General features: G+C 51.4%; 35 protein-coding genes. 18 read left to right on the forward strand and 17 right to left on the reverse strand.

The window, feature by feature from the left end; genetic code table 11:
* Positions 1 to 105: 105 nt before the first annotated feature.
* Positions 106 to 264, reverse strand: coding sequence for a hypothetical protein (locus ACRCZA_RS10615; protein WP_007646662.1), 159 nt, complete (start codon positions 262 to 264; stop codon positions 106 to 108).
* Between ACRCZA_RS10615 and ACRCZA_RS10620 the strand changes: the two genes are divergently transcribed.
* Positions 258 to 542, forward strand: coding sequence for a hypothetical protein (locus tag ACRCZA_RS10620; protein WP_438674406.1), 285 nt, complete (start codon positions 258 to 260; stop codon positions 540 to 542). The two genes, ACRCZA_RS10615 and ACRCZA_RS10620, sit on opposite strands and share 7 nt — an antisense overlap.
* Positions 543 to 552: 10 nt before the next feature.
* Here the strand turns inward: ACRCZA_RS10620 and ACRCZA_RS10625 are convergent, their stop codons facing one another.
* Positions 553 to 1,941 carry an RsmB/NOP family class I SAM-dependent RNA methyltransferase gene (locus ACRCZA_RS10625; protein WP_438674407.1) on the reverse strand — a complete coding sequence of 463 codons (1,389 nt, stop codon included), beginning with the start codon at positions 1,939 to 1,941 and terminating at the stop codon, positions 553 to 555.
* A 180-nt stretch (positions 1,942 to 2,121) separates the two neighbouring features.
* Complete coding sequence (locus ACRCZA_RS10630; protein ID WP_438674437.1) at positions 2,122 to 2,844, reverse strand: DUF2461 domain-containing protein; 723 nt, start codon at positions 2,842 to 2,844, stop codon at positions 2,122 to 2,124.
* A gap of 329 nt (positions 2,845 to 3,173) precedes the next feature.
* Between ACRCZA_RS10630 and ACRCZA_RS10635 the strand changes: the two genes are divergently transcribed.
* Together ACRCZA_RS10635 and ACRCZA_RS10640 are read left to right on the forward strand one after the other, a co-directional pair.
* Positions 3,174 to 3,737: a PhnA domain-containing protein gene (locus ACRCZA_RS10635; RefSeq protein ID WP_438674408.1), complete on the forward strand. Its 564-nt coding sequence runs from the start codon at positions 3,174 to 3,176 to the stop codon at positions 3,735 to 3,737.
* Positions 3,738 to 3,931: 194 nt separating this feature from the next.
* Positions 3,932 to 4,567, forward strand: coding sequence for a fumarylacetoacetate hydrolase family protein (locus ACRCZA_RS10640; RefSeq protein ID WP_438674438.1), 636 nt, complete (start codon positions 3,932 to 3,934; stop codon positions 4,565 to 4,567).
* Positions 4,568 to 4,743: 176 nt separating this feature from the next.
* Here the strand turns inward: ACRCZA_RS10640 and ACRCZA_RS10645 are convergent, their stop codons facing one another.
* Both ACRCZA_RS10645 and ACRCZA_RS10650 read right to left on the reverse strand, forming a co-directional pair.
* Positions 4,744 to 4,986, reverse strand: coding sequence for a hypothetical protein (locus ACRCZA_RS10645; RefSeq protein WP_438674409.1), 243 nt, complete (start codon positions 4,984 to 4,986; stop codon positions 4,744 to 4,746).
* Between the two features lie 106 nt (positions 4,987 to 5,092).
* Positions 5,093 to 5,725 (reverse strand): TetR/AcrR family transcriptional regulator, encoded by a 633-nt coding sequence (locus tag ACRCZA_RS10650; protein WP_438674410.1) that lies wholly within the window; start codon positions 5,723 to 5,725, stop codon positions 5,093 to 5,095.
* 356 nt (positions 5,726 to 6,081) lie between these two features.
* On the opposite strand from ACRCZA_RS10650, the gene ACRCZA_RS10655 reads away from it, so the two are divergent.
* Genes ACRCZA_RS10655 through ACRCZA_RS10665 form a run of 3 tightly spaced genes read left to right on the forward strand, consistent with a single transcriptional unit; the run spans position 6,082 to position 9,248 of the window.
* A complete protein-coding gene (locus tag ACRCZA_RS10655; protein WP_438674411.1) occupies positions 6,082 to 6,930 on the forward strand; it encodes a virulence protein in 849 nt (282 codons plus the stop codon).
* Between the two features lie 13 nt (positions 6,931 to 6,943).
* Entirely contained in the window at positions 6,944 to 8,056 is a 1,113-nt protein-coding gene (locus ACRCZA_RS10660; RefSeq protein ID WP_438674412.1) for a BamA/TamA family outer membrane protein, read from the forward strand.
* A gap of 10 nt (positions 8,057 to 8,066) precedes the next feature.
* Entirely contained in the window at positions 8,067 to 9,248 is a 1,182-nt protein-coding gene (locus ACRCZA_RS10665) for a DUF4056 domain-containing protein (protein WP_438674413.1), read from the forward strand.
* A 402-nt stretch (positions 9,249 to 9,650) separates the two neighbouring features.
* On the opposite strand, the gene ACRCZA_RS10670 is transcribed toward ACRCZA_RS10665, so the two are convergent.
* The 5 genes from ACRCZA_RS10670 to ACRCZA_RS10690 form a co-directional block, all read right to left on the reverse strand.
* Positions 9,651 to 11,297, reverse strand: coding sequence for a PfaD family polyunsaturated fatty acid/polyketide biosynthesis protein (locus tag ACRCZA_RS10670; RefSeq protein WP_438674414.1), 1,647 nt, complete (start codon positions 11,295 to 11,297; stop codon positions 9,651 to 9,653).
* A 125-nt stretch (positions 11,298 to 11,422) separates the two neighbouring features.
* Positions 11,423 to 17,353 carry a beta-ketoacyl synthase N-terminal-like domain-containing protein gene (locus ACRCZA_RS10675; RefSeq protein ID WP_438674415.1) on the reverse strand — a complete coding sequence of 1,977 codons (5,931 nt, stop codon included), beginning with the start codon at positions 17,351 to 17,353 and terminating at the stop codon, positions 11,423 to 11,425.
* A complete protein-coding gene (locus ACRCZA_RS10680) occupies positions 17,350 to 19,578 on the reverse strand; it encodes a PfaB family protein (RefSeq protein WP_438674416.1) in 2,229 nt (742 codons plus the stop codon). The genes ACRCZA_RS10675 and ACRCZA_RS10680 overlap by 4 nt, the downstream gene beginning before the upstream one ends.
* Entirely contained in the window at positions 19,575 to 26,861 is a 7,287-nt protein-coding gene (locus ACRCZA_RS10685; protein ID WP_438674417.1) for a beta-ketoacyl synthase N-terminal-like domain-containing protein, read from the reverse strand. Before ACRCZA_RS10685 ends, ACRCZA_RS10680 begins: the two co-directional genes overlap by 4 nt.
* Positions 26,858 to 27,721 carry a transcriptional regulator gene (locus tag ACRCZA_RS10690; RefSeq protein WP_438674418.1) on the reverse strand — a complete coding sequence of 288 codons (864 nt, stop codon included), beginning with the start codon at positions 27,719 to 27,721 and terminating at the stop codon, positions 26,858 to 26,860. The genes ACRCZA_RS10685 and ACRCZA_RS10690 overlap by 4 nt, the downstream gene beginning before the upstream one ends.
* Before the next feature lie 478 nt (positions 27,722 to 28,199).
* Between ACRCZA_RS10690 and ACRCZA_RS10695 the strand changes: the two genes are divergently transcribed.
* The 3 genes from ACRCZA_RS10695 to ACRCZA_RS10705 all read left to right on the forward strand — a co-directional run bounded on the left by ACRCZA_RS10695 (position 28,200) and on the right by ACRCZA_RS10705 (position 30,723).
* Entirely contained in the window at positions 28,200 to 29,183 is a 984-nt protein-coding gene (locus tag ACRCZA_RS10695) for a 4'-phosphopantetheinyl transferase family protein (protein WP_438674419.1), read from the forward strand.
* Between the two features lie 223 nt (positions 29,184 to 29,406).
* Complete coding sequence (locus tag ACRCZA_RS10700) at positions 29,407 to 29,943, forward strand: hypothetical protein (RefSeq protein WP_438674420.1); 537 nt, start codon at positions 29,407 to 29,409, stop codon at positions 29,941 to 29,943.
* A gap of 39 nt (positions 29,944 to 29,982) precedes the next feature.
* Positions 29,983 to 30,723: a sporulation protein gene (locus ACRCZA_RS10705; RefSeq protein ID WP_438674421.1), complete on the forward strand. Its 741-nt coding sequence runs from the start codon at positions 29,983 to 29,985 to the stop codon at positions 30,721 to 30,723.
* Between the two features lie 144 nt (positions 30,724 to 30,867).
* Here the strand turns inward: ACRCZA_RS10705 and queF are convergent, their stop codons facing one another.
* Positions 30,868 to 31,725 carry an NADPH-dependent 7-cyano-7-deazaguanine reductase QueF gene (queF, locus tag ACRCZA_RS10710; protein WP_438674422.1) on the reverse strand — a complete coding sequence of 286 codons (858 nt, stop codon included), beginning with the start codon at positions 31,723 to 31,725 and terminating at the stop codon, positions 30,868 to 30,870.
* A gap of 59 nt (positions 31,726 to 31,784) precedes the next feature.
* On the opposite strand from queF, the gene syd reads away from it, so the two are divergent.
* A complete protein-coding gene (syd, locus tag ACRCZA_RS10715) occupies positions 31,785 to 32,435 on the forward strand; it encodes a SecY-interacting protein (protein ID WP_438674423.1) in 651 nt (216 codons plus the stop codon).
* A 64-nt stretch (positions 32,436 to 32,499) separates the two neighbouring features.
* Here the strand turns inward: syd and ACRCZA_RS10720 are convergent, their stop codons facing one another.
* Positions 32,500 to 33,273, reverse strand: coding sequence for a Zn-ribbon-containing protein (locus tag ACRCZA_RS10720; protein ID WP_438674424.1), 774 nt, complete (start codon positions 33,271 to 33,273; stop codon positions 32,500 to 32,502).
* Positions 33,273 to 33,650, reverse strand: a complete 378-nt coding sequence (locus ACRCZA_RS10725; protein ID WP_438674425.1) for a hypothetical protein — start codon at positions 33,648 to 33,650, stop codon at positions 33,273 to 33,275. Before ACRCZA_RS10725 ends, ACRCZA_RS10720 begins: the two co-directional genes overlap by 1 nt.
* A 146-nt stretch (positions 33,651 to 33,796) precedes the next feature.
* On the opposite strand from ACRCZA_RS10725, the gene ACRCZA_RS10730 reads away from it, so the two are divergent.
* Positions 33,797 to 34,204: a DUF3192 domain-containing protein gene (locus ACRCZA_RS10730; protein WP_438674439.1), complete on the forward strand. Its 408-nt coding sequence runs from the start codon at positions 33,797 to 33,799 to the stop codon at positions 34,202 to 34,204.
* On the opposite strand, the gene ACRCZA_RS10735 is transcribed toward ACRCZA_RS10730, so the two are convergent.
* The gene (locus ACRCZA_RS10735; protein ID WP_438674426.1) at positions 34,201 to 34,455 is read right to left on the reverse strand and encodes a DUF2789 domain-containing protein; all 255 of its coding nucleotides are present in this window, start codon (positions 34,453 to 34,455) and stop codon (positions 34,201 to 34,203) included. The genes ACRCZA_RS10730 and ACRCZA_RS10735 overlap by 4 nt on opposite strands.
* A 144-nt stretch (positions 34,456 to 34,599) precedes the next feature.
* On the opposite strand from ACRCZA_RS10735, the gene ACRCZA_RS10740 reads away from it, so the two are divergent.
* Together ACRCZA_RS10740 and ACRCZA_RS10745 are read left to right on the forward strand one after the other, a co-directional pair.
* On the forward strand, positions 34,600 to 35,238 hold the full coding sequence (locus ACRCZA_RS10740) for a GNAT family N-acetyltransferase (protein ID WP_438674427.1): 639 nt from the start codon (positions 34,600 to 34,602) through the stop codon (positions 35,236 to 35,238).
* Positions 35,231 to 35,536: an Mpo1-like protein gene (locus ACRCZA_RS10745; RefSeq protein WP_438674428.1), complete on the forward strand. Its 306-nt coding sequence runs from the start codon at positions 35,231 to 35,233 to the stop codon at positions 35,534 to 35,536. The genes ACRCZA_RS10740 and ACRCZA_RS10745 overlap by 8 nt, the downstream gene beginning before the upstream one ends.
* An 820-nt stretch (positions 35,537 to 36,356) precedes the next feature.
* On the opposite strand, the gene ACRCZA_RS10750 is transcribed toward ACRCZA_RS10745, so the two are convergent.
* Both ACRCZA_RS10750 and ACRCZA_RS10755 read right to left on the reverse strand, forming a co-directional pair.
* Positions 36,357 to 36,743, reverse strand: a complete 387-nt coding sequence (locus ACRCZA_RS10750) for a DUF3301 domain-containing protein (RefSeq protein WP_438674429.1) — start codon at positions 36,741 to 36,743, stop codon at positions 36,357 to 36,359.
* On the reverse strand, positions 36,740 to 37,753 hold the full coding sequence (locus ACRCZA_RS10755; protein WP_438674430.1) for a DUF3549 family protein: 1,014 nt from the start codon (positions 37,751 to 37,753) through the stop codon (positions 36,740 to 36,742). The genes ACRCZA_RS10750 and ACRCZA_RS10755 overlap by 4 nt, the downstream gene beginning before the upstream one ends.
* Positions 37,754 to 37,908: 155 nt before the next feature.
* On the opposite strand from ACRCZA_RS10755, the gene ACRCZA_RS10760 reads away from it, so the two are divergent.
* Entirely contained in the window at positions 37,909 to 38,229 is a 321-nt protein-coding gene (locus tag ACRCZA_RS10760) for a YqcC family protein (protein WP_438674431.1), read from the forward strand.
* The gene (gene truC, locus ACRCZA_RS10765; RefSeq protein ID WP_438674432.1) at positions 38,216 to 39,058 is read left to right on the forward strand and encodes a tRNA pseudouridine(65) synthase TruC; all 843 of its coding nucleotides are present in this window, start codon (positions 38,216 to 38,218) and stop codon (positions 39,056 to 39,058) included. The genes ACRCZA_RS10760 and truC overlap by 14 nt, the downstream gene beginning before the upstream one ends.
* A 153-nt stretch (positions 39,059 to 39,211) precedes the next feature.
* Here the strand turns inward: truC and ACRCZA_RS10770 are convergent, their stop codons facing one another.
* Positions 39,212 to 39,394, reverse strand: coding sequence for a hypothetical protein (locus ACRCZA_RS10770; RefSeq protein ID WP_438674433.1), 183 nt, complete (start codon positions 39,392 to 39,394; stop codon positions 39,212 to 39,214).
* A gap of 123 nt (positions 39,395 to 39,517) precedes the next feature.
* Between ACRCZA_RS10770 and ACRCZA_RS10775 the strand changes: the two genes are divergently transcribed.
* From ACRCZA_RS10775 to purU, 3 genes are all read left to right on the forward strand, one after another.
* Complete coding sequence (locus tag ACRCZA_RS10775; protein ID WP_438674434.1) at positions 39,518 to 39,979, forward strand: flavodoxin; 462 nt, start codon at positions 39,518 to 39,520, stop codon at positions 39,977 to 39,979.
* Entirely contained in the window at positions 39,934 to 41,412 is a 1,479-nt protein-coding gene (locus ACRCZA_RS10780; RefSeq protein WP_438674435.1) for a PTS transporter subunit EIIC, read from the forward strand. The genes ACRCZA_RS10775 and ACRCZA_RS10780 overlap by 46 nt, the downstream gene beginning before the upstream one ends.
* A 195-nt stretch (positions 41,413 to 41,607) precedes the next feature.
* Positions 41,608 to 42,477, forward strand: a complete 870-nt coding sequence (gene purU, locus ACRCZA_RS10785) for a formyltetrahydrofolate deformylase (protein WP_438674436.1) — start codon at positions 41,608 to 41,610, stop codon at positions 42,475 to 42,477.
* The last annotated feature ends 88 nt before the right edge of the window (positions 42,478 to 42,565 follow it).

The raw sequence follows: 42,565 nt of genomic DNA on the forward strand, positions 1-42,565 counted from the left end.
CTAACAAGCAAGTTGGACATAATCCAACTTGCTCGGATGATTTGCTCTGATTTGACGGGGTTTTATTAGGTACTCATTGGAGTTTATCCAACAGTACCATTTACGCTACTTTGATTTATGCTGATAAAAATCCACCTCAGTTTCGTCAGAGTAACGACGCTTAGTATCTCTGCGACGTTGTTTTACGCGTTTATTTTTTTGTTTACCTTTGACGTTATCGCCCCATGGCGCATCATCGTCGTCAAATTCATAGGAGTGTGACATGGTCAAAATTCCAAAATATACCTGTGCCATTCGCAGCACGGGATCTTTTTACCCAAAGGGACTATGAAGCTAAAGCGAAATTTTTAATCATTAATGGTGAAAAGTTTTGTCCGAGATGGGCGGGTATGGCTATGAATGGCGTGATAATTCAAGTAATTTGCGTTGTTGCAATTTATCTTGTTGATATTTATTGTAATTTATTTTGTGCATCATCGACTTTGTTGACGGCAGCGCTTCGCGCCCAATCACTTGGGCGCGAAGAACCAACAGAAAAATAATGAGTTAGCATTATCTGCTGCGGTACATTTTTGCGACAAACATGCCATCGCTGTTTGCCTCAAAGGGCCAGATGGTGAGCATGTCGGTTTCTTCGCCAGTGAAGGGATGACGAACAGGCTCCAGGGCAAATTCGCGATGCTGTGCTAGAAATGCCCTCACAACGTCTTCATTTTCTATGGGAGAGAGTGAGCAGGTGGCATACACTAATTGGCCGCCAAGCTTAACAGCTCGACTGCTACGGCTGAGAATGTCGAGTTGGAGCGCCGCTTTACTGGATACTGCTTGTATATCATCGAGCCAGCGCATGTCTGGGTTGCGTCGCCAGGTACCCGTGCAGCTACAGGGGGCATCGACTAATACGCCATCGAAGTGATCCGTCGGCACCGGGAGCGCATCGCTTGTCCAGCGAGCGATACTGATCCCATCACATTGCGCTCGTTGGGCGCGTTTTAGCAGTTCTTCTAGGGCATTGCTGCGAATATCCGAGGCAATGATATGCCCAGATGCAGGCCTCGAGTTAGCAACTGCGTGCGCTAACATTAACGCGCGCAGTTGTAGGGTTTTACCGCCAGCCCCGCTGCAGGTATCCCACCATAGGGCGTGAGGTTCGGGTGCGCAAATTTGGCCTATCACCTGCGAGGCTAAATCTTGGATCTCAATTTTCCCGGTTTTATAGAGGTCGATTTCATTCAGATTCATGCTTTTGCTGCCAAGGTTGATGGCATCATCAAAATAATGGCCAGCGGTGGCATCAATGCCGAGCGCTTGTAATTGCGCTGCCGCAGTTTGACTGCTGATCCCCTGAGCTCTCCCCCAAATAGGCGGCCGACTGGACATGGCGGCAATCAGTCGATTTTGCTTGGCGGGTTCGAGGGGACATACTTGCCAAAACCAATCGGGCAATAAGTCCTCTGCTTTACATGTCGTCGCAGGAAAGAGCTGCTGAATAAGCGCCAATTTACCCTTCAGGTCATCAACATTGAGTGATTGAGCTTGCTGGTAATCGCGATCAGATTGGGATAGCTCATGCCAAGCGTTGGCGATATCTTGCCAAGGATGGGCTTCTAATAAGGCGCAGGCGCTCAGATGGGCAAAAAACGCTGTAGGCTGCGATGCATGTTGTTGCTTTAACCAACCCCACCAGCGAAACAGGCTAAACAGCGATTCGCGGATGATTTTTCTATCCTTAGAGCCGTGTTTTTTATGTTCTCTAAAGTAGTTTGCTAAGATGCGATCGGCGGGCAATTTACGGCTGAGCACTTCGTCAAATAATGACTTAATGGTATTGGCATAGCTGAGCGCCCGTTTTTGTGCGGGGGTGTGAGGTTGCACGTTTAAAAGGGATGACGTTAATGGGGTAGCGGTGTTCGTAGGTGATAAGCTGTTTGGATTACCCATAAATGTAGCCTGAAAAATAGTTCAATCACGCCCTTGCGGTGCAATAACGGCATGGCTGACAAGAAAAATAAGTGGGACGCAGTGTAGCAGTTTTGCAGTGGGTTCGCAGTAAAAAGGCCGCGTGGAACAATGTTGTTTGGCCTAGCGGGGCTAGGCCTGTAAGTGCATAACAGCTTAAGGCTAAAAATCAAGTTCGAGGGCGAAGCAAAGATACGCCATGAGTGGCGAACAATGTTTGAAGTGTTCGGCGCACAATTGGACGGCGTCAGGGCGACATAAGTCCTCAAAGGGGATATGTTTCACCGCGATAAAATCTTTACGCTTAAGTTCGCTCAGCAGCGGATGGTGTTTATCAAACCCTTTAGGGGGGCGGATGAGGCTATCTCCATCCATCTGAAATCCATGGTGTTGCAACGTCTGCAGTGCTTTTTTATAGCCGTTGGGATTCTCGTCGATACAGCTGCGGATTGCATTTAAGGTTTTTGATTCTGGATGCCAAATACCTGCGGCGATAAAACACCCTTGCTCGGCGATATGCAAATAGAGGCCTGGAGCATGGACATCCTTGCCTTGAAAGTGGCGAAATTGAATGCCCACATTGGTTTTGTACGGGGTTTTATCGTGGCTAAAACGACTGTCCCTTTGGGGACGCATGAGACTGCCGCCGACTTTTTTAGGTACTGCGGTCAGTCGTGGTGACAGTTGCAGAATAAAGGGCTGGATTTGGGCAATAAAGGCGAGCGCAGGGGTGCGGACCTGAGCTTCGTATTCATCCTGATGGGCTTTAAACCAGTCTCGGGTATTATTTTGGGCTAATCGAGTTAAAAATTGGAGACTGGCGGGGCTGAACGCTGCCGCAGCCTGTGGTGCGCTTGTGTGTGCCTGTGTGCGTGAGTCTATCATCGGTAAGCCTTTATTGTGGGGCATTGCCTTGCCATCACAGTGATTAGTTTACGTTATTGTTTTATAAAGTAGTTTTATTGCTTTGATTGCGAGAGTCATTCGATGCGAGCGTTAGCTTAAGTAGAATGCTCCTCGGCTCATACTGCCATAAAATACACCGGGGAGGGAAACTGCACGGGCCTTATGTCTGCCGATTAATAAAATTACCTGTATTTTCAATCTATTATGATTTTTTATTGGTAGAAAGTCGGCTTATCTTGCCTAATAGACTGCCGCAAAATGCCGATTTATGGCATAATTTACGTTTTACTAGGCATATAGACAGAAAAATGACTGAAAATGAATTACTAAGTCGCTGTGGCGGCAAGTGTGAACTCTGCGCAAGTGAACTTGAACTTTCCATTTATGACTTACCCGCTTCGGAAGGTCATGAAAATGAGATCATGCTTTGTGAAACCTGTAGTGGACAAATTGCCGCACCAGATACCATGGACATGAACCACTGGCGTTGTTTAAACGACAGCATGTGGAGCCCGGTTCCTGCAGTTCAAGTGATGTCGTACCGTATGCTGAAGCGCTTAAATACCGAGAGTTGGGCGCAGGATTTGCTGGATATGCTGTACCTTGAAGAGGACGTCAAAGCTTGGGCGGATGCCGAGAGCCTGGCCGTCAGCGACGATACGCCTCCCACGTTAGACAGCAATGGTGCTGTGTTAAATGCCGGTGATACCGTCGTGATCATCAAGGACTTAAACGTTAAAGGCACCAGCTTTGTGGCTAAACGCGGCACTGCGGTGCGCAATATTGCACTGACTAACAATCCTGAGCATATTGAAGGCCGAGTCAATGGGACTCGGATTGTGATTTTGACTTGTTTTGTGAAAAAGTCTTAATTCGCCTGCGTGCTTAATTTTTAGTGACGCGTTAAAGATCAAACCGTTATCCTAAGGATAGCGGTTTTTTTATGGCTAAAATTTAAGGCGTAGGACCACAGGCGCCTGAGGTTCGGCGCTATGGTGATCATCCCTTTAACAATGCGACAGTGCTGAGCGATGTGTAGGGTTAAATCTGAATAGAAGGATCAATGATGAAAGCGGTGATGTTAGTGGATGCAGTGGATAACGCCATTTGTCCAACAAAAATTGTCTGTATTGGCCGTAACTATGTGGATCATATCCATGAGTTAGGCAATGAAATCCCCGAGGAAATGGTGGTTTTTTTAAAACCCAACTCTGCCATCACGACTCAGTTGCAGTCACAGCACCAAGGTGAGAGCTTGCACTATGAGGCCGAGTTATGTTTTTTGTTTCAGCAGGGCCGCTTTAGCCACGCGGCTGTGGGGCTCGATCTCACTAAGCGGGCGCTACAGAATCAGCTAAAAGCTAAAGGTTTACCGTGGGAGCGAGCAAAGGCCTTCGATGGTGCCGCGCTGTTTAGTCCATTTATCGCCATTGAGGATCCCGATGCCGCAATCGACTTTACCCTGAGCATTGATGGGCAGCAGGTGCAAGCGGGTCATGTGGATTTGATGATCAATAAACCTTCGGCGATCCTCGCTCAATTGCAGACCTTTATGAGCCTTGAGGATGGGGATGTGGTGATGACTGGCACGCCAAAAGGTGTCGGGAGCATTCCTGCCAACAGCCTCTTTAACGTGAGCTTACATCAAGGGATAAAGGCCGATACCGCCCCTTGTGTGCAGTGGCAATGGCGGAGTGCCTAGCACTTAGCACTTAGCACTTAGCACTTAGCATTTAGTACCTAGTACCTAGTACCTAGTGGCATGATTGTCGCTCTGCTAAGGTGTCGTCTGAGCGTTGGGGTTGCCTGAGCCGCGATGTCGCGTGGGCGGTGGGAGAGGGGCGCAGGATTTGCCGTCACGTCGCTTTTGTTCGCGGTTTAACGCTGAGCGACGGCTTCCATATCAAGCTCAATATCGGTACAACCCTTAGCACAATAAATCCCCGGTGCATGCGCCGCGTTGGCCTTTTCAGGCAAGATCACCGTTAAGGCTTGTTTGCACTGAGGGCATTGAACGGACTTGCCCTGTAGCACCCGTTTAATCAGCTGCTTTTGCTCATTAAATGAGGCCGTGGTGGTTTGATTGAGTAGCGTAAAGGGATTTGGTGTAGTCGTGGTCATTGAGGGGGATCCTTAAGGCTCGCGGCAATTGGCTTTTAGCGTGTCCGGCTGTGGCATGGGCTCACGCGGCGCGATTATAGCGTGAGTGTCGTGATGATTGAACAGGCTATGGCGCAGCAGTAGTGGCGTCATCTCGCGTTCTAGGTTGCTCATAGGCACAAAGAAATATCCGGATCATTTCATTAATTAATGCTTCTTGCGTTACTGTTGTGGGGGGCTCCACATTGGCCATTAATTGTGGCCAAAGAAAATGGCCATGGAAGAGGTTGATGATAACCGAGACCATGAGTTCACTGGCGCCTTGGCGAATACGGCCATCGGCCATGGCCGCTTCAATCCAGTGTTGCAGCGCGCCATCAGTGTTTTCAACCAGCGCAAAGTATTTTGCTGCCAGTTGTGGCTCGCGGATCAATTCAGCCACTACCATGCGCACCACAGATAACCCCACTAATTGATACAAAGCGACGACTTTTTGTTGCAGATAGGCGCGTAATTGAGCCGCTAAACATTGTTCAGGGCAATAGCGCAAACTGTGGGGTTGCATCTTCCCATCAATCAGGGCGCTGATGGCGGCTGAAAATAATAACTCTTTACTTTCAAAGTGGTTATATAAAGTGCGCTTCGAGGTGCCGGCTTTTTCACACACTCTGGTCATATTGGCGGCGCGAAAGCCATATTGCAGCAACTCATCTTTTGCGGCCTCAATTAAGGCGGCTCGCTTACGCTCGGTTAATTTCATCGGATCTTTTCACTTCACCTTGGGGCTCTCAGGCGCTTAGGCACTGTCTGTTTGGGCACTGTTTGTTTGGGTATTGTCTGTTTAGCTGTTTAGGCTCGGCCAGTGTGGGACTCTGGCCCACACTGGGGCCCACACTGGCGCCATTATAGCGGCAAGGTCGAAAATGTATACTTTTGAGTTTACTTTTTTAGGGGCTAACGGTATCATCTGCGCCCTCCATTTCGAACGGTATCATTGAGCGCTGTTAAAACACCTGATTTAAAACCCATTGGGTTAAACACAGGTTAATATTAAGCCATGATGATACCCAGCTCCGCTGGCGACTAACCCGCTGCTTTAATGACGAAGCCATTTGAATGAAAAAATTCTCACTGTTTATCGTGTTGCTGACATTCGCCTCCTGCGCTGCGGTTGCTGAGTCGATTAACTTGCCTCTTTGGAAAGAAAAGGCCGAGGCGTTAGGTTACACCTTGCCTAAGCCGTTAGGGTTAAATCTGAGTTATATGGCGATGGAGCAAGGGATCAATGTTGATTCGATTGCCATTCAAGGCCTGCCTTTTCAGCAGCTCGTACTGGATTTAAAGGCTGAGCCCGGGCGGCAATATACCGAGGTGCTGACCTTAAGAGCCGATGTCTGGCTGTTGCCTTTTCTGAATGTGTACGGCTTAGTCGGCAAATTGGAGGGCTATTCGACGACTGACGTTACCCTGTCGGCGGGCTTTAATCCGGATAGGCCGTTAATCACCAAAAAAATCAATGATTTTCGCCTTGATCTTGACGGTTACACGACTGGCTTTGGCGTGGTATTAGTCGGAGGATATCAAAATTGGTTTGCCTTAGTGGATGCCAGTTTGACCCAAAGTCGCTTAACTGTGGTGGATGGCAATATTGATGCCCTCGTGATTTCGCCGCGTGTGGGTTATGACTTTCATCGTCATAATCTGCCGTTACGGCTGTGGGTTGGGGCGATGTATCAAGATGTCGAGCAAACACTCCAAGGTTCACTGGTGGATTTAGGCCTGCCCGGCGACCTCGGTGCTGCGCTGCCCAACACGGCGCGATTTGAGGTGAAACAGCATTTACAAACCCCGTGGAATGCCTTGCTGGGTCTGCAATATCAACTTAATGAGAGCTGGTCACTGCTCGGTGAGTTTGGCTTTGGTGAGCGGCAAAGCTTGTTTTTCTCGATTGATAGACGCTTTTAATCTGTAGACGGCGATGAAACTCACAACGTTGATGGTTATGGCCAGTCTAAGTTGTCCGTTGGCCGTGGCCGCCGAGGATGATTGGCTCGAACAATGGCTTGAACAATTAGGCGCAAGCGCCACGGTGGATGAGCGCAAATTGATCGATTGGGGGGTGCTGCCCGGTCCGTTTGTCAATCCTGAACAAGGCTTGGGCATTGGCGTTGCTGCTGTGGGGCTGTATACCCCGAGCACATGGCGCCAAGGTGAACCCTATTCTACGGTGACCGTGACCTCTTACGCCTCAACCTCCGGTTCCTATGGCCTAGGCTTAGTTAATCGCACTTACCTTAATAACGATCAATGGCGCATTGTGTTTGATGGTTGGATAAGTCATGCGCCGAGTGATTACTGGGGAATTGGTGCTGAAGCGGCGATGCAAGAGCACAATAAAACCCATTATGACGCCAAGCGGTTGCAGCTGAATCCAACCTTAGCCTATGAGGTTTTCCCGAATATCTATGTCAAAGCCGGTTGGCAATGGCAGCGCTATCAGGCGGTGGAGGTGACCGACGCCGGCGCCGTTGCATTTGAGCTCCAGCCTGGCACCAGCAGTGGCAGTCTGCTGGGTTGGGAATATGACAGTCGTGATTTTGAGCCCAATCCGCAAGTGGGCAGTTATATCAATGTAGAGTGGCATGATTACCGCCATCGCTACGGCAGTGATTTTGCCTATCAGCAATGGTTAGTCAATCTGCGTCATTATCGGCGGCTAACGGACGATACCATAGTGGCGATGGAATGGTTTAGCCAGTCCCTCTCTGGGGATGTGCCTTGGTTTGATCACGCCATGTTGGGAGATGCCCAGCGCATGCGCGGTTACTATCAAGGCCAGTACCGCGACAAGCAATTTGCCGCCGTGCAGCTAGAAATTCGCCACAGCTTTAACGCAAGGCACGGCATGGTCACTTGGCTAGGCGGTGGGACGACTGCGGCAACGTTTGCAGAGTTAACCCAGAACCAATGGTTGCCCACGGTAGGCATTGGTTACCGTTTTGCCTTTAAAGCGCGCATTAACGTGCGCATTGACCTAGGGATAGGCAAAGAGACCAATGGATTTTACTTTCAGATTAATGAAGCCTTTTAAGGTTAATGTGATGAAGTTAAATATAATTAGGCAGTGCCTGTTCAGTATCTTCAGTTTATGGGCTGTCAGTGTGAGTGTAAGCTTACCCGCCCAAGCGACTCAAGCGCCCCAAGCGGCGCCCACAGGCGTGCGTCCCTGCTGTGCCTTTGGTTATGATCTCAAGGCGCAGCTTGGCGGCATTGCCGTGCCGTTCTTTTCGGTGGGGAATGTGCTTGGCGTCGAGTCCCTTGGGCACCATCGTTATAATCAAGGCGATCAGTCATTATCCGCCAGTTTATTAGGCATGAGTGATGAGCAAAATGGCCTACTGTTTACTGCGCGCGCCGGTTTTATCGACTCAGCCCATGTGCGCGATACCGCCGATTTTACCTTTTATTTGTTCCGCCAGAATCTGGCCACGCTTGGCCAAGAGGCCAAGATCAGCTTGCCCGCCGAATTGCGTGTACGGCAAATCCACTGGCGGGCCAAGGACACTGTGCTCAGCGAGCAGGAGCGTATTACCCGCAGCGCCCAAGCCGCCAGCTTGGTTGCTTTTCAATTGGCCCAGTGGCATGAAATTGCCCAGTGGTTTGGGCTCACCTCTGTGGGGGGCTTTCATGAGTTAGCCTCCGCGTTTTCCCCGGAGGATCTGTACTCCAATATGCTCGGCGCGGTGTTAGCCCAAGAGGTGTTACTTGCCCATCCCACCGCCACGAAAAAGCAGTTTGAGCAGGAGTTTGACCGCCATTTTCGTGCCAAATTGACGCAGCTTGAGGTGCAAAGCGCGGCGGTGACTAAACAAAAAATCCAGCAACTAGAAGGCATTTGGTGGGATAGCCAGCGCCGATTGCCGGACAAGTGGTTGCTGCTAAAACGGGACTACCGTTTAGGTTATCAATTGCAACCCAACTATCCCAATACCGATATGCCCCTTGCGCTGTCACCGACCTTTGATAACGGTGAGCGGATTGAAGATTGGGTCGAGTTACAACTGCTCAATGCTGACTCAACGGCTGCAACCGAGAGCGCGTTTGCGGCATTTTTAGCCCAAATGCCGTTAGCCGAGGTGTGGACGCCCAGCCAATTTCACTGGTTTGCTGCGTTTGCCATGCAGCAAGATAGCCAAGCGCATCCGCAGCAGATGGCAGTGCAGGTTGAGCGTGATGACGGGGCACGTTCATCAGAACAGAGCAGTGCCACAGGCATGCATTGAGCTCAAGCTTGAGCCTCTGATAATCTTGAGCTGAAACAGCACTCATCTCATCACGTTTGGGGACTAACAGACTCACGTTTTGGCGCTAACACACTCACATTGTGGGGCTAACACACTCACATTTTGGAACTAACCACTCACGTTTTTGGATTCACCATTGGCGGCTTTTATCTCGAGTGGCGGTCCATTAAGTGCAGGCTCTCTTGCCGGTTCAGACGCTAGCCAGTTCAGACGCTTGCAGGTGCAGAGCGCTTAACCGGCAGGATAGCTCTGAACAGGCTAGAGCGTTGTTAACTCGCGAGAGATCTGAACTTACAAGAGCGCTCTGAATTTGCAAAAGCACGCAGCTGCATTTGTGTGGTTATCCAACCCGACTTATCCAACCCGACTTATCCAATGTGACTAGCAAGGTTGCTGTGGCCTCCAGCGTTGTAGGCTGACGGGGATGCTCACTCCTTGGGCTAACAGTAGGTTAATCCGCGCTTGATAGGCGGCGCCCACCATTAAATGTTTGGCTAAATCCACCGCATGGCGGGCGCGGTAATCATCCAAATAACTGCCCTTGGCCCAAGCATTAAAGGCACCAAGGGCGGGGCCGGCCCAAATTTGATAATCCATTTCGCGGCCAACTTCACCGGTGTTAGACCAGCGGCTCGACAGCCCTAAATACCAACGGAAAATCAGCGCCATTTTACGTTTGGGGTTATCCTGCGCGCGCTCAATTTGCTTCGGATCGCGCTCGTTAAAGTGGGCAATGGTGCCCGCCCAAATATCATCGAGTGAGGCGCGAAACACTTGCTCCTCAAGCTTTTTACGCTCATCTAAGGGGATCGCCTCAATTGAGTCGTAACGGCTGTAGAGGTCATATAACTTATTGGCGCGCATCGGAAAGAGCGTGCCGCGTTTAACCACCTGCAATTTCACCCCCATTTCGAACATATCTGCGGCAGGCGCCATCGTCACATCGGCCATTTCTGTGGTGGCGAGCAATTTGCGGGTATGTTCGCTCGCGCCCGCTTCCACACAGGCTTGGTTAATTGAGCCGGTGACAATATAAGCTGCGCCCATGTTGAAGGTGGCGAGCGCCGCATCGGGCGTACCAATACCACCGCCAGCCCCCACGCGGATTGGCGTTTTATATTGGTACTTGGCTTGGATTTCATCCTTGAGGGCTAATATCGTCGGTAATAGTGTGACGAGTGGCCGATTGTCGGTATGGCCGCCAGAGTCGGCTTCGGCGGTGATGTCGTCCGCCATCGGCACACATTGGGCCATCGCCATTTGATCTTCACTGATAAGGCCTTCATGCACCAGTTGCTGGAGCATTTTAGCGGGCGCAGGTTGCATAAATTTGCTGGCAACTTCGGTGCGGCTGATTTTGGCGATGACCTTGTTGCCAATGATAATCTCGCCATGGGCATCGCGGCTTAATCCCGCCGCGCGGTAATAGACAATGTGCGGCGTTAAGCCTAAAAAGGCCGAGGCTTCCACTGTGCGAACCTGATGTTTTAAGAACAGTTCAACGCTACCACGCTCTAAGGCGCTCTCGCTGGGGCTGTGGATTAAATTAAAGGCGTAGGGCCCATTGGGCAGCGCGGTTTGAATGCGTTTGATGGCCGCCTCAACCCGTGATGGGATCAGCCCCGCCGCGCCAAAGGCACATAAAATGCCTGCCTGCCCGAGGGCGATAACCAGTTCTTCCGAGGCAATTGCGTTAGCCATCGCGCCGGCATAATAGGCATATTTGACGCCGTGAACGCGGCAAAAATGACTGTCGCCTAAACTTTGGGTGCCAAGGGCGGGCGCAAATGCGCTGACGGGGTGTGAACCCGCTAGCGCTGGGCTGTTAGGGTTGGTCACCTCGGCTGACTGGGCGATGCCTAAGCCCTGTTCACTGTGATTGACTAGGTAACAGGCTTGGTTTAACTCTTTGAGTTTTTTGCCTAATGTGTCGATATCAAAGTGAAGTTCGGCCTCCTTGACGTGCCACGGCCAAGGGGTGAGTGTTTGCAAAGGGCGATGAAATGGATCTTGCGTCTGGCTCGTCATGGGTGTTCTCATGTTATCTGTGTCGCCCTGCGCGATAGCAGGCAAAGGCGACACTGTCATTTGTTATGTGCTGTTTGTTATGCGTTATTGGTTATCCGAGATAAGGGCTTGCTAAATGCGCAAGTTCATTCGGCTTCTTCAATACAGATGGCGATATCCTTCACCTCATAAATCCGCAGGCCATCTTTACTTAAGTTGGCATCGCCGACAATGATGCGTTTGCCATGCTCGTCACTCACGCGGGTGATGTGCACATCGAGCGACATCTGCTGGTTTAATGGGGTAATTTGGCCACGATACTTCCATTGAATTTCCGATAATATCTGGCCAAATTTAGGATTGTTAAAGCCAGCACCGAGATCTTGGACAATCGCATAGGTTTGCATGAGCTCGATGATGGCTTCGACTCCTAATGAGCCGGGCATCACCGGATCTTGATGGAAGTGAAATGGGAAGAACCAATCACTCGGATCAATCGTGCGCTCAGCGTATAAATAGCCTAGGCCCGCTTTGCCGCCAGTATTAACGATCTCAGCCTTGTCGATAAAGTGAAGCTGCCCACCGGCCAAACGGTAAAAAGGTTTGCCTTGCGGCGGGTTAAAACAGCGGTGTTTTTTATCTAATAGATTGATTTGGCTATCGGCGGCTATGCCATGTTGCACATGCCAAGGCTGGGAAGTTTTGCCGTTGTCTAGGCCTAACTGGTTTTTGAGCGCATCGGCCTTAAAATAACCAAATACCGCTTTACCTTGGTAGAATGGCTCGCCTTCGCAGCTTAATTCAAAGCTGAAATTTTGGATGATGTTACTGCCGGCAATCACAGTCGAGAGTAACCGTGAGTCGTTTACTATGGTCTTGCCGTGCAACGCTACCTGACGCAGTAACTTACCGCTACCGTCTAAGTTACGGAAAAACAGCTCTTCGCCGGGGAACCCTAAGGTGGTGCCCATATAGCCTGAGATAAAGCCATTGGGCTGCAAGGCGATCTCCATTAACACCGAATAGGGCATCACGGCGGGATGGCTATTTTTAGTGTAATACCAAGCCGTGGCGGGGACTTCGTATTCGGCGATGCAAGCGGAGGGCTGTTTCAACTCGCCGCGTTTGCCGTCAATGGCGATCACGCGCGTGGTGAGCTGCAGATCCCCACAGGGGGTGCGCGGCGGGATCAGGCCGCGATAGCTGGCAAAATCCGCGCCGAAGCAATTTTCAATGTCGCCCGTGGCAAATTCGAACAGGTGGTAGGGGGTAAACGGCAGAGTATCGGGGACTCGGTTAGCATACTTAGTGCCCGCTGGCGCAATGGGCGCGGGCACATGTTGCAAAGGCACGACCCCTTTATTGCGGGGCGCGGTGAAATCGGGGAGTTGCTGCATCAGCGGGGCGACTTGCGCTGTTGGCGTTGTGGCATCAAGCGGCGTAGCCGAAGCGATGGCATCGCGAGTCGCAGTATTATTCGCTGCGGCTGCGACGACATTCTTCGCTGCAACATTCTTCTCTGCAACATTCTTCTCTGCAACATGGTGAGCCGCGTTATCTGTCAGGTAGCGGCGACACTCGGCTTCTTCTTTGATCATCACCCCCAGATTTTGGAAATCCACCACGACTTTGCCATTGAGCAGAATATCGATATTGGCCTTAGCGTAGGGGCGTGGGCTCATACCGATTTCGGTGATCTCCATGCGATAGCTAAGCACCCCCGATTGCGGCAATACTTGGCCGCGACAACGCACCTTTTGTGCGGCGTGTGCAAGCGGTTGGAAACGCCCAGCTTTCACACCGCGGTGCATGCCAATATGCAGCATAAAAAATTGCAGCAACTGGCCACAACCTTCGGCCATTAATGAGCCCGCCATCACTTGGTCGCCCTTGAAGTGACAGGGGAAATACCAATGATCAGCCTCTAGCTGCTTATGGCCTTCTACTGAGCCTAAGCCCCAAGCGCCGCCATGGACCTCAAGTTTGCTTATCTGTTCAATCATCAGGAATTTTTCGGAAGCAAAACATAAAGACGGCTGCCAACCATATTGGGCTTGATGCGCTGCATGCTCGCCGCCAAAACAGCCGCCGATATCGGCGCTGAGCAGTTTATGGATCTGGTGGTAACTAAAATGCGTTTGACTGCAGGCGAGCAGCGGCGTAAAGCGCGGCTTGTTCGGATGATTGAATGCGAGGTTGCGGGCCTGGATTTCTGCTTCGGTGCGAATAACCCCTTTGCCGTCGGCCAGTTCCTTATCGGTGAAAAAGCCGGCGCAGCCCCCATCCATTTTAAGGATAAGTTTATCGCCCACGAAACACTCGTAGGAGAAGAAGAACAGCAAGGTATCGCCATTACGGGCAAAATGATTGATGGAAATGTGGTAGCGCAGGGTATCGCCCCCGCGGGGTAAATCGTCGAGGAAGGTGAGGGTGCAATCGAGCAAACGATATACCCGCTCGCCCTTGTTTTCAAAATCGATACCTAAATAGCTTATGAGCATCAAATCGCATTGCCCCGATTCGACCGCCACCGCCCAGGGGATTTGCCCATCCACCAAATAGGGGGCATCCCGCGGGATGTCGTATTCGGTGGTCATAGTACAAGGCTCAAAACGCCCCATTTTGGCGTTGAGTTGAGTGACCCGCGACACCAGCAAATAGTCCGTGGTGGGCAGGCGTACACGCCGTGGGTAGCTGTCGATAATGGCGTAATCGGGGCCAAATACCTTAGCGATATCACCTTCGGCATATTCGACTAAATCGGCATAATGCCAAATACAGGGTTTGTCCGCGGGCGTTGGCGCACATGCCTGAATGTTGGTTTGCGCTGGTGCCGTTTGGCCATTAGCGGTTAACTCATTGGCCTGCTGCGCTTTCATCAAGGTATCGGCCAGTTTTAAACCTTCAACGCGGCTGTGTAAAAAGGCTAAATGCGCCTCACGGGCGAGTTGCTGATTACGGAAAAATGCCGCGTCTGTTAACTCGGCTTGAGCGGCCTGTTGATTGGGCGTAGTGAGTGCATTCATGGGTATCTTGCTTAATGTCTCTTGTTGTCGGGCCGTGATTGGGCGGCTTGGTGCAAAACGGGCGGCGATAGTGGGCGATAGTGCCATGGCTAAAGGGGAGCGCGGGCGTTTGGCTGGCAGTGCCATCATGGTTTGGGCTTTTTGTTGTATTGCCTCAATGCCAGTGAGCGGTGTATCGAGAATATGCTGATAGATATCCCGGCCACCGAGAGTCACTTGTTTTATCAAGTGCTTTTGCTCCGACAGCGTTAAGTCTTGCTCAAGGCGCTGTTGCAAATTGTGTGCTTGTGCGGCGCTTTGGCGGAGCAATAATTGCGCGCAGTGACCTTGGCCAAACGTCGCCACCAGTGCGTGTTGTGCTTGACTTGTTAATGGTGCTTGCTGTTCTAACAACACTTGGTTTTTAAGTTGCAATAGTGCGCTCAATATACTCGCCATGCCCGCAGCGGCAAAGCAGTGGCCAATGGTATCCGCCGCTTGATGACGTTGGCTTACGCTCGGCAGCAGCCGATGGTGTGGCGGCGGTGTATCGACAGCTTGCTCAATCGCCATACAGGTTTCAATCAGGCGGACTTGATGGCTAGGCACCTGTGTTTGAGTGAGCAAATCATCGCAAATCCGCGCGGGGTTGCTAAGCCCTTGCGGGTTACCGGTCGCGCCAAACACTTGGCCGCATAACTGACCATAGCCGTTGTACTGACCATAGCCGTTATACTGACCATGTTGCGCTTGGCTATCGGCCGCGCTTGGCGGCATGCTCGTGAGCACGAATGCGCCCGCGCCTTCACCGACTTTCCAACCTGCGCTGCTGGCATTTAACGCCACTGGCGCGTGGGCATGTTTGAGGATCACTTGCTCGGCACTGCCGCTTAAATCGACGGCGGCGATCACCACTGCATCTAAGGATTCTTGGGATAACAGGTTTTCGGCGACATCGATACAGCGAGCGACCGATAATTCTGCCGCTGAAATGGTAAAGGCGGGGCCGTTAAAGTCCCACAGCGAGGCGATACGCGACGCCATAATGTTGCCAATAAAACTGGTGTACTGGTTCAGTTTGGCGGCATCGAGCACACTGTCCATGGCGATGGTTTCAAGGGCGAGGTACTCCGCTGGTGTGAGATTTATCCCTTGGCGTTTAAGGCTTTCAGCCAGTTGGGTGTGCAGGTTCACTCGGCCACGGAACTGGTGTAATTCCAGCTCGGTTTCCATCGCCACTAATACCGCCACCTTGCTGCCGGGCTTAAGGTTGGCATCACGAATGGCTTCATCGGCGATTTTGATCAGCAGCAGTTGCTGGGAGATCAGCCTATCGTCCTCGTTGGGCGGCACCTTAAAGCGCAAAAAATCAAACTCAAACTGGTCAATATAGGCGCCTTGCGGCACTGCGGTTAAACCACAGTTTGCCAAGATCTCCGGATGCTTATCTAAGCCTTTCCAGCGTTGAGTGGGCAGCGGGATAAAGGCATGTTGCTTGGCGATTAAGCTGCGATCCAGTGCGTTAATCGAAGATAACGGGCCAAAGTGCGATGCTAAGCCAATGATAGTCAATGGTGGATGTGGATAGCTGACCGTGGTGGCACTTTGCGGACTTGGGCTGCTGGTGTTGGCCGCGGGGGAGGATTCTAGCAATAAATGCGCGTTACAGCCGCCAAAGCCAAATACCGACACCCCGGCGTGGCGGCGATCATTCCCGGCCTTATCTGGCCAAGCCTGTATGTCGGTAGGCAGGTTGTGGGCGCTAAATAAGCCCTTGGGGGACGATATCGGCGCTGATAGGTTAATGCTTGGCGGCACATGCCCTGAGCGCATGGCAAAAATCATCTTCATGATCCCCGGCATGCCCGCCGCAGTGAGTAAATGGCCAAGGTTGGATTTGGCCGAGCCAATCAGCGGCACCGCAGTGCCGGCGAGTTTGTCCTCAAAAAAACGCTCCATCGACGCGAGCTCAACCTTATCCCCAAGGGGGGTGCCAGTGGCGTGGCATTCAATCACTTCAATATTGGCCGGGGCCGTGTTTGCCGCGCGGTAGGCGCGCTCGAAAGCTTGCACTTGGCCCTTGCTGTTGGGGCTTAAAACAAATTGGCCTTTGCCGTCGTTCGACAAGCCAATGCCGCTGACGATCGCATAGATGTTATCGCCATCGCGCAGTGCATCCTCTACGCGTTTTAACACCAACACCCCAGCGCCTTCACCAGCGAATAAGCCTTTGCTGTTACTATCAAAAGGGGCGGAAATGCCTTGGTCTGGATAGGCGTGGAAAATCGAGAAGCCCATGTTGATAAAAAAGGGATCGGCGCCCGATACCGCGCCGGCGAGCATCATATCGGCCTTGCCGGTGGTCAGGTAATCACAGGCAAGTTTAAGGGCGTATACTGAGCTGGCGCAGGCAGCATCGAGACTGAATTGTGCGCCGCCTAAACCAAGGGCATCGCTGACGAGTTTTGAGGCGGTGTGGGCGCTTGCGCCATTGGCGAGCGCCCCGTCTGGGGCATGATGTTGTGGGTGAAAATCTTGCAGCTGAAATGCGCTTTGGTTAAGTTTGTGTTGTAGCGCCTTTTCAACGACTTGATGATACAGCGGCAAAAAGAGTTCGTTGGAGCGGGCGGTGGGGAACGACAAGGTGCCCATCACGATACCCGTGCGGGCCAGTACGGCAGCGTTTGGAGCAATGCCGGCATCGTTAAGCGCTTTGCGGCTGCAATCGAGCGCCCATAAAAAGCTGTCATCTACACCGTTAAAGGCGGATTCTGGCAGTTGATACCCTGTGGCATCAAACTCAAAGTGCTCGATGTAACCGCCCTTATCGCAGTAAAAACGGTCCGATTGCCCTTGTACACCTTGGTAATCGGCAGGATTGGCCTTGAGCTTATCGCGGCTGATTTGGCTGCGTGAATCCTTTTTATCCAGCAGGTTTTGCCAGAAGGTTTGCGGATTATCGGCGCCGGGATACTGGGCTGCGAGCCCGACGATGGCAATTTTAGCCGGGCTGTTCGGCTCGCGGTGATGTTGGGTGCTGTTATCAATCGTCGGCGAATGCTGAGAACTCACTGGGGTTCTCCTTTAAGTAATACAGCTGAGGATAAATGGGGCGCTCCCGCACCCAAATGGGGCATAAGCGGCGCGAGCGAAAGCGGGACTCTGTGGCAGATCAGTTGAGCTAAACACTTGAGTAAACTCGTCAGCGCATCGGCACCCTTGGTATTGCAAGCCATCGCCACCGTTTTGGCGGCGCAAGGGGGCGTGCTCGCGCAGTGTGGCAGCTGCGTCCTTTTGCCCGAACTGGCTTGAGTGAGATGAGCTTGGCAGATTTTATCGATGAGGGTGCTGGTTTGCCGATCGGCGCCCACTTCGACAAATAGGTTTGCGCCTTGCTCATAGGCACGCTGAATTAGGCCGCTAAAGTCGAGCGGCGCGCAAAAGGTATCGGCAATGGCGCGGCCAATACTGTGGCTATCGATGCTGACGGGAGCCGTTTGCGCGGCGCTGATAAAGCGAATAGGCGATAGCTTTGCATCCGCGTTGAGCGCTTGCGTGTAGAAATCTTGCACTTGCCCATGGACTAACATGGCCGGCGTGGTGTGCATCGCGGTAACGCGATTGGCGGCAATCCCGCGTTTACCGAGTTTGGCCAGCAGGGCTTGACAGCTTGTTTCGCAGCCGGCTATCACGCAGCTATCACCTTGAATGATCGCGAGGTATACGCGAGGAAACTCAGGCAATAATGCGTTGATATCATCTCTTTTGGCCCGCACCACAAAGCTGTTCCACACTATCGGATCGTGGCTATCAAGCTGCCAGGCTTGGCGTACGGCGGTTAGCTCGCCAGAAATCGCATGATTGAAAATATCGCTATTTTCGGTGGCACTTATCATTGCATGGGGCGTTTGCCATACATCAAGGCTGGCCCACATCGCCGCTTCGCCCATGGAGTAACCGAGGGCCATTTTCGGCTGGATATGAAAAACCTGAGTCAGCAGCTTAGTGAACAGATAGCTGGCGCCTACGCCGCTAATCGCTTGCTGGCTTAAGCTCATGCCCGCCGCGGTTTTCGTCTCATCGGCGTAAATCAGTGTCGATTGCAGCATGGCACTTAAATCCCCCTCACGCGCCAGTTGCTGATAAAGCGTGGGGAAATACTCATGCAAGTTATTGAACATGTTTGGGTAAACCGTACCAACGCCGGGATAGACAAAGGTCAGTCCCGCATCCCCTAAGGGATGCGCGTAAAAGCAGCTCCCCGCGGGTGTTTTAACGGGCTGGCCATGATGAACCGCTTGGTGTGCAAGGGCAGTTAACATGGCTTGGGTTTCACGTTGAAGCTCGTCAATGGATGTTGCCATTAACACGAGGGCTAAGGGTGCTCTGGCATCGTAGTGTTCAAACCAACAAGTGAGTAGCTCGGTTGCAAAGGGCGTGTTTGCTGCGCCCGAGTCGAGTTGATGCGCCGCGAGCGCGCTCAGCAAATGTCGCAGTTTGGCGCTTAGCATCTCGAGGGTGTCGCCACTGATGGGCACCAGTAGCCTATGTGTATCAAGGAGTGCCTTCGCTGGCACAAGCTGCGTGCCTTGGGTGAGTATGACACTTTGGCAAATCTCCCCTTGATTGACAGCGGGAGTCCTTTGGCTTTTGGCAACAAGATTGAGACACAGCACCCGCGCTTGATGTTGGCCGCTAAACCAATAGCCGCTGGGAGGCGTTGTGCGGTTGTCGCCATTAAGCGGTGGCCGCGTGCGCGCGGCGAGGGCCATCACGCTGCGGCGCAGGGCGATTAACGCCTCATTGACTGAGTCTGCGGCGACCTGATGCTGCAAGGCGCAAGCTTGGCTACGTTTGGCTGCGGTAAATGCCGTCTTCGCCACGCTTAACGCCTCATTACCTGCGGCAAAGCTGGCAATGAACGCATGGGCATGTAGCCGCAGTTTGGCGGCTCTGACATCATCGAGCAACCACAGCGACAGGGGTTGCGCTTGAGTGTTAGACTGGGTTTGCACACACTCATTGAACCTCAGTTCAACCAGTTTGCCTTGCTCAATGGCGGTGACGGCTTGGCCCAATAACGCCGTAAGCGATGCAGGCGCTGCGGAGCCTAAGGCGGCATTTGAGGGGAAAAGTCGCACGTTAGCACATTGCCCTAATTTTATGGCTGATTGTGCCGTCAGATTGGCCGCATCGCCAAGCAGCACCGCGATGCGCAGAGGCTTAGCGCGGTGGTGCGCCGCTGCGTCAGCCATCGCGCAGTCAGCGGGGGCGCAGTGGGGGCTCGCTAAGTTCACTTGACCTGTGCCCCTGGGGGTTGCGCTTCTGGCGTGACAACCGCCTTATGGGCATCGCCACGCTTTTGCGCATTCTTATTGACGCTATGCTTATTAACGGCTTCCTTATTCAGCGCATTTTGATTAACCATCGGTTGATTGGCTAAAAAAGCACTATTGAGGTTTTTACTGATGGTGACCTTGGCGTTGTGCATCTCGCAGCTGATGCGGCCGTCTTGATGATACAAGGCAATATGGGCTTCAAGGGCGCGGCTTGAGTGTTTCACGACCTCAAGCACTAAGTAGCCGTCAGCGCCAAAGGCCAGCGGTGCATGGGAGATAAACTCCCCAATGCTCGATGGCAAACTCGCCGCGCCATAGTTGAGCCTCGTCCACACGAGCATCGCCTGCAGTAGCAAATCCTCCGCAAAAACCTGCGAGCCTTTGGGGGCCAGATTGGGGGCAAATTCACCGCAGTCTGCTAACGCCACCTGCGGTAAACTCACCTTGGCGATTAAGCCCGACGCGTCACACTGCAGCACCGAACTTATCCCTTGCAGTCGTGGGCCGTGGAACAGTGTGCCGTCGTGGTACAGTTCGCGCGCGGTGGTGATGGCAGCCAAGGCGGCTACATCGGCTACGGCAGTGGTTTTGAGCGGATGGCGTCGAGTTGTTGCCGCATCCGTTGGCGCATCAACGACTAACCGCGCTTGATAGTGTGGCCGGCCGTCAACGCTGATCAAGGCATCAATCTGGACGCTATTTAACGGGGCGATGACTACGGGCGTGAGCTTAAGCGCGAGGGTGATTGGCGCGCGTGTTAACGCACCGTGCGTATCGTGTTGTCGCATGCCAGTATCAAAAATAACGCCTTTCAATAGCTTGTAGTCTTGTACTTTGACATGCTGTTGTAGCATGTCAAAGGCGGCCTCGCGCATCCATTGAATTGCACACACAGTGGGTAATACCGGATGCGCATTAATGCAATGATCTTCGATAAAGATCATTGTGTTAGGGGCCAAGGTTCGTTGCAGTGTGATTGGGCTTGGTGTCACAGTCGTAAGCGCGCCGGCGTGAGATAAAGCATGCGGATCCGCGGCGTCACTCAACCGATCCGCTGCAGGCTTTTTTAGCTTGCGACCTGCAGTCGCTGGCGTGGCAGTGTTGCTCTGAGCAGCATTGCCTTGCATGTCCGTACCGATCAGCAATTGTGCGCCCGAGTGGCTCAGTAATTGGTTGGCAAATAACTCGGCACCCGCTTTGAGTGGGATCACATACACCCCGCGTTCCATAAACATGGTTTTTAGCGCGGCATTGACCATGCCACCGTCCCATGGCCCCCAATCAAAGCTCATGACTTTTGCCTTGGGCAGTTGCTGCGCCAGTTGCAGCGCGGCTTTGTTGAGTATGTCGTTGGCCATCGCGTAATCGCTTTGGCCGACATTGCCATAAAAACCTGCCGCCGAAGAAAATAGCGCAATAAGGGTTAATTTATCTAAATCCAATGCGCCAAGGAGATGACTAAGGCCTGTGACTTTAGTGCCATACACCCGGGCTAACTCATCTAAGGTTTTGTCTTGGATGTGTTTATCCGCAAGGACACCCGCACCATGAATAATGCCGGTAATGGCTGATAACTGCGTTTTCGGCACCAGTGTGCTGGCAATCTCATCAGGATTATTCACATCCAACGTTAAGTACTCGGCGCTCGCCCCCACGGCGCTAAAGGCTTGCAGTGCCGCGGTAATCTCAAGGCTGCTTTGCACCGGCCAAACTAAGGCGTTGACTTGTTTTGGCGTGGGTTTTTCACCGATCCCTTGGCGATGTAAGCTGTGAATGTGCGCAATGGCCGCCGCGTTAAGCTCGCTGGGCTTTTTGCCCTGTGCCCAAGTGGGGATGGCCAGGTGGCGGCTTCTGCCGGCAAGGATAAAGTGCGCCTTGCAGCGTTTGGCAAGACTTAAGGCACATTCAAAGGTCACGCCTTTCGCGCCGCCGGTCACCAATATGTTGTCGGCGCGGGTGAGATTCGCGGGAGGGTGGCGGGTAGTGGCGTTGCCAGGTACTAACGTCATACGCGTGAGCCTTGCGTCAGTTTCGCCCGCTGCGGCGTCACTCACGCCCACCTCCGTGAGCTTATCGGTTGCAAATAACTCCGCCATTATCGCGTTAGCAACTTGTTTAGCATCAAGGTGGGGCGCGATATCTAAGGCGCGGCAATGTACGTTTGGCCATTCGTGACTTAAGGTTTTAGTGAGGCCTGTCAGTGCCGCTTGGTTTAACTCGCTGTGGCTAATCAGGCTGTGGTTAAGATAACCAAAGCCCCCGTCGATACGGCTGACGCTGATAAAGCAGCGCTGAGCCTCGGGCGCTACAGCCTCTTTGGTTAACAGAGGCTGTAAGTGCTTGGCGAATAAGAACGCCTGCTCAACCGAGGCCTTTGCGGCATTCGATAACACGACTCCTTGCGCATCCGCTGAGGTTTTATGCTGTGGTTGCAAATGAATAAAGCCGGCAATCTGGCCTAAGGTTTTGATTTCATTAACCACTGCGTGGATGCTCGCATCGTCAATTGCCGCTAAGCTAAAGCTGGCAATGTGGCTATCGAGCGGCGATGCACTGGCCACAAGGCTGTTAGGCGATCGCACAACCGCCACTGTTATACCATGAGCCTGCAATTTTTCGGCAAGGATGCCAGCATGGTGGCCATCGTCAGCGATGATCATGCAGGCATCCTTCGCAAACGGGCGTGGCAAGGCCTGTTGTGCGAGGTCTTTTGTCAATAGTTGTGCTGGATGTTGCGTGAACTCAGCCGCCGCTGGCAACTTTTTTAGCACTACCTCGCTATGGGGCGGCAAGTCGATAATCGCTTCGGTCGCGCGGGTAAGGCTCTCCCCATTGGCGGCAGTATTTTGGCTGGGATCTCCCTTAGCTTGCTCTCGTTGTAGGGAAAAGAGGGCGACGATTTCACCGAGGGTGCGACACTCGGCCAGATCGCTTGGGTTTAACTCCGGTAAGCCCGGCAGCGCATCTTGCACTGTGCCTAAAATTTCCACCCGTTTGATGGAGTCGATGCCTAAATCGGCTTCCATATCCATGCTAAGTTCGAGCATGTCGGCGGGATAGCCAGTTTTATCGGCCACCACGGCCAGCATAGTGCGCTCGATTTCAGCGCCATCCTGTTTTGTTGTTGCAAACTCTTTTTCGGGGAGGATTTGCGCGACTGGCACTGCGCGGGTGGCCGCTGTTACGTCGGTATTGGCCGCAGCGGTTGCTGTGAGTGATGCCGCAGGCAGGTTCGCGTTCATATAGTTAACGATTTCACCGAGGGTGCGACACTCGGCCAGATCGCTTGGGTTTAACTCAGGTAAGCCCGGCAGCGCATCTTGCACTGTGCCTAAAATTTCCACCCGTTTGATGGAGTCGATGCCTAAATCGGCTTCCATATCCATGCTAAGTTCGAGCATGTCGGTGGGATAGCCAGTTTTATCGGCCACCACGGCTAGCATTGTCTGCTGTACATTCGTTTGCTGAATATTATTTTGTTGAAGATCCGTGTGTTGGAGAGCCGTTTGCCGAGCGCCAGTTTGCTGTGCGTTATCGGCGCCCATCCTCGGCGCGCTGGCTAACACAGGGGTTGCCAATGCGTTTGGCTGTGGCTGGAACGTCTGATGCTCAAGTGGTTGATGTTGAACACTTTGGTGCGCTACAGGGGGCGGCGTTACGTGTGCGTAGGCGGAGGAAGGCGCTGATTGCGTGGCAAAGGGGCGTTCTTGTGGCTGGGAGGCTAATGTTCGTGCTTCACCTTTGAGTGGCTCACTCGCTACCATCGGCGCCTGAGTCAGTAGGGCTAAGGCTGCTTGACTGTGACGACTTTGCTGCTGCAAAAATTCGGTGTGGCTTTGTAAGGTTTGAGCTTGATGCTGGTGGAATAACTCCATCGAGCGCTGCAGGCTCTCAGGGATAGTGATGCCTTGGCTTGCCATTTTGGCTTGCTCTATCATCAGCGCCGTGAAGGTTTCGCCGTATTGTTTCGGGATGGCTAAAAACTGTTGATGCAACTGCGCCGCCTCGGTCTGCGCGCTAAAAAATGCCGAGAGGACATCGCGATTTGCATTCGAAGATAGGGTGCTTGGTTGTAACGGGGTTTGCTCGCTGTTGTGATTGTTGTTCATTGTATTTTCCACTAAGACAACCTTTTCTACCGTTTTTTCAATGAGTTTTTCGACGATGACTTCTTTTTCCACTTCTTTTTCAACGATGCGATCCACCCATTGGACTTGGGGGGTAACATGGCCGGTGGCGAGGGAATTGGCCATTTTAGCTTGGGTGGCCGGGCTGACATAATTAGTGGCATTGAGTTTTATGCTCATGGCCGATGGCGCGCCCTCTTGGCCAATGTCTTCAGCGCAGGTGGCTTGATAGGGATCCAGCCTCATCAGAGTTATCCCAGCGACCGCTAATTGCACTGCCGCGATCCGTAACTGCCGGTCGCTGTCACCTTGGGGATTGGGGTTGATGCTCACAAGGCACAACTCACTTAAGTGGGCGCTTAGGGTGTTTTCGGCCAATTTTTGCAAGGTATTTTTGGGGCCAAATTCGACAAATACCCGAGCGCCTGCGGCATACATAGCCTGCAGTTGCTCGCTAAAACGCACCGATTGCAGCATATGTTGCTTAAAATCGGCCTTAATTGCCTGCGCATCCTGCGGGTGTAATTGGCCAGTGCCATTGGCATAGACGGGGATCTTTGGCGCACTGAATGAGGTGTTATCAATGGCCTTGGCAAAGGGCTGCTGGGCATGGGCGACTAAGGGGGTGTGAAAAGCCCCCGACACGGGCAGGGCGATGACCTTAAAGCCAAGCTCGCTCAGGGCACTCGCGGCAAGCTTGGTTTCGGCGGAGCCACCCGCGATGACCCACTGCGTTGGGGCGTTATAGTTGGCGATATGTACGTTCGCAAACTGGGCTAAACAGGCCGTGAGTTGGTTTTTATCCTCTGGCTTAAAGATCACGGCGAACATAGTGCCAGGATCGGCGGTTTGACCGTCCTGCGCGGCAGGGAGCTCTGCCATCGCGTGTCCACGGGCAAAGGCGAGCTCGACATAATCAGCATTTGTAATGACCCCCGCAGCGCACAGTGCTGAGAGTTCGCCAAAGCTGTGGCCAGCGAGCATGTCCGCGCGAAAGCCCGCCTGCGTTAACAGGGAATATTGGGCCATCGACAACGCCCCGATGGCGCTTTGGGCAAAGAGGGTGTGAGTGAGTTTCGCATTTTGAGCCTTAAGTTCAGTATCATCAAAGGCCGGAATAGGGTAGAGAATTCGCGATAGCGGCGTTTGGCCATGGCGATCAAAAACCTTATCGCTCGCCATGATTTGCTGGCGCATTTCGGGGAAATGGCAGGCAAGCTCGCAGCCCATATTCAGGTACTGAGCGCCTTGGCCGGCAAAGAGGGCGGCAACCTTGTTGGTGACTCTTTGGCTTCCCTCGGGCGCTTCGCCTTGCGTGTCGCATGGTGTGACTAAGGCCCGGGGCCGATAGCTTAGCCCAGAAGGCCATTGCCAGGCCTTATCTGGGTTGGCGTTAAGTTGGCTAATGGCTTGGATTAACAGTTGTTGTAACTCGCCGATATCCTGAGCCACTAGGCCGAGCCGGGCGGCATCTTCTGGTAACGCTCGCAGCGGATATTGCTCGGCGAGCAGGCGCAGGCTGTGGCTTGCGCTGCGATGGGGATGCTCAATGTGTTGCAGTACCGCTTGTAATTGACGGGTGAGCGCCTCTTGATTGCTGGCGGCAAATAACAGGGATTGCGGTACATGCCGTTGGCGATAGGCTGCGCTGCGCGGGTGCTCGCGTTGGTATTCTTCCAACACGATATGGAAGTTCGTGCCACCAAAACCAAAGGAGCTGATCCCTGCGCGCCGCGGCGTATTCGCCGTATCTTGGAACCAGGGGCGGGTTTGGCTGTTGATATAAAAAGGGGACTGCGCAATATTGAGCTTGGGATTGGGCTGACTGACATTAATCGTGGGCGGCAATACTTTGTGATGCAGTGCCAGCGCCGCCTTGATAAGCCCCGCCGTCCCCGCGGTAGATTTTGTGTGGCCGATTTGGGATTTCACTGAGCCTAAGGCAATATGCTGCAGCTGTTGATTGTCCTTGGCAAAAACGGATGCTAAGCCCTTAAATTCCGCGACATCTCCTGCGGCGGTGCCCGTGCCGTGGGCTTCTATTAAACCTACCGTGTGCGGGGCAAAGCCGGCATCATCGTAGGCGCGTGCTAATGCCTTGGCTTGGCCTTCGGGGCGAGGGGCATAGATACTCTTAAATTTACCGTCCGATGAGGCGCCAATGCCTTTGATTACCGCATAGATCCGATCGCCTTCGCGCTCGGCATCCTCTAGGCGTTTGAGTGCCACCATGCCGATACCTTCGCCGATCATCATCCCCTTCGAATCAATGTCGAAGGGCTGGATGGTGTCGTTAGTGGTAAAGGCGGGGGTTTTGGAAAAACTCATGTACATATAGGGCGAGTTGTCGGTGCAGACCCCGCCGGTTAACATCATGTCGCTGCGACCTTCGGTCAGTTCGGTGAGCGCCATGCGCATGGCGGCAAGGGATCCTGCGCACGCGGCATCGACCACACAGTTCATTCCGCCCAGATCAAACCGGTTGGCGATACGCCCGGCAATCACATTTCCAAGGGAGCCGGGGAAGGAGTTTTCTTCCCAGTGGATATATTGATCTTGGAACTTTTTGATCAGCATGTCACTGTCTGCATCGCTCAGCCCGCTGTGACTAAACACCTTTTTCAGGACCGGATATTGCAGGCGCGCATTCAGGCTATGGCCGATTTTTTGGCCACCGCCGACGCCTAAGGTAATGCCAATGCGGTCGCGATCATAGTCTGCGGGCAGATTGGCGTCGGCCAACACCTCTTTGGCGACCACTAAGGACAGTAATTGGGAGCTGTCGGTCAGTTCGAGAATATTGGGCGGAAGGCCAAATTCTAGCGGATTAAAATCAACCTCAGGCATAAAACCGCCGCGTTTACAGTAGCTTTTATCGGGCTGAGTTTTGTCGGCATCGTAATAATCTTCACTGCGCCAATGGCTGGCTGGCACCTCGATAATGGCATCGATTTTTTCGCAGATAAGATCCCAAAATTGATTAAGGTAGCGAGCATTGGCCAAAATACTGGCCATACCAACAATGGCGATGGGGGTATCTTTCAGGCGTTTATTCAGTCGCTTATCACTTTTTATCGCGTTAGCTTGCTTAAGTTTACTGGGGGTATGGCTCATAACGAGTCTCCACGGGCCGTGCGTTTGGCACTGGCCTGATATTGGCAATTAGCGACGCTGGTTTGTGGGGGATGTGCCCCAGGAAAGCGCTCTAAGAATGTGTGATAGTTGCGTACCAGTAACCGCCGTAAATGGAACGGCCCATGGCGTAATACATAGGCAATGTATCTGGTGGTCGCTTGGGTGTGACTGTCTTGATAAATATCGAGGTACAACCAATCACTGGCGCTATCAATCCCTAATAGTACGGACTGGGCGCAGGCTTGGGTCAACTGGGGGGGCAAACTGAGGGAGACCACTTGCACTACAGTGTCCCCATCGGTGCTTGGTAATGCCAACGCCTTGGCTAAGGTGGCTGGATTGACCGTATAGGTGTTGACGGCGCTGCCTTGGGCCACCGGCAACTGATTAAAATAGCGTTCCGGTACTGGCACCGCTTGAAAGGTATCGAGGCGTGATACGCCGTAGCGCTTTAGGCAGCGGGCGAGGCCAGAGCGTGACACATTGGGATTAATAAAGGTTTGGGTGGCCTTGAGCAGCCGATCTAAGGGGAGTTTTAATTGGTATCTTAGGCCTATCACCACATATTCTTCCATCGGGGTCAGCGTGGTGTTGAGATGGTGCGGGGTATGGGGACTGTCGACTATCGACTCCCGCGCGCGCCATTTACGCACTGTGGCTGGGGTGATATTGAATATTTTGGCCAAGGTTGCAACGCTCAGATCCGATTGCTGAATAAAATGGCGCATTTCCGGCGTGGTAGTTGCGTTACTGTGGCCCGTGCGCGGCGGGGGGCGGCGCGGTTTTAGGCTATGCTGGCCAAGGTGCGGCAAAGGTCCATCTGCTGTGCTTGTGCTCATTTTGATAAGGGGTATCCAGCATAATCTATTGGGACTTGGATAATCAGCCACTAATGCTGCTATGATGCCGCCCAAAAATCGCGAGCAGATCCAAGATATTATTGATGCTTTCTCTGTCGGGTAGGGAGATTACCTGAGGTTGGGGGACGATACAATCATCTGGGACTGTTATTTGCTGCTGGTGGCTTATCTCAGGATGCGTCAGTGGTAAAGCGAACGGGTTTGGCCATATTGTCTAGGGGATGTTGACCTTGGGTGGTGATGTTTTGCCGCAATTTGGCATAAGGTTGATGCAAGGCTGCGTCCGCGTGGTGGAGTCACTCTGGCCTTGCGAGCAGAAAGGTACCAGAGTTAATCACCTTTAATCTCGACATGGCAACACCCCCCAATGTGGGAAAGGCCGATTGGAATGCGCGTAAGGCCTGTTTTAATCTAAGCAAAGCAAAACAAAACACGGCGAAAGTCAGGAGAGCGCCCTATGGCAAATGTAATCCAAGGCCCGAGAACGGCCTTAGCGTTGGCGCCCAGCCCCAAAATCAGCTTGTTTTTTATTCCGTTAGGGGACATGGAACCAGAGCTGCAAACTAAGCTACAAGCTAAGGCGCTGGCCTGGTTAAGCGAGGATGAACGGGCCAAAATTGCCCGTTACCGAGCGCCGAAGGCGCAAATGCAGGCCTTACTGGTCAGGGCGGCGCTGCGCACGCTGCTGTCACGAATGATGCCAGTGCGGTGTGCCGATGGGACTGGCTATCATCCTAAAGACTGGTGTTTTGAGTATGGCCCTAAAGGAAAACCAGCCTTAATCGCCGCCCAGCGTGAGGAGACAGGGCTTGAGTTTAATCTCAGTCATAGCGGTGAGTGGTTGTTGATTGGAGTACTTCATGCGGCAGCTGCACCGTCCAGTCTGTTTGGCGTTGATATTGAGCGCTCAAGACCCAAAACCCATATCGACCCGATTTTACATCATTATTTTTCAGCACAAGAACAAGCGGCCTTGCGAGCCCTTAGCGATGTCGCGTGTCAGCGTCAGCGCTTTTTTGATTTATGGGCGTTAAAGGAATCCTATATTAAAGCAACCGGGTTAGGCTTGGCTCAGTCACTGCAATCTTTTCGCTTTGACTTGGCGCCAACGGAGCCTGCCGATGGCGCACCAATGGCACCCATTGAGCAAGTTGAACAAGCAGAACAAGCAGAACAAGCTTGGGGCCCCGCGTTTACCTTAAGTTGCGATGTACCAGCATTATGGGAGAGCGGCAGCGTCAAGCCGTCTGAAAGGCTTTATCCTTGTGCGCCCATTTTGGGGGAGGCATTAGCTAAGACGCACCAATGGCAAAGTTATTTAGGACGTTTAAATCCAGAGTATCGTTTTGCGATTAGCCTTGGGCAAGTTGGCCCACAGCTCGTCCCTGCGGCATTTGAATTTAAGCTTTGCAGTATTCACGCCCTCTTGGCGGCCTATTGAGTTGCAGGCTTTTAGCCGCCGTTACGTTAAACGCTGATGGCGCAACATGCTAATGCACAAAAGCTAAGGCACAAAAGCCAATCCATAAAAAATGCACAAAAAATGCACAAAAGCTTAGGCAAAAAAGTGTGAATGGGTTTTAGCTTAACTTGAGATGATTCATGTTCGGTTAAATAGTGTGACTTATAGTTGGCGTTCATCAACAGGTTCACGGAGTGTACACATGTATAAGCGACGATTCCGACTACCTCACGTAGTCTCCCTTGCCACATTGCTATTACTCGGCGGTTGTGGTTATTTTGGTAGCGATGAAAAACTGCAATTGGAGCAGGCATGGTTAGCGCAGGATCCTCAGTTAAAGCAAGTCGTTGAACACATTCGGGCGAAGGGAATTGATGTCGTTGCGCAAAGCGCGGCGGCGGGCACTGTCTCAGCTTGTGTTGCTGAGAAACTCAAGCAAGATCCTTTGGGTAAGTTAGTCGATGTGGAAGGCGCGTTGGTTGAGTCAGCAAAAGTGGCTGAATTATTAGGAGATTTACAGCGGGTAATGGAGCAAGAGGTGAGCATTGAGCAAATCACCAGTCTGTTGCAAAAAGGGGCTGATGTGACTGCCTATGCTAAAAGTCTGATTGAGCAGCAAGGCTTAGAGCAAGCTATTCAAAGTCTTAAGCAAATGGCCCTGGCTAGCGAACAGTTTGCTCAGCAGGATCTCGGCGCTCATTTCCAGCAGCTCTTGCAGGAATGCAAAGCGAGCAATTGAGTCGTTGAATGGGTGCGGGCAATAACATAAGGACAGAGCATGTTTAAGCAAATATTGGCTTCAGTAGGGGTTGGCGGCGCGACTGTGGATACTCAAGTCGCGGATCATCACTTGCAACCGGGGCAGAGCTTTCAAGCAACCATCGTGATTAAAGGCGGTGATGTATCCCAGCAGATCTCTGGGCTTGATCTTGCTTTAATGACGAAGGTGAAAGTCAATAATGATAACGGGGGATATGTTAAAAATTATCCACTGGCGCGCTGGCGCATAACCGAATCCTTTGAGATCAAGGCCGGTGAAGTACGCGAAATCCCCTTTACCGGGCAATTGCACCCAGAAACGCCCTTTACACGCTTACCTGTGCGCAATAATCAATCCAAGGTATGGTTACAAACCGGGGTGGATATCGATATGGCATGGGATCCCAGCGATATCGATACGTTAGAAATTACGCCCACAAAGGTGGCTCAGCATCTGTTGACTGCGATGGATAGCCTAGGTTACGTCTTGAATAAAGCCGATGTTGAGCTGGGAGTGTTAACGACCAAGGGCTTTAGATCGACCTCAGGTTGTTATCAAGAGTTGGAGTTTAGGCCACGCAATATTGGCTTTAATACGGTGCGGGAAGTGGAAATATCCTTAGTTTGTGATGTCACTCAAACCCATGTGTTAATCGAATTAGAGCGTGCTTTTCGTGCCGATGACTATCGTTATTTTACCTTGGCTAATGATGCCCCGTTTGCCCAAGTGCTAGAGAGTGTGCGCGCTAATCTGCGTTGATGAGTATGCTGTGATGTTATGTTATGTTTGCGCTGATGTACCGCTAGGCGAGTGGAGCTTGGCCATTAGCGCAGAACAGTGTGAATTTACGCATCGCCAGGGCATTCGCGTTAGCACCGCTTGGGTGTTAACGCGAATACGGGATTATTGTCTTGCAAGGCGATGATTTTCACCGGGATGCTCAAAATCGCTGCGATAGGGGTTAATGTCTAAGCCACCACGGCGGGTATAACGAGCGTACACGGTTAATTTAGTGCAGTGGCAATAACGCTTTAGATCCACAAAAATCCGCTCGACGCACTGCTCATGAAATTCATTATGCTGGCGAAAGGAAATCAAATACCGCAGTAACTTTTCGCGATCGATTTTGGGGCCTTGATAGCGGATCATCACGCTTCCCCAATCCGGTTGTGAAGTAATTAAACAATTGGATTTGAGTAAATTGGAGTTGAGCGTCTCGGCGACAATTTGCTTATCATCTGTGCTGTGCTCAAGGTAATTGGGGTTAAAGTCATAGTCGCTCACCTCAATATCAAGATCGTCAATGCAAGTGCCGGGTAATTCTACAATACGTTGAATGGCAAAATTTTTAGGCTCGATGATCTTCACCGTCACCGTGCCTTGAGCGCAGTGGCTTAGGTCTTTGATTAAGGTTTTTTGGAGCGTGTCGATACTGTCAAACTTAGTTTGATTAAAACTATTGAGATACAGTTTAAAGGATTTTGACTCAATCAAGTTCTGGCTATCATAGCTCAAATGAATATCGGCAATGGCGACCATCGGCTTGCCCTTAGCATTTAGCCAAGATAGCTCATAGCCAGTCCAGATATCGCTGCCGTGGAAGGGCAAGGTGCCTGTCAGATCAATTGCATTGCGATTGAGCGAGCGTGGAACCCCTTGCAACAGCGATGCATCATACTCAGCCTGATAGTGTGTGATCTGTCCTAAGGTAAGGCCAGCAAGCTCTTTTGCATCACTGTAGGGATCGTGATTTTGTGTCATCAATACTGTTTCCATGTCAAAATAGGGACACATTATACCTTAAATTGGAATGTGCTTAAGTGTCTTGTTTGCCTGCCCTCAATAAATTTTTGCAAAATTATCATCAAGCTTACCTCACGACCTTAGGCGAGCTGCCGCGCTATTACCCACAGGGTGAGCCATCTTTGTGTATTCAAGGTGAATATGTTGAGGCGTCCACCGAGGCGGTAAGTTGGTTACCTGTTAAGCGCGAGCCGCCCGGCAGTTTTGCCAATGTTGAGCATGCTCTCGAGCTGACCTTGTGGCCTGATATTCATCCCTTTTATGGACACTATTTTGCCGCGCCTGTGCTGTTTGACTCCAACTGGGGCTCAGGGGAATTGCTACAGGTATGGAACGGCGCGGATTTTGATGCGTTGCAGCAAAATATCATTGGCCATTTAATGATGAAACAACAGCTAAAACAGCCCCTCACTTGGTTTATTGGGTTACTCGATGACGGCGAAAAGATGTTAACGGTCAATAATGCTGATGGTAGCGTGTGGATAGAAACCCCGGGGGAACTGCCCTCGGAGCAATTATCCCACAGTTTGGCAGAGTTTATTGCGGGGTTATCACCGCGCATTGCTCCGCCTGTTAAGCATGAAGAATTACCTATGCCAGCGCTGGAGCATCCGGGGATGTTAGCGAGTTTAAAACGCATGTGGCATAACCTGATCGCAAAGCGATAAGGGGGATTGGTCGCTAAGCAAACGCGATATTGCTTTCAGTTTGCTTAGCCACCAAGATGATGGCTTATTGATGATCCCAAGACAAATTTGACACGATGCGGCAGGGCTCGCAGCGAAAGTGGAACATATCCAACAAAGGTTCCTCGAGTTGCCAGCGGTGACTGCCACAACGCGGACAGGGGCGAGCGAGTTCTGAGGCGAGATCTTGGCCGCCGACCCGATACAAATAATAGTAAGTCGGGATCTTGGTTAAATATTCAATTCGGCCACGTAAATCCCAACCTCTTCTAAACAAGTCACTTTGTGGGCTAGATAATTCGTCTAGCGCGGCAAATTCTGCTTGAGTCGCGGCGGCCATTTGCAATTCATCACAGGCCTGCCATTCGCTCTGCCAACGGATAATCCGTTTATGATCGCCATTAAAGGTGGCGGGGATCTGATACAGCGGGATAGGCAATAAGTTGTCACCACTGCGTAGCGGTGAGCACATGTGCACATAGCTGGTATACAGCAGTTGCCAGCTCGGCGGCTCAGTATTACTGACCTCAGAATTAATATCTTGTCCGATAAACTTTTCTCGCGGGGCTAAAAGCTTAGCGTCAGTTAATTCGGCCAGGGCTTGTTTTACCCATGGGCTGTGGTAACGGTGTGCCAAACTGTTTTTTTCTGGTGTCAGTAGGCGCACGCGAAATTCGCCATCATTAAACGCCACGGCAAACTCGCGCCCAAGGACTTGGCCATTGGCGCGAAACGCTTCTAATAGCTGATTAATTGCCTTCTCGGCCGCCGTGATAGTGGTATCGGCAAAACATTCAAAGCGCAGTTCAGTGACAAACATTACTCGGGGTTTCCTTGGGTGGCTGAGAGGTTAAGGTGTTGTTTAAGCTCAAGCAGTTCATTTTGTAATTGCACTATCTGCGCCTGTTGCTTGGCGATAAGCTGGGTAAAATAGGCTTGTTGTGTTGCCAATTGCTCCGCTAATTGTGTCATCGACACTGTCTGGGTGACGGGGGCGCTGGCTTGTGGGTTGATGGGCGGTTCAATCAAGCGCTCGCGCTCCGCCTTGGGGAGGGCTTTAAATTGTTGTAGGCCTTGGATTAATAACGGCAGGGGCAAACTGGTACCTAAGCGGGTTTTTAACAGCGCTAAACTGGGGGTTTTACCACTGACTTCGAGGGCGCGCGCCGCCGCTAACACTTGGTCTATTGGACTCATGATGAGTGAAATTCCTTACTTTTGAGTGTGCTTAAGAGCATCAAGTCGTTGCCTACAGTATCTTTTTTGTTTTAAAACAACGCATTAATCTTTGGCATGTGTTTTGCTGAGTTGAGCATCTTAACAACAATGACATAGGATGGCACATTATGAACACTCGGTTAACACAACAACTCATCGCCGTGACGCTTTTTGGGGTTGCAAGCTTAGGGCTTAGCGGCTGTGTGGTCAATGTTGGCGATGGGGAGGCCCAATCACAATGGCGCGAGTCTTGGCAGCAACAGCAGGAACAAAACCGTACCTATTTAACCAAACTTAGCTTGGGAATGTCTCAGGATCAGGTGATGACGCTGATGGGCACGCCAGAAATGAGTGAGGCCTATATCCAGCAAAGTGCGCAGCAGGGCGAAGCGCCTAAAGAAGTCTTAGTGCTCTTTTATCGCACCCAACGCAATCAAGAGGATGGCAAAACCACCAAGGATGAATGTACCCCCATCGTCTTTCGCAATAATGCTTTAATCGGGTGGGGGGAAACCGCCTACAGTAAAATTTAGCGGCCTGCGGGCGTAGAGCCCGACTTACGCAGCTGAGTATCCAACTGTTCGATGACTTCTGTCCACTGAGCATCGGCGTCTAACGCCTCTTGGATAAAATTCTTTTGCGAAGCCGTCCAAAAGGCGGCTTGGCTTAAGGGAGTATGTCTATCCATCTGGTGATGGACGATAAACGCTGCTATGGCTTCTGGAGTGCTGTCTAATCCGAGTTGTTCAAATAAATGGTGTAAATTGGTTTTGGTCGTGTCCATCTTATTGCCCCGAGTCGGAAGGGATTATGCTGTGCCGCTATGGCGCCGTTAAAAATTCAACGTTGTTCAAAATTTGCACTTTTAGCATAGCTTGGTACAGTGATATATCCCATTGGAGTGGGCTTTATATCAAGGATATTTACCATGGACCATAACATGTTAGACGAGTGTCGCGCCGTGTATTTGACCGCAGAAGATTTACGGGTTGCGGCTTCCATTCTTTACAATGCTTATCATGATGATCCTTTGTTCATCGCATCCTTTTCATGCTCCGACAAGGTGGCCTACGAACAAAAATTACGCGCGGCAATTCGCGAAGAACTCAATTCGCTTTGGCAACAAAAACAAGCGTTAATTGGTTTGTTTGACCAAGAACGACTGGTAGGCGTTGCTGGGGTTATCACTCAGGATGTGCCGCTAGGCGAAGGGCGTTACTGGCATTGGCGGCTAAAAATGTTACTGGGGACCGGCTGGCAATCTACCCAAGCACTGATGAAGAAAGAGGCTTGCATATTGGAGCGCTTACCCAGTGAACGTTGTGGGATCCTGCAATTTATTGCTCTCGCCCCCAGTGAGCAGCATAAAGGTTTAGGGCATCAATTGGTCCAAGCCGTGGTGAGTTGGTGTGATGAGCAAGTGGCCTTGGATGGCATTGGTGTGTTTACCACCCAAGAGACACACAGCCATTTATTTACGCAGCATCAGTTTGTGTCCCTCGGGGAGTTAGTGATTGGCACTGTGGCCGGACAATTATTATTTTACGCGAGTCAAAAAGATGAATAAGCGTTATCGCAGCTTTGGGGAATTTTATCCTTTTTACCTCTCCCAACATCAACATCCCGTGTGCCGGCAATTACATTTTATTGGCAGTAGCTTAGTATTATTGCTACTTGGCGTGGCGCTCGTGACTCAGACGGTCTGGTTAATGTGGTTGATCCCCATCGTGGGCTATGGCTTTGCTTGGGTTGGACACTTTGTGTTTGAGCGCAATAAACCCGCGACCTTCCAGCATCCCCTCTACAGCTTGATGGGAGATTGGTTGCTGTTTGCCCAAATGCTTAAAGGCGGCTGTAAGCGATAATCGGCGCTGCATTCACCTCTGTCCGTTGAGTCAGCGTTTGTATATGGCGTTGAAGCTGTAATGGCAGGCTCAATAGCAGAGCTCCTCGGTATTAAGCTAAGGTAAGTGAAGCTCTCTCAAGCGGTGCCGCTCGCTAAAATTGCCAGACTTGGTGTGAGAGATCTCTTACAGGTATGTAAGCCATTTGTTGGGCTTTAGGGGTGGGATATCACTCGCTATAAATTTAAATCATTAAGTTTCAATATCTTAAGTTTTTTGGGTGATGTTGCATTTTGTCTGTGGGTTAACATTTTTCTTGTACTGATCTGCCCATGTGAATCAAAGAGCGTAGAATTCATTAGGTAAGGGAATACGGTTATACAGGATGTACGCAGTTAGGATGACAGCCGTGAGCCACTCGGATGGCTTAGTGCGTAACAGGATGAGCACTTAAGGACAGCAGGGAGCGCTCTCTTTCAGGATGAAAGACTGGCTAAGCAGGGAGCCAAGACTATCAGGGAAAGAGAGTCGAGTTGCTAGGATGGCAATGCATATGGACGGCAATGGCACAAGGTGTGCAATCGAAGGGATGCAGAATCACGGACGATATTGGAACCGCTCAGGATAGAGCAAGCTTGGTAAAGGGAACGCCAAGGGATAGGGAAGTACTTAGGTACACGGAAAACTCAAGGATTGAACATGGACGACGCTGGATGCAAGTAGACGCAAGGATGGTGCAGGGAGCACAATAATAGCGGGATGGCTTAACAGAGGACAGAAGGGCGCGATCTTCGGATCGTGCCCTTTCTTTTGCCGCAAAATTGAGTGCAAATCCGCTACGTTAATGGCATTTCCCGGAGTTGCAACTGCTACGGCCGCCACAGCCACCAAACTTGCCTTGTGCGGTGGGCGCTTCATGCCACTGCGGTTCAGGGAAGAGTGGCCATTCTATTTTTTGGATTTTTTTGCCAAGCATCCAAATATGACCACGGTATTGATTCATGCCGTCGGTGCTGAATTCAAACAGATATTTTGCTTTCCAGCATATCCCCGTCGTGCCGCCAAGGCTTGGCCGCGCGCTTTCTTGGGCGATCGCCAGCAGTTGTACTTTCTGCCGACTGCATTCTTTCTCGGCAAAAATGCGGCTTAATTCTGCCATTTGCCGAAGTTGCCAAAAAAATGCGGCAATGATCATCACCGCAATAATTAACAGTAAATCTGACATCATTTGCTTGCTGCCTTAAACAAACCACCGATGGCTTGTGATAGTTGGACGCTGCGGTTGGGGTTCCTTAACTCGCCAAGTAAGTGTTCCCTTAGGCTTGGAATTGCCACAATATCAGCAAAGACCTGATTAAAAAAGCTTTGGGATTGCAAGGCGAGAGCCTCGAGGTAAATACTGCGACTCACCTCTTGCTTTAGCACTGTCCAATTGCGCCCGGCAATACTAATCAAGGTGGTGGCGTCTAACAGTGATGCTTGGTGTAAATGCTGGAATGCCTGTTGGCTAAGTTCAGGATGCGATGCTAACGCTCTGAGAAAATAGGCCTTATCATTAATATCAGCCTGAATGAGTTTGTAAAAAAGCCGTGTGGCAAGCGCTGTGCTGATGTGCACATGTTCTAAACACTGGCATAGGGCGATCTGCACTTCTTTTGCTGCGGAGTCAAAACTTGTGAGGACGTGAGCTTCATGATCTAACTCGTTTAGGCGCACACAGACATCGGCAATCCCTTGTATGCCAATATGTTGCCATTGGGATGGGGCGATTTGCCCGCAGAGATACTGCAGCGCAAATTCATATTGTGCCGATGCCGCTTGTCCTAACTGCTTACGCACTAAGGCATTGAATACGGCCAGTTTTTCTTGGCTGGGCTTAAAACTAAAGGGATTATTCGCCAAGCGTTCCTGTTGCTCATCGCTCAGGGGCTGCGTGGGATCTTGACCTAAGGCTGAGAGTACCATGTCAATAAATTGCGATCGCGGGGCGGGAGAGAGCAGGCCTTGCTCATCTAATGCCAATTTTAGAAACCAAATAAAATGTTGCTGGTTGGCATTCCAAAAGACGATAGCAAATTGTGCATGCCCTTGAATGGGATAGGGGTAAGGCGTGGCAAGGGATTCGATTTGGTGAAATGCCAGCATATCAATGTGCTGCACTCTACGCCCGAGATCATATACTTGGAACTGGGTTTGGGCAGTGGTTAAAAATTGGCTAAGAGTAGTAATTTCAGTCATTTGGCTATTATATCAATCAAAAAGGCTCGGTCATTGGGGGATATTATAGGGGGAACTTAACGGGGATGGTATGATTGCGACTCGTTTATGGCCTAATGGGTGGTCGAAGGCTTGGGGTTTTGCCCTGCAGCCTTGATATTTTGGAGGTCAAGTGGATGTTATACAGCCAAACTCAACGTAAATTGCAGCAAATTGCCCAGTACTTGCAGCAGCTTGGAATGTGGTCAACCACGCCGCCAAGTGCGCAGGCCATGGCCAGTACCGCGCCCTTTGCCTGTGATCTTATGGCGCTAGAACAATGGCTCCAGTTTATTTTTATTCCCCGGATGCAAGCCTTGATTGATGCAGGGCAAGTGTTACCGTCGCAAATTGCGATTGCCCCAATGGCTCAGCATGTGTGGCAGGATAACCCCCAGCTACAACCGTTAATTGCGATTTTAAACCAATTGGATATGTTGTTAAATGAACCCAGATGATACATGGCTTGAGAGCCCTGATAACGCCCCCTCCCACTCCCCCCTAGCGGACGAGGAGGCTGCGCCAGAGTTAACGATTTTATTTGAAGATGAGCATCTCGTTGCCATCCATAAGCCTGCGGGCTTATTGGTCCATCGCAGTTACTTAGCCCGTCGGGAGCGATTTTTCGCGATGCAGTTAACCCGGGATTTAGTCGGTTGTCATGTATTCCCGGTACACCGATTAGACCGGCCAACCTCCGGCGTATTGTTGTTTGCCAAATCCAGTGAAGTCGCCAATCACCTATGTGAGCAATTTGCGAGTCATAGTGTTGAAAAACATTATCTTGCACTGGTGCGCGGCAATATTCACGCAGGGGGCGAACTGGATTATGCCCTAAAAGTGGAGCTCGACGATGTCGGGGACAAGTATGCGGATCCAAATAAAGCGGCTCAGGCGGCGGTGACGGTTTATCAGCCGTTACTCAATAGTGAAATTCCATATTCATCAGGGCGTTATCCAACGAGTCGTTTTGCATTAGTGCAGCTTACGCCGAAAACAGGGCGTAAACATCAACTGCGTCGTCATATGGCGCATTTGCGTCATCCGATTTTAGGGGACACGACCCATGGTGATGGTAAACAGAATGCCTTTTTTAGGGCGCATTTTGGGGTTAATCGTTTATGGCTCATTGCCAAGAAACTGACGGTGACTCATCCCATTACCCTACAGCGGCTTGAGATTGAAACCGAGCTGGAATCTGAGTGGAATAGCGTATTTGCTGGCCTAGGGTGGGAGCAAGCGCAGTTAGATTTAGGGCCGAATTTCTTGCTTGCTCAAGAAGTGTGATCTTTGGCTTTTCAAACCACTTGCGATAGTTATGACTGCGATAGTTATGACTGCGATAGTCATGCCATCCATCGCGAGCGTCGCAATCGATGCGGCTGTTAGTCCTTGGTGTTTGTTAAAATGAGTAACGATATCTCGTTTCTCGTCAAATACCTAGGGCGTTGAAGCATGCTTGGGACGCAATTGCGCCATCAGGGTGGCTAAGGTCGAAAAACCGGATGTGGGCGCAAGGGGAGTATTCAGATCCTGCTGCGCAGCGTGGAAATAGTGCTTACGCCTAATTTTGGTGGTCTTGTGATGTTGCTTGAGGTGTTTTTGCCTGGAGGTTTGTCGCATCGGTAATGTCCATCGAGCCCAATAATTTGATATATAAAAATTTTTTACCTACTGACTTGCCCGCAAGCCCATGGATACAGTAAGTTAAGCTTGGTCGAACTGTATCAGCCAGTGGAGTATATCATGAAAAAGGTGAATCTGGTGTTTGGCACTGTCTATGGTAGTGCCCAATTTACGGCCGAAACCTTAGCACAAGCATTAAGCCAACGCGGCTATCTTGTAAAGTTGTGGCAAACGGATGAGATTGCGAGCTTTACCCCGCCAGCTGATGAGCTATTAGTGGTTGTGACATCAACGACCGGGCAAGGTGATCTTCCTGAGGATATTCAGCCTTGGTTTTATCACTTAAAAAATACCGCGCCTTATTTACCTGAACTGTATTACAGTGTTATCGCACTCGGAGATTCGAGTTATGAAACGTTTTGCGGTGCAGGCAAAGCCATCGATGCGCTGCTTGGCGAATTAGGTGCTAAAGCGGTGGTGAATCGATTCGACATTGATGCCTGCCAAACCATGGAACCTGAGGTAGAAGCACTAAAATGGCTGGAGCATTGGGATCAAGTCATCCGGTCCGCCGCCGACTAGGTCAAGTCATTATTCAGCAATGGTTTAAATTTGCCCAGCGCTTAAGTCAGGCGCTGCTCATTCCTATTGCCGTTTTACCGGCGGCGGGATTGATGTTAGGGCTCACCGTCAGCCCTCTGCCGTTTATCCCCGCAGAGCTTGCCGCGTTGCTGTTAGCGGTGGGCAAATTCATCTTTGCACTCATGCCCATGTTGTTTGCCTTAGCCTTGGCGATAGGTTTTTGCCGGGACCAAGGCATTGCCGCATTCACAGCGGTATTGGGATATGGCGTGATGACGGCCACACTGGCTGCCCTTGCTGCGCTGTATCAATTACCGACTCAGCCGCTGCTTGGCATGGCGACCTTAGATACCGGCATTGCCGGTGGCATGTTGGTTGGTAGCCTGAGTTGCCTTGCCGTGCGCTGGAGTCAACAGTTAAGATTGCCGGCCATTTTTGCTTTCTTCGAGGGGCGGCGCAGTGCGCCCTTATTGATGGTACCTTTAGCCATCGCCTTAGGTTATGTGCTGGCTCATCTTTGGCCTTCGTTCTCGCTGCTGATTGAGCGTTTAGCCGATTGGGCCGTGTATCAAAAGCCTGCGCTTGCCTTTGGGATTTATGGGACGTTGGAACGCTTACTCTTGCCCTTAGGATTACACCATATTTGGAATGCGCCATTTTTTTTAGAGATTGGCCAATATTCGCCGCCCGGGCAAGAGATTGTCCGCGGCGAAGTGGCGCGTTATTTGGCGGGCGATCCCCAGGCCGGTCATTTGGCGGGCGGTTATTTGATCAAGATGTGGGGTTTACCTGGCGCTGCGCTTGCGATGTGGCGCTGTGCCAGACCCGGCGAGCGCCATCAAATTGCGGGGATTTTACTCTCGGCTGCGGCGGCGAGCGCGTTAACCGGAGTGACTGAGCCGCTTGAATTTAGTTTTATGTTTATCGCCCCTTTGTTATTTGTCATTCACGCCTTACTGACAGGGCTTGCCTATGGGGCCTGTATTTTACTGGATATCCGCCATAGCATAGTGTTTTCCCATGGGTTGGTTGACTTTAGCCTATTGCTGCCGCTGTCCCATAATGCCATTGGTATGATGGTGTTAGGGCCACTGACCGCGTTGATTTATTACCTGCTATTTAGGTGGAGCATTTTAGCTTTTAACCTAAAAACCCTTGGCCGTAGTGACTCGCAGCAGGCTGCTCCTCGGCAAACCAGTTTACGGGGGATTATTGCCGCGCTTGGGGGAAAAGAGAATATCATCGAATTGAGTGCCTGTTTAACGCGATTGCGCTTAAGCGTGCATCAACCTGAGTTGGTCAACAAAGCGCGTTTGCGTCAGTTAGGGGCGAAGGGCGTGGTGGTGATAGGGAAAGGGGTGCAAGTGGTTTATGGCACCAAATCCGAGGCGCTGCGGCAAGTCTTGCAGCGATATCTAGATTCGCGGCGTTAAGACTTGCTGAACGACTCGCGATGCCACATTGCCATTGACTAAAATACAGGCTGTGCAAAATATCGGCGTCGTTTTTAGGGTTTATTGAATCAAGCTGCATAAATATCGGCAATATAAAACATTTTGGGCTGATTTGCCCCTTAGGCCTGCTGCGCTATGGCACACTCTGTTTGAGTTGATTATGGAGGACCGAACATGCCTACAGCCAGAGCCTGCCACCCGCCCCGCGCCCTAGCGCGTAAGATCCTGATGACCGATTGCGCCGACGCCCAAGGGCTAATCGCTAATATCACCGGGATTTGCTTTAAACATAAACTTAATATCATTAAAAACAGTGAGTTTGTCGATAATGCTCAGGGACGATTTTTTATGCGTACCGAACTTGAGGGGCATTTCGACCGTGAGAGCTTGCTGCAGGATTTACGGACGGTATTGCCTAGCCAAAATCACATGAGCCTCGTCGATGCCGGGAAAAAACGTATTGTGATCCTCGTGACCAAAGAAGCCCATTGCTTGGGGGACTTACTGATGAAGGCTTATTACGGCGGCTTATCGGTGGAGATCGCCGCCGTAGTGGGCAATCATGATGCGCTTAGGGGGCTGACGGAAAAATTTGCCATCCCCTTTCATTTTGTCAGCCATGAAGGGCTGGACCGTGCTCAACATGAGCACGCCTTGCTGGAGGTCATCGGCCACTATCAGCCCGACTATGTCGTGCTCGCAAAGTATATGCGGGTGTTACGCCCTGAATTTGTGGCGCAATATCCAAATCGGATCATCAATATTCATCATTCATTTTTACCGGCGTTTATTGGCGCCGCGCCCTATCGACAGGCCTGGGAACGCGGAGTCAAAATTATCGGAGCGACCGCCCATTTTGTGAACAATTGCTTGGATGAGGGGCCTATTATTAAACAAGATGTGATCCCGGTGGATCACAGTTACAGCGCCCTTGATATGGCCCGCGCTGGGCGTGATGTAGAAAAAAGCGTGTTGAGCAAAGCCTTGCAATTGGTGCTCAATAACCAAGTGGTGGTGTATGGTAATAAAACTATTGTATTTTAAACGTAAAGGCCGCTTAGGGGCGTCAATGGGCGCTCGCCAAGTGAATTGCCTTGCGCTGAGGTGCACTATTCTGTGCACTTGATTTGGT

Source organism: Shewanella sp. (genome assembly GCF_051658185.1).
Taxonomy (GTDB): Bacteria; Pseudomonadota; Gammaproteobacteria; order Enterobacterales; family Shewanellaceae; genus Shewanella.

Coding starts and splice junctions, on each gene's coding strand:
- ACRCZA_RS10615 (WP_007646662.1), bottom strand. CDS start 264: ATGTCACACTCCTATGAATTTGACGACGATGATGCGCCATGGGGCGAT.
- ACRCZA_RS10625 (WP_438674407.1), bottom strand. CDS start 1,941: ATGGGTAATCCAAACAGCTTATCACCTACGAACACCGCTACCCCATTA.
- ACRCZA_RS10630 (WP_438674437.1), bottom strand. CDS start 2,844: ATGATAGACTCACGCACACAGGCACACACAAGCGCACCACAGGCTGCG.
- ACRCZA_RS10635 (WP_438674408.1), top strand. CDS start 3,174: ATGACTGAAAATGAATTACTAAGTCGCTGTGGCGGCAAGTGTGAACTC.
- ACRCZA_RS10640 (WP_438674438.1), top strand. CDS start 3,932: ATGAAAGCGGTGATGTTAGTGGATGCAGTGGATAACGCCATTTGTCCA.
- ACRCZA_RS10645 (WP_438674409.1), bottom strand. CDS start 4,986: ATGACCACGACTACACCAAATCCCTTTACGCTACTCAATCAAACCACC.
- ACRCZA_RS10650 (WP_438674410.1), bottom strand. CDS start 5,725: ATGAAATTAACCGAGCGTAAGCGAGCCGCCTTAATTGAGGCCGCAAAA.
- ACRCZA_RS10655 (WP_438674411.1), top strand. CDS start 6,082: ATGAAAAAATTCTCACTGTTTATCGTGTTGCTGACATTCGCCTCCTGC.
- ACRCZA_RS10660 (WP_438674412.1), top strand. CDS start 6,944: ATGAAACTCACAACGTTGATGGTTATGGCCAGTCTAAGTTGTCCGTTG.
- ACRCZA_RS10665 (WP_438674413.1), top strand. CDS start 8,067: ATGAAGTTAAATATAATTAGGCAGTGCCTGTTCAGTATCTTCAGTTTA.
- ACRCZA_RS10670 (WP_438674414.1), bottom strand. CDS start 11,297: ATGACGAGCCAGACGCAAGATCCATTTCATCGCCCTTTGCAAACACTC.
- ACRCZA_RS10685 (WP_438674417.1), bottom strand. CDS start 26,861: ATGAGCCATACCCCCAGTAAACTTAAGCAAGCTAACGCGATAAAAAGT.
- ACRCZA_RS10690 (WP_438674418.1), bottom strand. CDS start 27,721: ATGAGCACAAGCACAGCAGATGGACCTTTGCCGCACCTTGGCCAGCAT.
- ACRCZA_RS10695 (WP_438674419.1), top strand. CDS start 28,200: ATGGCAAATGTAATCCAAGGCCCGAGAACGGCCTTAGCGTTGGCGCCC.
- ACRCZA_RS10700 (WP_438674420.1), top strand. CDS start 29,407: ATGTATAAGCGACGATTCCGACTACCTCACGTAGTCTCCCTTGCCACA.
- ACRCZA_RS10705 (WP_438674421.1), top strand. CDS start 29,983: ATGTTTAAGCAAATATTGGCTTCAGTAGGGGTTGGCGGCGCGACTGTG.
- queF (WP_438674422.1), bottom strand. CDS start 31,725: ATGACACAAAATCACGATCCCTACAGTGATGCAAAAGAGCTTGCTGGC.
- ACRCZA_RS10720 (WP_438674424.1), bottom strand. CDS start 33,273: ATGTTTGTCACTGAACTGCGCTTTGAATGTTTTGCCGATACCACTATC.
- ACRCZA_RS10725 (WP_438674425.1), bottom strand. CDS start 33,650: ATGAGTCCAATAGACCAAGTGTTAGCGGCGGCGCGCGCCCTCGAAGTC.
- ACRCZA_RS10735 (WP_438674426.1), bottom strand. CDS start 34,455: ATGGACACGACCAAAACCAATTTACACCATTTATTTGAACAACTCGGA.
- ACRCZA_RS10740 (WP_438674427.1), top strand. CDS start 34,600: ATGGACCATAACATGTTAGACGAGTGTCGCGCCGTGTATTTGACCGCA.
- ACRCZA_RS10745 (WP_438674428.1), top strand. CDS start 35,231: ATGAATAAGCGTTATCGCAGCTTTGGGGAATTTTATCCTTTTTACCTC.
- ACRCZA_RS10750 (WP_438674429.1), bottom strand. CDS start 36,743: ATGATGTCAGATTTACTGTTAATTATTGCGGTGATGATCATTGCCGCA.
- ACRCZA_RS10755 (WP_438674430.1), bottom strand. CDS start 37,753: ATGACTGAAATTACTACTCTTAGCCAATTTTTAACCACTGCCCAAACC.
- ACRCZA_RS10760 (WP_438674431.1), top strand. CDS start 37,909: ATGTTATACAGCCAAACTCAACGTAAATTGCAGCAAATTGCCCAGTAC.
- truC (WP_438674432.1), top strand. CDS start 38,216: ATGAACCCAGATGATACATGGCTTGAGAGCCCTGATAACGCCCCCTCC.
- ACRCZA_RS10770 (WP_438674433.1), bottom strand. CDS start 39,394: ATGCGACAAACCTCCAGGCAAAAACACCTCAAGCAACATCACAAGACC.
- ACRCZA_RS10775 (WP_438674434.1), top strand. CDS start 39,518: ATGAAAAAGGTGAATCTGGTGTTTGGCACTGTCTATGGTAGTGCCCAA.
- ACRCZA_RS10780 (WP_438674435.1), top strand. CDS start 39,934: ATGGCTGGAGCATTGGGATCAAGTCATCCGGTCCGCCGCCGACTAGGT.
- purU (WP_438674436.1), top strand. CDS start 41,608: ATGCCTACAGCCAGAGCCTGCCACCCGCCCCGCGCCCTAGCGCGTAAG.